A 57,671-nucleotide genomic window follows, 5' to 3' on the forward strand; every position below is an offset into this window, starting at 1 on the left:
GGCCCCCGCTGCAAGCAACGGGGGCCTTCGACGTATTGCCCGGTGAGAGCAATGGCGGAGGATACGAGATTCGAACTCGTGAGGGGTTGCCCCCAACACGCTTTCCAACTGTTCGTCCGAGGGTCCGGCAGCGTTCGCAGGCGTCCTGACCTGCGGCAGGGTGTGCTCACTGGGGTGGAGTGAACGGGCGTGGACGCGGCTGAATGCAACCCAAACTGCAACCCTCTGCGGGGGAGCGGGGGCGGCCCCGTAGTAACGAGGTCTGCGGCCCGCGTGGGGACGCCCTTGATGGGCCGGAGCTCCCCTCGCGCCTGTCACGACAGCGGGGGGCCGCCAGGGAACTTCGTTGGATCGAAGGCTTTGGTGCGATTAGCGCCCCGATCGATCTCAATGACGCGGGCCACTGAGAGAGCGGTCGAACTGGTTTGCGTGGAGGTGACGATTAGCTGGAAGCCTCGGTCGGCGAGTTCCACGAGCTCGTCGATGATCGTGCGCTCCGACGTGGGATGCAGGAATCCGCGAGGCTCGTCAATAAGCACGACCCTATTCGGCGCATCGTCTGACTCGGCCAGGGAGCGCAGGTGCGCCCGGTAGTTCTCCAGCCCGGAGGCGTAACGGTGCCTTGTCGGAACGGCATTGCCATTGATGTAGTGGCAACTGTGAGTCTCTCGGGCGCCGTTCCAGGTGATCTGGAGATGCTCGGCGAGGCCCTTGGTCACAGAGGCCGGTTTGCCCGTTGGAAGAACGGAGCTCTTTGAGTCCATCAATAGAGCTAGGGCGTTCAGCAGGAGGGTCTTCCCAGTGCCGTTGGCGCCAACGAGCACGGTGATTCCTTCGTAGAAGCAAATCCCTCGGCGTAACGCTGCAACGACCGGCAGGGTCCCAAGTTCCTGGAAGGAAGGTGACAGCTCGGCAGCCTGGACGATGGCGTTGTTTGTAAGGGGCGAGGTGGCCGGCGTGTAGCCCTGTCGTGTGAGCCCCTGCATTGCGATCCAACGGATGGATTCCGCAGGATCTTCGCATAGGGATCTGAGGGCGGCGCGTGCGATCCCGTCATCGGTCCAGCCCTCGGCAAGGAACTCCGCAGCAACCGCCCGGACCAGCACATCGCTGTCGCAGGACAGGGCGACCAGGCAGTCACGGACCATCGAATCATTTGCCCACCCCCGAACCAGCGCCTGCACCACTGTCTGCCTGACTTCCGGATCCTGGTGCTGGACAAGCTGGGCCAGAGCGTCTCGCGCGGCGTTGTCGCCCGCCCAGCCGTGTACCAGCCCCAACGCCGCCGTCTGCCGGACGCGGCGCTCCGGGTCACCGGCCAGTACCACGATGGCATCCCGGGCCTTTGGTGTGCCGACCCAGGCGGCTGCCAAGCCCCATGCCACGCGGTGGCGGATGGCCGACCGGTCATCATGGACGAGTCGCAGAAGGGTGTCGCGAGTGCTCGGGTGGTGGGCCCAGCTCGCCAGGACAGTTCGCAGGGCGGCGTCGCGGGCGTGAGGATCGCTCAGATGGGTGGCGGCCAGCAGGATTGCCAATTCGTCATCAGGTGCCAGAGGCACGTTGTCTGAGAGGGCATCCTGAAGATCACTGATCTTCTGGTCCTCGGTGTCGTTGTACTCCTGGACCCGGCTGAGGGCGGTCGCGATGTCTGCGAGGGCGGGCTCGGCGCGGAGGCCGTGAGAGAGGACGCGCTGGGTCGGCAAAGGCGGGAGGTCAGGCAGGGGCCGCAAGTGCCCGACCTCGGCGTGCGCGGCTAGCCGCCGTAGGTTGCCTTGCGCTTGGTCCCACAGCAGCTCCAGCACCCGTCGACGGTGGTCGACTCGGCCGTACTCTGCCTCTGCTGCCGCCTTGTACTCGACCGCCTCGGTGTGCTGCCGCTCGGCCAGCGTGCGCGGAACTGTCCGCACGGCGGTATGTGGTGCGTCGAACAGGTCAAGGTCGAGTTCGGTGATGATGTCTCGCAGTGCGTCAATAATCTGCAGCAGTGTGCCCATCAACGCGTGGGTGTCGGCCAGTTCTCGGCGAAGGCGGTCCCCAGCGCGATGCGCCCGTTCGAGGTCCAACTGCGCCTGCAGCGTAGCGATGGCCGCCGATTCGGTGTGTGTCTCCGGTTGTGGCTGCGGCAGTGCAACTGGGCGGGCCCGCAACCGCCGGGCCTTGGTCAGCAGCTCCGTCGCCTCCCGGTACAGCGTCTGGTGGCGCTGTGGAGGCAAGCCAGCGGCGGCGCTGGTGATCTCCAGGAAGACTCCGAGGAACTGGACGGATGGCAGCGTGGCACCGCCCTTAAGGAGGCGGTCGAGGTGCGACTTGGAGAAACTCATCTCGCCCACTGGTGCGGCTGGCCTGGCCGCCCCCGCAGCGACCCGAGCCCGCTCCAGGTTGGCCCGCTGCTGGAAGGCGCGGGTGATCTCACGCGTGCTAAGGCCCGCCTCCTGAGCGCGAGTCCGTAGAAAGTCGGCGAGCGCAAACGCTGCGTTGGTGCCGTCTCCCTCAGAAGCGCTCATTGCTGGCCTTCCTCGATCTCCTGTCCCGGGCCCGTCCCAGGCGCGTCCCTGGGACGGGCCCGGGACACCCGCCATTCTCCCAGGCCAGTCCCTACCTCAGCGGGTGAACGCCCCGAACGATCCCCGACTGCCCCAGCGCGGGTTGGGGGCATCGCCCGCCCTGAGCACGCTGGCTGCGCGGTCAACGACGGCCGTGACGCGTTTGAGTAACGGAGGCGTTCTGAGATGTTGACAGAGATCAACGAGGTAGTCCTATCGACCGACGCGGGATGCACCGGCCATCTGAGCGCCATCCCGGAGCTACTAGTGGCCGCAGTTCCGGAGTTCCTGGGCGGACTCGCGGCGGCGCTGGTGACCGCGCTGGTAGCCCGGGCCCTGCAATTGAGACGCGCCCGTCGAGTGGTCTCGGCTGCTGCTGAGGAAGAGTGCGGCTGACCTATCTCTGGTCGGCTCCGGGCATCTTGTGCGTTGGCTCTACCCTTCGTTGCTGCCCTGCAGGATTGCCGCCCTGGCTGCCCAAGCCAGGATGCTTTGCCCACGCAGGGATAGTCCGAGCCGGTTCCAGTGAAAGATCACGTGGTAGCTGAGCACCTGTCGCAGCCCGCGGTCGAGTGTTCCGTCCTGCACGCCGCAGGCGAGCGCGTGGCCGGTGCTGCGGAAGGCGTCGGCCCACTCGGCGATGGGCCCCAGTGTGCAGCCGGAGCGCAGCAGGGTGTCGCTGTCGGCGAGAAGCAGGGGCCGGATCTCCAGGGCTCGGGCGTCGAGCTGCTTCTGTGGAACGCCACTGACGGCCGAGCGGTGTTCCGTCGTGATGACGCGGTCCCAGACATCGCCCTGTTCGTACCACTCCAACCGTGCGGCGCGCATCATGATGGTGCACAGGAGGACGGACAACTCCCTGGGTCCGATGGCTAGATCGTCGCGCTGGAGCAACTGCTGGATCTCTTGGCTGTCGGTGACGAACAGGGCGTGCGCGGCCGCCATGCTGGTCATTCCGCCGAACGCTGGCGTCTCCGGTTCGTAGATGCCGGGCCACCAGCGCTGAAGGTGTCCTTCGGACACGAGGCGGTCGAAGCCGTCCGCGACGGCCAGCTTGGCACCGTTTACGGGCTGGATCCGGAGACGCAGCCTCCAGCAGGGATGCTTTCTGGTGTACCACCAGCCGTCGATCGTGTCGGCAGCTTCCGCCTCGCGCAAGATGGGCAGGACATGCGCGGCGAAGGTGCTGTCGGCATTCGACCAGTCCGTGAAGTGAAGGTACGTCTGCCACCAGTCGGTGGTGGCCGCGTGGCGGGCCAAGGCTTCTCGGCCGGCCTGGTCGTAGACCGCGACCGCCTCCGAGAGGACCACAGGGTCTATCCGGTACTGCTGCGCCGCGTCGGCGAGCGGCAGGCCGGCCAGGACGGCGAGCACTGCGTGCTGCGTCGGACTCGGCTCACTTGCCTGAGTCAGTTGATCAAGAGACATGCGTCCCATCCAGTGCTCGGTGCCTGTTGCGAGGCGGACGTGGTGAGGGCGAGCGCGGTGCCAGCGGCGCCATTGATCAGGCCGGGAGCCGCGAGAGAGCCGGGCCGGCCGGATGCGGCGAGGGCGGTACCAAGGCGTTCCGGGAGGGCGTGAAGGCGTGGGTCGAGAGCGTCTGCGGCTGCGCGGTGAGCGGTCTGGTAGATGCCCGCCCATCCATGGCAGAGACCGCTGTCGGTGACCAGGGCGAGTTGCGCGGGATCGGACAATGCCCGGTACAGGGCGTCCTCGTAGAACTTCTGGAGCGTGGGTGAGCGTAGGGCGATCCCCGCGAGCTGGCCTGCCCGCGCGATGCCCGTCGTGCCGTAGCACCAGCTCGGACGGGCGGGGGTGTTTTTGTGGGGCCGTCGGCGGTCGAGATCGCGCCGCGAGATGTACTCGGGCCACCACGGGCCGGAATCGCCGTGCTGGCACCAGGCGTCGAGGTGGGCGCAGATGGTGAGCATGGCGTCCTGGTGGCCATGGACGGTGGGTCCGCGGCGCATGGCTTGGGCCAGGAGGAGGAGGGGGCCCGCGATGCCGTGGGCCGCGCCGAAGTTGCCGTGTCCGCCCGGGAAGTGGGGCGACTCGCCGCGCGCCGGGTCATGGCGGACCCACCAGCCGGGCAGCCCGCGCCCGTCAGCGGCGAGCGGCCGGGTAAGGGCGACGAGGTACTGCAAGATCCTCTCCAGGGCTGGGCCCTCGGGCTCGGTGCGCAGGAGGTAGGCGCCGATCCCGGTGAGGCCGTAGAAGAGGTCGTACTCCGCGAAGGTCGGCAGGTCTCCCCTGCCGATGCGGGCGAGCGCGGCGTCCACGCGGCGGTGGGCGAGATCGGTGATGTGCTGGTGCAGGGTCGTGCGCGCCGAGGCGTACAGATGCCGGTAGGCCGGAGGAACGGCGGTGAGGACGAAGCCGACGGCCGGGACGCCGAGGAACAGGCCCGTCTGGTCGGCCGCGCTGATGGGTCCGGAGGCTGCACTCGTGATCCACCGGTGCGCGGAACGCCAGGAGCCGCCGTACCCGCTGGCGATCTCGATGTGCAGCAGGCTGATTCCGGCAGCGCCGTCGGCGAGCGACTGCACCGCCCAGGGCTCCTCCGGGGGCGGGGGAGGAGGCTCAGCCAGATCAGCTGTGTACTGCTCCAAGATTGTTGCGGCGGTGGTTGCCAGCGTGGTCATCGGTCCGCCATCCGGTGCTGGAGGGCGGCTGTTCGCACGAGTCGGATCGTCGTCTCCTCGGTGCGCGGATCGACGCCAAGAGCTCGGACGTGGTGCTGGTGCAGCAGCGAGCGGGCGACGTCGAGCGGATGACGTTCACTGACCAATGCGGTCCGGTAGAAGTCCACTGCGGCGGCGCGGGCTCGCCACGCTTCGGCGACCTGCCTGCCCCCGGGGAGGGACGCGAGCGCAGAGGCACCGTTCGGCCCGGTGAGTTCGAGCACCTGGCCGCGCAGGGCCCGGTCCAACCGGCCGGTGCCCTGGGGGAGGTTGCCCACCAGCCACTCTTCGGCCGCCGCAGCGTTCGGTGCCAGGGGAGTGACGAGGTGCAGGGCGCTGGCGGCGGCGAGGGCCTGTGGGGCGAAGGCATCGGTGCGCTCGGCGAGTTGGATCTGCGCAAGGGCGGCGGCGGAGTCCGCGGCGAACACCTGGTGCGCGGCGTTCATGGCCGGCCCGTGGCCGAAGCGTCCGGTCTGCGGCTGGTACGGGGCCAGGGCGAGTCCGGACGCGAGCCCCATCGTGTGCAGGCTGTCGGCCCACGCGCGGACGTGCCGTGCGCCGACTTCGTACGAGTCCGGCGGCAGGAGCAGGGTGAGGCCGAGGTGCTGGTCGGCGTCCGGCCGGGCCATCTCCCGGTGCCGGGTGAACCACCAAGTCGGCGGGTCTTCCCCGAACGCGGCGAGCAGGCGGGGCAGGTGGTGACTCAGGATCTCGTCGTAGCGGCGCGGGTGGGCGTGGAGCTGTGCGTGAAGAACGTTGCCGCCGCCCGGCAGGTGCCGCTCGGTGCCCGGCGACGTAGTGGAGCTCAGCCGGGGCACGTACGGGGTGTCCGGCTCGGAACGGCCCAGCGAGAGCCAGATCTCGTGTGCCCGTCCGATCCAGCCGTGGGCGTCTGCGTCCGGTACCTCGCGCAGCTCCACGCGCCGGGCGTTGTCGAGGTGGGCGCGCAGGACCCGGAGGTGGACCGGGTGGGACAGGTCGAGCGGGAGGCGCTGGTCGTACTCGATGACGGCGACCTGCCTCGGGACCCGCAGCCGGTTCCGCCAGGCAGTGAAGGCGTCCTCCCACTCCTGCCTCGGGGCTTTCCGGGCGGGCAGGTCATGCGCCATCAGTAGCCATCGGGCCTGCGTGAGGATGGCGCGGCGGTAGCGGACCCGGGGGAGGTACGGGAGCCGGGAACCGGTGCCGAAGTCGAACGGCTTGTAGGCGGCGTACCGTCCGTTGGCCACCTCTGCCAGGAACCGGGCCAGCGGCGGGGTCTGGGTTCCGCCTTCCAGGGCGTGCAGGACCCGCACGTCGATGGGCCGGCCGGTGGAGAGCTGCACGAGATGGAAACTGCGCGGGTCGGCGGTTACGGCGATGTCGGCGAGCCGGATCGTTGTCTCGTCGAGCTCCTGGTGGCCGGAGAGCTCGATGATGTGCGGCAGCAGTCGCGATGTGCGGGTGACGTTCTCGTTGCGGTGCCGACGCGGTGGGAACACGAGCTGCGCCGCGAGGCGGTCCGGTGCCCCGCGATAGCTGGTGGCGAGGGCGTCTTGGTGCTCGGGCGGCAGGACGTGGGCGAACCGGCCCGCCATGCTGCTGCCCGGGCGGGGCACCGCCGTGAGCATGAGGTCGAACGTGCCGCTGGACAGCGCCCGGGTGCTGGGGGCGTGGATCTCGAAGGCGGCCTCCACTCGGGGCACGAACAGCCGCTCGTCCGTTCCGGCGGCCTTCTCCAGGGCATGGACCATGTCGTCCGTCAGCCGCAGTTCGTCGCGGCCGTCGAGGAGGACTTGCTGCATCAGCGAGAGCAGCAGCTCGTCGCGGTCGGTGCGCACCTTCAGGGAGGCTCCGCGTTCGGAGCCGATGTATCCGGCGGGCAGCCCGAGGCCGCTGTCGGCAACCAGCTCCATCACCGGCACCAGGGCGCCGACGCCGTACCGGGCCCGGAACCGGCGGTGGTAGTCGCGCCAGTGCTGATAACCGTAGGGCTGCGGGGTGGTCCGGTAGAGGGCTGACACAGCTGCCTGCGCTTCCGCGATCACGGTCTGCGGGAGCTGGGTCTCGCAGTCGAGGGCGATGTCAATGAGCAACGGTGTCGGGGTGACCGCGGTGAGGGCGCGCATCCGTGTGGCGAGGGCGCTCACGCTGATGTCGGAGAGTGTCGGCTGGTGGGCGGATACCTCGTCGCGCAGCGCGTACAGCTCGTGGACCAGGTCCCGCACGTCAGGGATGCTGTCCGCGTCGTGCTGTTCCAGTTCGTGGCACAGGTGCTGGAGGGGGTCCACGGTGGTCATGGGTGCCCACAGGCTGGTGATGAGGAACTGCTGCTCGACCAGGCTGGTGAGAAGCGCGTCGATCTGCTCCGGTGTGGCCTGGGGGAAGCTGTCGCGCAGGTGGCCGTACAAGGCGCCGTAAGGGATGGGCGAGCGGGCGGCGTCCATGGCGGCGGCCACCGGCCGGGCATTGCGGACGGATATCTCGACCGGGGCCAGCAGGACGGCGTGCCCGTCGGAGGGCGGGCCCGGCGCCACGAGCCGATCGCCCCGCGTGCGGGCGGCGTTGTTGGCGACGAGCGGGAGTCGCGCCAGTAACGCGGGGATGCGCTGGAGTCGGAGGATCATGTCGGTGACCCATTCGGAGTCCGGCCGGATCAGCACGCGGTGCTTGTCGCGCCACCGCGCGCTTGCCCTGGGCCCGACCGTCACCGGAGCGGTGCCGGCGAACAGGCCCAGCGGGGTCGGCCGGTGTTGCCACCGCAAGAGGTAGGAGACCGTCGATACCGCGGTGCGGCGGATGTGACGAGGCTCGGACTGCCGGCCTTGAACGACTGCTTCGATGGCGTCGGACAGGACGGGGGTGGCCAGCTCCAGCGCGTCGCGGAAGCCATCGCATTCCCAGACGCGGTTCAGCCACCCGCGAGTGACGGCCACGTTGTCCAGGTCGAGGGTACGGGGGATGTCTGCCGGTCCGGTGCTGGTGGTGGCGCGCAGCATGGCGGCGCCCTGCCATCGGTAGTCGGCGACTGCTCGGGAAACCATGGGCCCTCCGTCTGGCGGGGCGGGTGAGGAGCCGGTGGGCCGAGCGGAGCGATTCGCTCGGCCCACCGGCAGGGAACGGCCTGGATCAGGCCGGGTCCTCCGTGAAGGAGCCGCAGGCGGAGGCGCCGGTCGCGCAGGTGGTGCCGCAGCCGTCGCCCGTGGAGCACATGAGCTTGCCGTACGCGTGCTCCGCGATGACGACCTTCACGTCCAGGGGCGCGAAGTCGTCGTCCAGGCCCGCCAGCGGGGCGGGAGGGGCCAGAGTGGCGCTCGTCATGTTCGTGCCTTTCTTCTTGGTGTCCGGATGGTGTGGAACAACCTGGCTTCCGGTGTTACGCCGAGGGCCAGGAGAGCGAGACCCGGCTGTGCACCTTGTCGATGACCCGGTCGGCCGGGATCTGGTCATCAGAGGTGTTGGCCGGATAGACCCGGATGACCGGGCTGGGGCCCCCGCGCCGGCTGGCCTCCCAGTCACGGAGCACGTCGGCGACCTGGTCGGCGAACTGCTTCGCGTTCGCTCCGAGAGCGTGCACGCCGTATTCGATGTGCTTGTTGTCATCGGTGCGGCGGGTGACGAGGTAGGCGAAGGTGTCGTCCTCGACGGCGGCGAGGGCGAACCGCTTGTTCACGGGGGTGACCAGGCCCGTGTCCAGGTCCTCGTCGACGGCCATCGTGCAGAAGCCGGGCAGGCTGATGGCCATGGCCATCTGGAGGGTGTCGATAAGTTCCGAGAGGCCGATGACGACGCCTGTCCACAGCTCGTGGCGCGGGAACGTGACCGCGTTGTCCAGTCGGTGTGGGTCGGCCGGTAGCCCGTCATCGAACTTCAGCCCGATCTCCGGTGTGCCGTTGACGAGAAGAAGTTCTTCCCGGTGGGCTGTCGAGCCCTGCATCGGGACGAAGCCGCAGATGAGCGCCGACACGCTCTCCAGGTACGGGCCGTGTTCGCCCGTGATCTGGGTAAAGGCGACCGACCGGGTCAGGCCACGCATCCGCAGCGGCACCACAAGCCGACCGCCCTGCTTGAGCTGCGCGGTCCATGCCGGAGCAATGTCCCAGGCTCCGGCGGTCACCATGACGACGTCGACCTCGCCGAGCTCCGGAATGGGCTCGGCGGCGTCGGCGGTAAGGACGCGTACCCGGTCGTAGCCGTGCTCGTTCAGGAGCCGGTGCGCCCGCTCGGTGACTACGGGGTCGATGTCCACGGTGACGACCTCGCCGTGCTCGCCCACGAGCTCGGCGAGGTAGGCGGCGTTCAGCCCGCCCGAACCGATCTCCAAAACGCGCATGCCGGGCTTCACCTGGGCCTGCTCCAGCATCATCGCCTGGATCTGCGGGGCGGAGACGGAGCTGAGCTGCACACCGTGCTCGTCCGTCTTGGTGATCACTGCCGCGTACGTGTCGTACGCCTTGTCCAGCGGGGTGTCGGGAATGAACGCGTGCCGAGGCACCTTGCGCATGACGGCTTCGATCTCCGAGGAGGAGATGTCGCCGCCTGCGCGCAACTCGTCCACCACCTTGTTCCGGAGACGGGTCGCTTCGTCGGGCTCGACGGTCGTGTTCGTCATGGACTTCCTTCAGTCGTGCGTATGGGGGATGCAGGCCGGCGGTCGCATGCCGGATGGGTCGGGTAATCCAGGGGAGAGCGCGCTCGGTTCTCGTCGGCTGACCGACAGGGCCGCGCTGGACGGCGAGCTGGGAGGTCCACGCCCGCGGAGGGCTGCCCGGCGGGCCGGTTCGTGTCGACCAGCCCGCTGGGTGGCTCGCGGGTGGCAAGGGGCGTGCGTCACTCGATCTCCTTGATGTAGCGAGCCTCGATCAACACTTCGATCAGGTCAGCGGTCACGAAGGCGAGACGGCGGGCGAGGCCGACGGCCTGCCGATAGCCAGCCGGAGTGGGCTCCTCCAGCAGAGGAACTCCTCGCTCGACAAGGCGGGTCATCTCGGCACTGGGCGGGAAGCTGTCGTCAGCCACCGTGATGTCGCTGAGCTGCTTCAGGTGTCTGCGGAGGCGGCCGAGCAGGGCGACAGCCGTTGCAACAGGTGGCGGCTGACTGCCGATCGCCGCGTCGAGGTCGTCGAAGACCTCCTCGATGTCGAGGGGTTCCCACGCCCGGAACCGCTCCAGCACGAGCCGTAAACCGTCCGCGTCGAGCGGTGGCGTCCACTCCTGGGCTGGAGGTTTCGGAGCCACTGCGGTGCTCACCGCTCTCTCCCCACCGGAGTCTCGACCACAGCCCAGGTGTCCTTGCCCCACGAGTGCATGTCGTAGCCCCACTGCGAACTCATCGCCGCGACCAGACTCAGACCCCGGCCGCTCTCAGCGTTCAGGTCGGCCGTTTTCAGATGGGGAGCGTCGTGCGAGCGGTCGGAGACTCCGATGCGGACGGCACCGTTGCTCGGTCGCTCGATGTGGATTCGCGACACCGGGGTCTCGGTGTGCTCGACGGCGTTGGCCAGCAGTTCAGTGACGATGATCTTTCCCCAGCCGGTCACGTCGTCGTCCATGCCCCAGACCGCCAGCACCTGGGAGATGAAAGCTCGGGCGAGGCTCACGGACTCACGTACGCAAGGCACCTCTGCGGCGTAACCCGGGGAGCCGATCGCATTCGGTTGAGCGACGGTCATGGTCACGAGGTCTTTCCCTCCGGCTGGGGTTCCCGGTGCGGACAAGCAAGGCAGGACCGGGCTTTCCTCCGTGCCGCCGCACCGAACCCGGCTTGGCGACCGATGACCAGTCAACGAGCGACGAGCCCAGCGCAACAGGAAGAGTCCCGGATCCGTACACGCCGCCAACCGGAAGACTTTACGTTTCCATTACCCGAGCTCTAGGTGTCAGCGTGACGGTGGAGCTACGTTCGGTGCATGGGAGGAAATCTCGTTCTTCAGGACCGACTTGATCAACTCGGTCTGACGCAGGAGGAGTTGGCGGCACGCCTGAACGCCGCGCTACAGGAGATCACCGGTCGGCCTGGCGACATCTCCTCCCGGACGGTGCGCAACCTGCTCAACGGATCAAGCCGACGCCCAATCGGACGCACTTGCGCTGCACTTGAGCGTGTGTTCGGCTGCCCCGTGGCGGACTTAGGGTTCAGCGCACCCAGCTCCATGCAACATCCCCCGGAGGGCCCCGTGCGGCGTCGCGACTTCATCGCTTCCACCACCGGGACGGCAGCCGCAGTCGTTCCCGTGGTCAAGCAACGTCGGTCCGTGGGCATGTCGGACGTGGCCCGAGCATCGGCCGGCATGAACCAGCTCGTGGAGGCCGACGACCGTCAAGGCGGGCACGCCTCCCTGGCGACCGCAGCCCTCGAAGCTCGCGCAAAGGTGCTGGAGCTTCAGCACCGGAACGCCAGTGAACGTGTACGCCGTGCTCTGTACGCGCTCGCGGCCGAGTTCACCACCGTCGCCGCCTGGTCGTGCATCGACCTACGTGACCTGGACACGGCCCGGACGTACCTGCACGAGTCGTCCACGTTCGCCGGCCTCTCCCAGGACCCGCCCACGGCCATGCGCGTGTGGGTCAACATGGCCATGCTCGCCTACCAGCGAAAGAACTGGCCGGAACAACTCGCCGCAGCTCAGGCGGCCAACGGCTCCCTAGCTGCCCGCAGAGACCCGTTCTTCGGCTCCATGGGCCGCGTCCGCCTCGCGCTCGCACACTCGTCGCTGGGAGACCTGCGGGCCGCTCGCCGGTCCCTGGGCGCAGCCCAGGAGAACTACCGAAAGGCGGCCGAGGACGAACGTCCTCGATGGACCGCGTTCTACGGACCGGCCGAACTCAACCACCTCGCGGCGATCATCCTCAACCACAACGGGGAGCCCGCCGAAGCCGAGGCGATGGCTCACCGGTCCCTGGCCAAGGTCCCGGCGGAGTTCCAGCGCAACCGCGCGCTGGCCACCTGCCAGCTCGCCCTGGCGCAACTCCGCCAGGGCGAGCCCGAGCAGGCTACGGCGACCGCGGGCACCGTCTTCACGATCATGGAGGGCGCTCCACTGCCGGGGCGCATGCGCACCCTGATCGGAGACTTCCACCGAGACCTGTTCCGGCTGGCGCCGTCGACGACGTACGCCCGCGACTGGGCAGACCGCATGCGAGATGAATGGAGCCGAACGTGACCAGGGTGATCGACCTGCGGCACTACGGACAGGGAAGCCTCCCCGAGGGCTTCAAGCAGATGCTGATCGACGTGCACGCCGACGCCTACGCCGACGCGATGGACAACGAGTTCAACCAGCGGTTCCCGTGGTTCGTCGATCACTGGTCAGGGATGGACGGCTTCACCTGCGTCGTCGCCTTCGACGGCGACGAGCCGACCGGCTTCGCGTACGGCGCCCCGCTCCAGCCGGGCCGTGAGTGGTGGCGTTCCACTGCGTTCGCGCCGAACAACGGCTACACCGCGACCTACGCCGTCTCCGAAGTCATGGTGCGCCCGCAGTGGCGGGGGCAGGGGATCTCGGAGCGGCTCCACGAAGCCCTGCTGAAGGAACGCGGTGAAGACCTTGCGGTGCTCCTGGTCGACGTGACGCACCCGAAGGTTCAGGTTCTGTACGAGACGTGGGGCTACGAGAAGGCGGGCGAGCAGCAGCCCTTCGCCGACTCCCCGGTTTACGCGGTCATGGTGAAGAGGTTGCACCCGTGAGCAGTTCCGCTCCAGAGTCGCCCAAGTACGACATCATTTTTTAACAGTTCGTGATCGCTGCGGGCAGGGGCGAGCATTTTCGGTGAGTTCGGATTGGCCGATGGAGAGGCGACCGCGTAGTGGCCGTATATGTAAGCCGGAATCGGACGGATGCGTCGCCAAAGCGAGCCGCGGAGCCGGACAGTGAGTTCTTCGAGAGGATTGCCGGGCCTTTTTGGGATCAGATAAGGGATGTGATCAATGAGTGGTGGTCGCATCTTCCGGCCCAGTCCCGCCGCGGCATGCGTAGTAGGCTGCTGGACCGTAACTCTGGCACGAACGTCTTCTCGGCGTTGTGGGAGCTCTACCTGCACGAAATGCTGATCGGCTCCGGCTGCAAGGTGGCGATCGAGCATAGTGTCGGAACTGCGGGTAAGAACCCCGACTTCCTTGTTAGTCGAGAGGGTGAACGATTCGTCGTCGAGGCGATCTGGTCGGCCCAGCGCCTGGCCGACATGGGTGAACAAATCCCACCCCCGTTGATCGACGCCATCGATAATGTGCCCAGTCCCAACTTCTTCCTGTCGTACTCCGTTCACGCGATGGGTGCGGCAGCGCCTTCGCAGAAGCGGTTGAAGAACGGCTTGGTGCAGTGGCTCAGCAGCCTGGACCCCGACCAAGTCATTGCAGACTGCGAGCGTAAAGTGCCACTGCCAAGGCATACCTGGCAGGAAGCCGACTGGAGCCTGTCATTCGAGGCGATACCCCGAAGTCCTGGAAAGCGAGACGACCCGGCAGCCAGGGCAATCGGGGTTTACCCCTCGATTAGCTGGCTCGATGTCGGGTCGGATCGGGTGCTCGACGCGGTCAAGAAGAAGGGGAGCAGGTATGGTGAATTGGGGATGCCATTCATCGTGGCGGTGGGCCACGCGGCTTTCTTTCCTGAGAACCGAGATGTCGAGACAGCGCTATACGGGGCCTCGGTCGAATATGTCCACACCGGTACTCCCGTCGTCGGTCGTCTATCCAACGGCTATTGGAACTCCACCTATGATCACGCCCACGGAAAAGTCAGCGGCGTTCTCACCGTCGACAACCCAGCACCGTGGACCTGGGCAAAGAACACCCCCGTTCTTTGGCACAGCTCGGATCCCGCCTCGCTTCCGGCCCCCGTCCTGCCCTCCTGGGCTACTGCACAGCTCGCCGACGCCCAGGTCGAAAGGCACATGCCAACCTGCCCCATCCAGGATGTCCTCGGCCTCCCCCAGCTTTGGCCAGTCGGTGATGCCTTTCCCTGACGGCTGCCGGGGCAGCACAGCAACCGGTCTCGCCAGCTTATTCGGCCGCCGCATCCTAGGTCGACGTGTAAGAAGGGCGCTGTGGCATCCGTCTCACGAGCGCCCTCTATTCAGCCTCTTCGAGTTGGTCACCGATCGGGTGATGATCGCGAAGCATCACGCACAGCCGTCCACCGGAGACATCGTCCGTGTTCTGCGCAAGTGAACCCTGCGATTTTCGAGTCATTTTGCTAGCGACGCTGCGAATTTCAAGAGAATCCTGCGAGCCTCTGCGGGGTTGCCGCGCCTACCTAAGCAGCTCGTTCCGGGCCGCTCGCACAGCACGGCCGACGCGCCGCCACCACGGACGTGGCGGAACTCCGAGTGGGTTGACCAAGCTTGCCTTTACGAGCCCCGCGTCCCTCTCGGTGTGTTCGTGGGAGGTAATGAGTACGAGCAACGAGTACGCCCGGAGCGCCAGAGCCGCCTTCTCACGGCTCACCGTGTCCATAAAACCGTGAGCAACAAGGTTGCGGACACCCATGCCGTCCCCAAGGAGAAATGTCCTCAGGAAACGCTCCCAATCAGGGTCAAAGCCATTATCTATCAGGTGTGGGAGTAGCGCTCCAAGGCCCGGAAATTGCCCCGCCCCATCGCCGACTTGTGTTTTATATACAGGCTCATTCAGCTCCAGCAGGAGCGCCCGAACCGATGCCTCGACTTTGGGGACAGTAAGATGCACGCAAGCATCAAATTCACCGACCCAATACAGAATCAATCCTTTTGCGAGAGTTCTAGCCGACACAGGATGAGTTCCAGATGTGGCAATAGACTCCTCAAGATCCCTGAAATCGGGAATCCCAAAGCGGCCCTTGATGATATCTAGGGCGTCAGCAAGGAGAATCCCGTGAAAATTTATCCCCCAGGTCTCTGCACGGACAAGCTCATTCTGGAACTTTGCCTCGTCTTTCGAAAGAACTCGCCTAGGGAGATCCCCCGGGCCAAACTCAATTGTCGTGACGATCCTAGTCAACACCGAATGCGTTAGCACGTTGCGTGCCACCGCCTCATTGCTGGCCAGGGTACCGCTGGGTGCCTCACTATCAAACCATGCGCCCAGAGCTTTGCGCCACGTTTTTGCTCTCTTGTATGGTCGCAGGTAGCCGCGAATATAAAAATTCGGAATGCTGGCCTCGGTTGCTAGGGTCTGCCACTTTACAGGAGGAGCAGACTGCAAGCGAGAGATTGCCAAGTTTTCCAGTTCTGGAATGCTGAGGCGGCGAGCCAGTGAAGCGGCTTCATTTAGATGCGCCCTAATAACTAGCGCATCGACGGCTCCATCAGCATCACTCAAATGAGCCTTTACCTCCACCTCGCTGGCGTGCCGAGCACGGGCATCGTCGCCTGTAGCGACAGCTCTACGCCGAACAAGCGCAGCTATTTGGCCTACGACAAGCGTTCCCGAGTAGGACAAAAGCGCCCTGTCGAGGAGATCGTCGACCTTGGGATCTAGCGGTTGTGCGTTTTTCTTACGTTGTGGCGAACTCAGGGCATCAAGCAGATTGGTGAAGATGTGTCCATCTTCACCGTCGCTCAATAGCCTCTCCGCCATATCCAGCATGACTGCCTTTACCTGTTGCATTCGCGACAAGAGATTTACTGAACGCGTAATCTCCCACGCGCGCAACAAGCCTGTTCCCTGCTCAGTAGAAGAAAGGCTGCCTCCGATTGTATCCAGATAAGCTCGAGCCGCACCGTCCGCAGCGTCACGACCATTTGTCATGCGAAGACTGAAGACGATATCCGAACAACGGGCCTTCGCTGCAGGATGCGTAACGGATGAATAGAGAGCTAGCCAAAGTGCTCGCGTATCACTGTCGGCATCGCGCAGTGCCACCGGAAAGATGGATGGTCCATCAAATGGGACCAGGGAGGCGCCTGGCTGGGAAGACATGAATGGATGGATCGCAAGATGGTACGTGAAGGTTGTGGTCAGAACCTGTAGTGCGGCGGGAGGAAGCGAAGTTTCAATATCCTGCGCGATTTGTCGAATGCGTAGACTTGCAGTCATCAAGTCGTCCGCCTCTTCACATGCCGCATCTACGAGTCGTGCCAGAGCAGGCACCAAGGAAGGATCATGCCGATAAGTAATGGCTTCCGTGTCTGGCGAGTCAACTCTGACTTGTGATTCATCAGAAGAACCCGGGCTACTCGCGGCGGAATCGATTTCACTCACGATGCTCTCCCTGCGCAATGTTGATTACCGTAGGCCGTAGATCCCTCGGCTTCGAAATACTCGGGAACGGCAACGCGAACGACGGCCGCCGAGCCGATCATTCGATGCAGATTCTACGCTGATTTTGTGCTCATCCTTGAGATTTTTACACGCCGCACGAACGATCTGACCGGACCTAAAACGCGGCGCGCCAGCCCGGTGATGTGGGCCCGCGTTGCTGGCCGTCTCTGTTGCACGAAGCGAGGTAGCCCGTCCGGCTGTCGCCGATGCGGTCGCACTCGGCGAGTGTGCCGTCGAGCGTGACGAAGCCCGGTTCGTGCTCGCGCAGCGGCTTAGTAGACCCAGTGCAGGTTCGGCGAGCAGGTCGATGACGTCATTGGTGTAGGCGTGGGAGGTGGACTCGCTGCTTCCGAACCCGGCGGCGGTTTTCGCGAGAGAGGTGTGTTCGCGCAGGTAGATCTGTGCACCATCGCGCGCTGGGACGGATGGGGCTTGCAGCGCCGGTCGACCTCACGGGTGATGATCAGCAGAGTGCCCCATGCCATGAGTGCGTGCGGCAGGTCGATTCCGGCAGGATGGATGACCAACGAGGCCCCCGAGCAACACGATTGAGACGTCAGACATCTCGATCAACTGCCCAGGGGCCTCGTCCGTTGCGCCTCACGATCACCACGCGACCGGTAGCCAACTCGAAGAAGCTCCCTGTTCCGGTCACGCGTGAAGGTTGAGAAGACACTGTTCTACTGGGGAAAGTCCACGTCAGTGACTTGGACCAAGGCGTTTTATGTTTGTCGGCTGCGGTTGGACGGCCGAAACGGCAGGTACTCCCGTCCTTTTCGTCAGAAGGTCGGTCCGAGCACTACGGGTGGCCGCGCTCCGAGCTCGCTGGCTGACTCGCTCGGCGGTGGCCGTCCGCAAGCGCCAGACCAGGACTTCGGCCGGTCGGTCCGCGGTGTCGAGCTCCCGTTGCTCTGACAGGACGGCCAAGGCCCGGCGCGGCGGGTTGCCGGCGGACTCCGCTTGGGCGAGGGCAGTGGACAGCGCGGGCCAAGCCGGGTCGGCGAGGATGCGATGCGCGTGGTCGGGGATTGTGGCTCGGACGGCTGCGGCGAGCCGATCCTGTGCCTGGGGACTCGGGGCACGCGCGGCGAGATGGGCCAGGGCCGGTCGGGCGGCGTGCTGTTGGGCGGCTCGAAGGTGGACGAGGGACTGCTGGGCCGCTGCCGCCTGCTGCGCGTGACCACGCTGGGCGTGCCACTCGACGAGGGCGATGAGCAGGAATACGGCAGAGGCGAGCGCGGCGGCGACGCAGTCGCCGTCCCTGCCGGTGGACGAGGTCAGCAGCGTCCTTCCGGCTTGACGCAGAGCGTCGGCGGCTCGATGGTCGGCTCGGATGGCGGAGCGGTTGGCGCGGTTGAAGGCGATGGCTGCCGCTTGAATTTCTGCCCGGAGCTGGCGCGGCGCAGAGACTGCGGTGTTGTGCAACAGCTCGGCGAATGCCGCAGCCTGAGCCTGCACTTTGGCGTCGGCCTCATCGACTGCCGTTCCGCCGGTGACGAGCATGTAGGCGGCGCGCAGCTCCCCATCGGCTTGCCGCCAGGAGGCGCCTGCGTCCGTGCGGCTTGTGTGCAACGCCGTGGCCTGCCCTGCAGCCTTGCCATCGGCCAGGCCGAAGCGCTCACGGAGCCGGTTTAGGGACAGGTCCGGAGCGAGTGCCGAGCCGCTGTAGAAGATGGACTCGCCCCTGGCATCGGTGTCGTCAGCGGTGGCGAGGCTGTAGCCGGTGACCTCTCCGGTGACGGGACCGAGACGGGGGCGGACCTTGATCCCGAGAGACGTCAGTACGGCGAAGAACTCGTCCTCGTCGCGGGCTGCCGCCGCGGCGGCGTAGGCGTGCTCGCGAAGCCAGACCCGGGCTGTGTTCTTGCGGCCCTGTCGTTCGGCCTTGGCGACTTCCGGCCCGGACGGCGTCTTCGGCGCGGTCGCGTCTCCTGGCTTCAACCGACGCAGACCGAGTTCGGTCTCGATCCTGCGGCATTCGGCCTGGGCCCGTCGGCCGTCTCCCTTGTTGCGGGGGCGACGGCCGTCTTCGCGGACGCTGGTCGCCATGATGTGAATGTGGTCCTCGGCGTGCCGCACGGCGATCCACCTGCACGCGGCGTCATCGCCGTGTTCGGCGATGCCCGTGGAGTGGACGATGCGGCGGGCGACCTCCGCCCACTCTCCGTCAGTGAGGTAACGGTCGCCAGGTGCGGTACGGACGGGGCAGTGCCACACGTGCTGCGGCACCTTCTTTCCCAGCCGCTGTTCGCGCAGCTTTACGGGTTGGTCGAGGTAGTTAGCCAGCTCGCTGAGGGCTCCGTGGTGCTGGTCGATGGGAACACGGCCGGGGTCGTTGATGCCGGGCATCGCAAACGCGGCGACGATATGCGGGTCGGTGTGCTCGTTACGGCGGCCGGGGCCGAAGAGGTAGGACAGGAGGCCACGGCTGCGGTCACCCGTGGAGACGTCAGGCACCACGGCGACCACCCCCAGCGAGGGCTTGGTCCAGCAGCAGGCGAGCGCGTTGGGCGACCTGGTGCAACTCGCTGAGGGTGTCTTCGGCTCGATCGGGCAGCTCGCCTTGGTGGACGGTGCGGACGAGCTGATTGAGGTTGTTTCCCACGCGTCCGAATTCCCTGACCAGCTTGCCGAACAGAACCATCAGGTCCTGGGTGGCCTGCGGAGACGGGAGCGGAGCGACGCCTTCAGGACGGCGGTCGGACAGGTAGGCATGGGCGAAGGTGAGGGCGCAGTCCATGAGGTACGCCGAACGGGAACGCCTCGCCTTACGGGCGGCGAGGTCAATGAACGCACGCTCCGCCGGTTCGGCCGAGCAGGTCAGTTGCAGAGTGCGCTTGGTCCCGGAGCGGGGCCGGTAGAGCACCTCACTCAGGTGCCGGCGGCGCTCGGCGCCGGGCGCGATGTCGGCATGAACAGGGGCAGGGACATCGTTGGCGGCGACACCATGCTTCATGAACACGTCGGCGTTCACGGTCGGCGCTTGACGTACGACAGGGGCGGCGGTTGGCTCGCTCGGCTCGGCGGGCGGCTGCTTGTCCTGGTGGAGGCCGCGCTCGGCCTCCTTGCCATCCTCGGTCCCGGCCCCTCGGGCCGGGGCCGGATCCGCCCCCGCTGGGGCGGATCCGAGCGCGAAGTCCGCATCGCCCTCAGGCGATGTGGACTTCGCCCCAGCTCGCTCCGCTGTCCGTTGGAGGGTGTCTCCGTCAAAGCCTTGGTCGGACGTGGGCGGGTGCGCTGAGTGGCGACTACGGGGCGGCGAGGATTGGGAGGACGTGGCCTTGCGGGAGAACGGATTGCGACGCACGGGAGTCTGGAGGCTCCTCTCTGAGTGTGGTCTGGGGTGGATGGGGCGAGTGTCCGGGGACTCGACGGCTTGGCCCGGCCGGGGACCTCGTGTAGTGGACCGGGAAGCAGGCGCTGTCCGGAATCGGTTCGGTCCCGGGCAGCGCCCTGCGATGCCGGTCAGCTGTCCGGGTGCGGACGGGCGTCGGCACTGTCCCGTACCAGCGCCATCGCTTCTGCAAGCCGACCGGTGCCGGCGCCGAGTCCGGCTTCGGTGATTGCCTTACGGGCGCTGTCACGGGTCAGTCCGGAACTCCCTGGATGAGCGGCCCTGATGACGCGTGCCAGCTCGGCGATGGAAGCCATCGCGGGACGTCCGCCAAGGCTCGTCGCCGGAGGGCGACCGGAATCCCTCAGGGAGCTCTGGCCTGTGGCTTCTCGTCCCCGTCCGAGTTCGACGTCGGCTTCGTCGCGATCGGCATCCTCGTCGTATCCGGTTTCGGACGAGCTTTCGTCGGCCGCGGACAAGGGGGCGGTCTCCGTGGCCATGCGAGTGGACTCCTGCTGCCTGGGCTGAACTGCCGTGAGAAGGTCCGCGCGGGCGGTGTACGGAACCCCGGCCGGTCGCTCTGGTGCCGGTTGCGTACCGTCCTGATACTCAAGGACGTTTGCGTCCACCGACGTTCGGGCGGTGGAGGTACCGCCGTAGCGGGTGATCAGGATGTGCAGGTGGGTCGCTCCGGCAAGGGCGAGCGGTGCGATGGCAGACAGCACCGTGACGGTGCCGTCGCCCAGGCGGAGGGTGACTGCGCCGGGCCTGTTCAGGGCGAGGGCGTGCAGACCGTTCGCCCAGATGCTGGCGGCGGTCGCCGTGCTGAACAGTGTCCACGCATACAGCCGTGCGGGCATCGGCGCTTCGCGCAGGACCAGCAGGGCGCGGACGCCGTAAGCGATGAAGCCGTCGATCACTACAGGGAAGAGGTAGGCCAGTTGGTCGCGGATGTGCACGGCCGTGGCCATCTGTCGCAGCGCGTCGTAGGAGAGAGCGCATCCGGCGATGCCGAGCAGGATGATGGCGAGCCGGTCCCACCACGTGGCGCGGTGACGGCTGGCCGGTGCGGTGGGTATGGCGGAGTCGGGCATGGGCGTGGGGTTCCCCTCGGGGCATGGTGTGAAAGGTGGTGCGTGGTGATCCGTCTTGGCCGTCTTGCCGTTGAAGCAGCAGGTCAGAGGCAGTACGGCGGCCGGTGGCATGACGTCTCAGCGCCGTGCGCGACGTGTCCCTCCGAGTGGTCACGGTCGGCAGGCGGACACGTCGGTGTGCGGGCGCGCAGGTAGTGCCGTGTTGTCACTTCGAGTCCCAGGACGGATGGTCATCCGTCTTGGGACGCTGTGCCGTCTTGGCGAAACCGCCTCTGACCTGCGTTTACGTGGCTGGGACGGCAAGGACGCCACGAGACGGATATGGGCGGGTCCGCCCGCAGAATTCGCGACGGCAGGCCGGCGCTTCACGGCGGTCGGCCCGGTGCGGGTGCCGTCGACGAGCTGTCGACGGCACCCGTGAAGGTCACTTGGTCGGTATGTCTCTGCTGCCGTCCGAGCTGATCTCGGGGTGGACGGTGGGGCAGTAGCGCTTCCAGGCGTCGGTGAACTTCGTCCGCGTATAGCCCTTGAGTTGGTTGCCGTCGGGCATGCGGACGTTGCCGGAGCGGATGCCGTACTCCCGCAGCAGCCCTGCCAGGGCGCGCGGGCTCAGGCCACCGCGTCCGGCTTCGGCCCACGGAGCTTCGGGTTCGGAGTTGAGGCGGTAGAGCAGGGCGTCGGTGGACACGCTCTCGGGGTCACCTGCGGCGGCGAAGGCGCGGCGGATGTCGGCGAGGATCCGGGCGTTGGAGGGGTTGTCCTCCTCGGCCTGGGCCTCAGCGGTGACCATCTGTTCGCACGCGGTGCGGGCGCGCTCGGGCCAGGTGCCGCCCGCGAGGTCCGCGACGATCACCAAGGGCTCCCACGTGTCGGCCGCCCGGTCCTCGACCGGCATTTTCGGCTCCAGGTGGAGGGCTTGCTCGGCCACTGAGGCGGTCCAGCGCGCCAGGTGAGCCCGCAGGGAGCGCAGGGCGGGGCTGTCGCGGCGTGTGCGGTACGGGCTCACCTGCTCGCCCTCCGCGCGGCGCCTCATCCGGATCACGACGGACCGGTCCATGATCGTGTCGGGCAGGTCGCCGATGCCGGCGAGCGCTGCCATGGCGAAGGTCGCGAAGGAGTGGGGTGTGTGCTCCTTGCCGACGACCCGCAGTACCGGTCGGCCGCGCTGGTGCCCGGCATTGAGCAGGCCGCGCATCTCCTCGTTCTTCTCGGCGACCTTGGGGCTGCCGAAGATGGTGTCGGCTTCGTCCACGAGGAGGGTCGGCGGCTCGTCCGAGATCGAGCGGAAGATGGCCGCTGCCGTGGAATTCACGGTGATCACGGGCTTGTGGACCGTCTCGGTGAGCAGATCGAGCAGGCGGGACTTGCCGCACCGCTTCGCCGGGCCGACCACAGCGAGACGCGGGGCGTGCTGCCACACCTGCTGGAGGTGGGTGGCCGCGATCCACAGCACGGTTGCGTCCAGTGCCTGCTCGGTCGGGAGGACCACGAAGCGGGCCAAGGCGGTGCGCAGCTCGTCCAGTGGCGCGGCGGCGGCGTCCGGCTGGCCACGGTGCGGTGATGGGGTGCCGCTCGGACGGGGTGCCGCAGGGGCGGCGGGGGCGGTACTCTCGTTCACGGAGATCCTCACTCGGCGGCTCCGGGGGGCAACCCGGTCCGCCGCGGTCGACTGTCCTGGGATGGGCGGTGGCGAGGTTTCCTGCAGCCCCCGGTGTTCGTAGCGCCGGGGGTTTTCGCGTTCCTCGGGGCACCTACGGGGTTAACCTCCTGGCGGTTCGTTTGTGGATGCCCTTATGGCATAAGTGTGTACGAGCGTCCGCCTCAAGTCAAGTGTTCAGGGCATTGAAAAGTTAATCTCTTGCGGCATGATTGCTGTTCAGGTGCATAGTGATGTGTGTCACATTTGCGTGTATTCCCTTGCGGGTTGGGTTATCCATGCTGGTAGGGTTTAAGGGTGGAGGCGTGGCGACCTCCGTTTGTCGAGAAGAGGAGGGAGGTGAAAGAAGTGGACGACGCCAAGCCGCAACGCTGGGCTCCGCCAGAGGGCGAAGCCCTGGTGGCGCACAACCTGAAGGTCCTACGGATGACGGCCCGCCTGTCCCAGGAGGACATGGCAGAGCGCATGCGTCGCCTGGGCTTCAAGATGCACCAGACCCAGATCGCCAAGATCGAGAATGGTGCCCGGAGCATCAGCTTCAACGAGGCCCTCGGCTTCGCCAAGGCTCTCGGCGTCCCTGCTGGCAACTTCCTGCTCGAAGCCGTCGCGAGCCGCGACGATCCTCACTGGGAATTGCAGGAGGCGGCCTTCGACATTCAGAAGGCCGAACAGGAGCACCAAGTCGCCCAAGACCTCGCCGACGCCGCAAAGGCCAGACTTGAGGCGGCCGAGGCCCGATACGACGAGATCGCCGAGCGCCTCGGCATCGAGCCCGACCCGGGGAGCCTCTCCTTCTACCCGGCTCCGAACTCACCCGAGGATCCGCTCCGCAGCGGTTCCGCCGACGAGTAACCGTTCGGCGGAGATCTTTCCCGGCGTCTGAACACGGCTTTCGAAGCCCATCCACCGCAGGCCCTCGGTGCTACGAACACCGAGGGCCACCAACGCGGACACCGATCTAAGCCCACCGCCCATCCCGGACAGTCCAGCGGTCACGTTGCCCCGTGACCGCCGAAAGGCGATCCCTCATGCCCACCGCTCCGCCCCCGCTCACCCATATCGCCGACGCGCTCGGGGTCCCCGAGCAGCGGCTCCGCACACTCGTGCTGGAACACACGGCACCCATCTCTGACGCGCCCCTCGTCGCGCTTACCGTCGAGGAGGCCGCCCGCCGCCTCGGCGTCGGCCGTACCACCATGTACGCACTCATCGCCTCCGGCGAGATCGGCTCCGTCCTCATAGGCCGCCTGCGCCGAGTGCCGGTCGAGGCCCTGGCCACTTATCTGGCTGACCGCTCCCAGGCAGCCGCCCCGGCCGCCGCCCACGCGGCCTGAAGGGGGCGGACATGGCCAAAACACGCCAGCCCAACGGTGCCTCCTCGATCTTCCTCGGCAAGGACGGCAAGTGGCACGGCTACGTGACCGTCGGCGTCAAGGACGACGGCAAGCCCGACCGGCGCCACGTCAAGCGCAAGACCCGCGCCGACGCCACCAAGGCGGTCCGCGAACTGGAACGCAAACGCGACTCCGGCACCGTCGGCAAGGCCGGGCAGACCTGGACCGTCACGACCTGGCTGACCCATTGGGTCGAGAACATCGCCGCACCACACGTGGGCGAGAACACCATCGACGGCTACCGCGTCGCCGTCTACCACCACCTCATCCCCGGTCTCGGCGCGCACCGCCTGCCCAAGCTGGAGCCCGAGCACCTGGAGCGCTTCTACGCCAAGATGCAGAAGGCTGGCAGCGCCGCCGGCACCGCGCACCAGGTCCACCGGACCGTGCGCACGGCTCTGAACGAGGCGGTGCGCCGAGGCCACCTCACCGTCAACCCCGCCTCCGTCGCCAAGGCGCCGCGACTGGAAGAGGAAGAGGTCGAGCCCTACACGGTCGAGGAAGTGCACAAGCTTCTGGACCTGGCCAACAAGACTCGGCACCCGGCGCGCTGGGTCGTATCTCTTGCCCTGGGGCTGCGTCAGGGTGAGGTCCTCGGTCTCAAGTGGACGGACATTGACTTCGAACTGCGGGTCATGACGGTCCACCGCAACCGGCTACGGCCCCGGTACGAGCACGGCTGCGGCAACCGCTGCGGGCGCAAGCCCGGTTACTGCCCTCAAAAGGTCAACATCCGCCGTGAGACGAAGGACACCAAGTCTCGCGCCGGACGTCGGCCTATCGGCATACCCGAGCCCTTGGTGCAGCTTCTGCTTCAGCACCGACGTGCGCAGGAGCGAGACCGCCGACTGGCCGGCGACCTCTGGACGGAGAAGGGGTACGTCTTCGCCTCCACGACCGGCGAGCCCCTCAACCCGAACACCGACCACCACGAGTGGAAGGACCTCCTCAAGGCGGCCGGCCTGCGCGCCGGCCGCCTCCACGACGCCCGCCACACGGCCGCGACCGTCCTGCTGATCCTTGGCGTTCCCGACACAGTCGTTGACGCGATCATGGGCTGGGAGCCCGGCAAGTCCGCCCGGATGCGCCGCCGCTACCAGCACCTCACCAACCGGGTGCTTACGGACACCGCCGACAAGATCGGTGGCCTGCTCTGGCCGCTGCCGGAGGGGCCGTCCGCCAGTAGCTCGCAGTAACCCGCAGGTGGCCAGTGCGATGGGTGACGCCACGTGGGCGGCCGTCAACGGGAGGCGGCGTGGTGTCGTCATCTGTGTGGGCCTAGTCGAAGCCGTCGTCGGACGACTGTCGAAGAGGGGTCGCCCCCGAAGGGGCGGCAAAGCCAAGGCGCTACCGCTTTCCGCCCTTACGGTGGCGGCTTAACGTGTTGGTTCTTGCGTGAGGCAAGAGGTAGAGTAAAGTACCCCTTGCCTCACGCAAGGGGTGTCAGGTACGGACGGCGACTGGGGGTGACGTGAGTGGCGAGGGAGAAACCCCTCCGGGCTAGCAGCTAAGGACGCGCGTGAACAGGTTCATGGATTACCTCCTTGAGGACTGCGAGAAGCAGGATGCCTACGGTCGCCAGACATCGACTGGGATGTGGATTTTCGTCATCCGCACCAGCGAGGGCACGCGCACGGTGACGTTCCCCAAGACCCCGGAGACGGAGTCTGAAGGGACCGAGCTGGTGAACGAACTTCGAGGATTCGGCCTCACCTTCCCCTACGGAAGCTGACCGGGCGGGGGCCCTTCGGGGCCCCCGTGTCTCCATGACCCAAACCATTGGCACAATTCAGGCCGGAAGGGCTACACCACCATGCATAAGACGTGGCAGGCCACCCTGACGGCGAGCGGAGTATCGGCGCCCAGCGTCGAGCAGTACGAACTGCTCCTCGCCCTCATCGCCGCCACCACCAGCCATGACAGCGCTACCAGCGCATTCAGGCTTGTCTGGCGGCTTGAGGCGCCCACCCTCGCCGAAGCCACCACCGCAGCACTCAGCAAAGCTCAGGTCGCCTTCGAGAAGGCTGGCATTCACGGAACGCAAGAGGAGGTTTTGATCCGATCGGCGGATCGCGTCGAACAGGAAGCGAAATATCCGCGACCGCAAGACTTGGTCATTACCAAGGACATCGCGGAACAGTTGGGTGTCAGCAGACAGCGCGTAGCGCAACTCGCCAGCGACCATCCTGACTTCCCGCCGCCGATCGCCCGTACGGCAGCAGGCCCCATCTACACCCAGGAGTCTGTATCGCTATTCGCCGCTGGGTGGGAGCGATCTCCAGCCAGCCGTCCCACAAGGAACAAACGCAACCAATGACTTATAGCGAACCTTGAGGCCGGCCCTGAAGAAGGGTCCATTCGCACCACCTTGAGGTGGCACGCACACCCGGTGGCCATGTCCCTGAAGGTAGAGGATTCAGGGCTGGCCACCGGCCAAGCAATGGGGATCACTAGGAGTTCGGGCCGACCCTCCGCACTTCGATGTCCGGCACGTTCGGACCGAGGGGGCTCCTACGCCTCCACGCTGAATGCCGCTTCGTATCCGTCGTCGATCTTGATGTCTTCGTAAACGACGGTCTGGCACAGCCGGTTCCACCGGTTGCCCAGTAGAACAGCAAGGCCCATTGGGCAGGCGAGGAAGAGGTGCATGCGCTGAACTCGGCGGGCGGAGCGGCGGAGGTGGTCGCGGATGCCCACTGCCAAGGCATTCGCGGCGGTGCTGCCGGAGACGGAGCCGTCGTTCGCCTTGCCATTCGGCGGGGCGAGGACGATTAGCCTACTGACCGGAAGGTTCTGTTCGCGCAGGTACTCCAGGACGTCCGTGACGATCTCCGTCGAGACCGCGATGGCGACAGCGATCTCGTCGCCCTGACCGATCTCGTGCTCGGCGACTTCCGGGGCCAAGGCGTCCTCAAATGAGTCGTTGGTCGTCCAGAGCTGGCTACCAGCCCTCCCCCGCTGGAGCACTGCGAGGTCGGTTCCGGTGACCATGCGGAAGGTGGCACCAACCAGGAAGGCTGGTGCTAGACGGATGCTGCCCGTGACCGAGACAGCAGTCGTACCGGCGGGGAGACGTCCAGGCGCGGCTTCAATGTCCGCCTGTAGTTGGTCCCAGGTATTCGGCGGCAAGGGCCGACGCTTAGTGTATTCGGAGTCGCTTTCGAAGCGGTCGACCCAGTCAATGGCGTGGTCGGCGTCCGGCGCCATCGGATCTGGTTTAAGGGTCGCAATGGACAGGACGGCGCGAGCGGGGCCGGCCTTCAGGGCCAACTCCTCGACGGCGTCCTCGACCATCGCCTGTGTGAGCTGGCGCTGGCCGTTCCGGACCATCTTGGCGACCCATCCAATCCCCGCTTCCAACGCCCGCTGGTCGTGGAGCAATCCCGCGATGGCCATCAACAGCTGAAGGTGTTCCTGGTACTTGACCATGTTCACCGACAGGTCGAAGTGCAGAACCGAAAGCAGATCGAGGAGTTCGACCTCGGTCAGACCTGCTTCTTCAGCCCACCTGACACGGGCCTTGCCGCGGTTCGACTTGTCTCCGCCGATGGCTGCCTTGGGCATCAGCAGCCCGGTGCGGGCATCGCAGACTTTTACGAGCTCATCAGCGGGGTCGGCTGCCCGGTTAGTGACCAGGTGCAATTCGACGCTGCCACCGTGTGTGGTCAGATGCTTCCACGTTCTGGCGATCTTCTTGAGGATCGAGGGGCCACCGCTGGCGGCGGGCTTGGTCAGATAGTCCGCATTGATCGGTGTGGCACTGTCGACTGCGTACTTGACCTGCTTGTAGGTGTTCGGGGGGAAATCACGCAGCAGGACTACATCGTCCAGGTTGCCGACGCTGTCTAGTTCGACGCCGACGGCGCGCACAGGGTTATGCGAACGGGCGGCGTTCTCTCGCAGGAGGGTCAGGCATGCCTCCCAGGCCACGAGCCATTGGTAGTAGTCGCCGGTGGTGCGGACGCTGGTGGGACCGGGGGCGGGTAGGTGAGCCATCAGCGCTACTCGGTGAAGACGGGTGTTGGCTCCAGCTTCTCGGCAAGGGCGAGGAGGTCCTCGTCTGTGACGGGCCGGTCGGGGAAGGCGCGAAAGACGGCCGCCGGGACCAGGCGCTGGGTGAGGTCGGAGAAGGTGTAGCCGGGGCGGCCCTCCGTCGGGCCGGTGAGCTCGGCGACCTTGTGGATGGTCTCCGGTCGGATGCCGATTCCGTCGAGTGCTCGGGTGAGTACCGCGTTGCGTTGCTTGTCACCGGGGCGGGTGAAGGTGAACGTGGCCGCGGCGCGGCGAATGACGGCCGGGTCGAGGGCTCCGACCCGGTTGGTGCACAGGACGACGATGACTGGGAGTGCGGCGCCGGCCAAACTGTCGATGCCAGCCAAGAACGCGTCGACGCCAGCCCGGTCTTCGTGGTGCATCTGCTGGGCCTCGCGGGACTGCACTAGGGCATCGGCCTCATCGACGACGAGAATCTGTACTGCGCGTGCTCCATCGGAGCCTGCCGCGCGCTTGCCCACCGTGTGCATGTGGGTAAAGGCGTCTCCGATGAGGGAGGTCATCTCGCCGACCAGTCCGCTGCCGCGGGTGGCGAGCTTGAGCCGGTACAGGTACACGGGCAGGTCGAGCCAGTCGGCGAGATCGCAGCCGAAAGATTCGGCCAGTGCGGACTTGCCGGAGCCGACGTCTCCGGCGAAGACGAACAGTGGTGCCCTGTCTGCGAACAGGGCCAGAGCAGCGACATCGCCGCCGTGGTGCTGCGCGGCCCATGACCGAAGTCGGCGAGGGTCCGCGAGGAGCGCGGCTTCTTTGCGAAGGCGCAGCTTCGTCTCGTCCAAGCCGACCAGACGATCGTAGCGGGCACGTCGGGTGGGCTCGGGCAACTCGATGACGGGGTGAAACAGATCGTCCTGGCTGGTCACGTGCTCGTTCCTCTCTGCCGGTGGCGCTGGGTTAGAAGGCGACGTAGACGTCGCGTGAGACGCCAGCGCCGTTGCGGGCGTAGCCGTGACCCGCGGAGCTGGTGCCCGCAGTGGCGCTCGGAGCAGTACCGGTCGTCCTGGAGACTGGCAGTGCCTCCTTGACTCCGGCCCGCTGGGGGCTGCTCAAGAGCCAGAAGTCGGCGCTGTAGTCCAGGAAGCTGTGAAAGGTGTAACCGGTGAGGTCGACCGGGTCCGGGAAGCTGCCGGGGCGGGAGTCGACGAGCTGGCCGCCGACCGTGGCCTTATAGCGCAGGCGGAACTTCCAGGCGTTGGTGGCGGTGTCGCGGAAGCCGTAGTCGACGGTGTCCAGATATCCGTCTCGCAGCAACAGGGCGACCTCTTCGGCGAACTGCTCGATTCTCTCGTGGGAGGGTTCGCCGTAGAGGTTGTACAGCAGGCGCAGGTCGGCGGCGACTCTGCCTCCGACGTAGCGAGCGTCGGTGATCGTGAACGAGCCGGAAGCGGACCTGGAGTATGAACCACTCATGGCTACTCTCCCGGGAAGGTAGGACCGAACAGCTCGCGCCAGAGGTCGAGCGCCTCGCTCTTCGTTGCCGCATAGGCGGCTGTCGTGAGGGTGTCGAGGGTGGCCCCCGCGTGGTTGATCAACCGCTGACGGTCGAACTCTGAGTAGCCACGAGCGACGTTGTTCTCTGGATTGACCGGGTCCCAGACCTGGATGGGGTCTGTCGTCGCGCTCACCTCGTCGGCCTTGTAGTAGTCGGTGAAGACAATCGGTGCCTTCAAACCCGTGCGGACGATGTAGGAGAGGACCTGCTCGATTGCTTGCGGGTAGTCGTCGACCTGTAGCGGCTTTCCGTTCCAACCAACGTCCCAGAGGTGCGCGACCAAGAGTTCGATCAGGAAGGACTTGCAGCGCAGCTGCGGATCGACCTCCTTGCTCTCGCGGATCCACGCCTTCAGGAGTCGGATCAGCTCCCGGTAGCCATCGCCGGCTTCCCTCTTGCGCTTTTCGATGAAGCGCAGGTGCAGCGTGACCGAGGTCAGTACCTTGGTGCCACCGCTGGTGACCAGGTAGCCCCGATCGTCCGTCTCGCCGGTGTAGAGCACGGGCACCACGTCGATCTTCAAGCCGGAGCCCCGCATCATGATGCCGACCGCGTGGTCGGAAGGCTTGAAGTCCTCCGCGACCTTCGTCTTGCCGTATACCTCTCTACAGCGCTCCTCCAGCCAGGTCAGTACCGTCGAGACGTCGATGTCTGGGTCACCTACACGGAGATACGCGGCAACGTCCGCATCAGACCCTGTGCCGCGCCTACGACGGATCGCGGTGTGTTTGGCTGTGCTGCCGGACGCGCGGAGCTTCACCAGGTCGAAGTCCGGGTGGGCAGCGATGTAGCTCTCCAGCTGCTCCCGCAGGTAGTTCACCTGGCGACGGCGCTCCTTCGCCTCCTCCTTTGGCACGTTCACCTTGTTCTTCGCGAACGCCTTGAGGACCTCGTGTTCGACGTAGCTCTCCCCCGCCATCGCTGTTCACCCTTCACCCGAGGAGCCGATCGGTAGGAGAACAGACTTACCACGCACCACTGACAAACCCGGTTGAGTTGGGAGGGATGCCCAGGTGCCGACGGTGGCCCACCTACAGTGCTCTCCGGCACTGCCTGCTGCACGAACTGCAACCCAAACTGCAACCCTCAACGTCGAAGGCCCCCGCAGCGAGCTGCGGGGGCCTTCGACGTATTGCCCGGTGAGAGCAATGGCGGAGGATACGAGATTCGAACTCGTGAGGGGTTGCCCCCAACACGCTTTCCAAGCGTGCGCCCTAGGCCACTAGGCGAATCCTCCGCGGCAAACAATACAAGACGTTGAGGAGTGCTCGCGAACCCGTTCCCCGGTGACTCCCCGCCGGCGGTCGCGGTGGGGTCCTCAGGGGTGGGGAGGTGGACGTGCGGGGGCGGGGATCGGCTAAGGTGGGCGTCAGCCCCTCACGTGGCGCTATCTGACTGAACTCCCCCAGGGCCGGAAGGCAGCAAGGGTAGGTTGGCTCTGGCGGGTGCGTGGGGGGTCCTTACGTTTCCGGGGCCGTCCGGACGTGTCCGGGGCGCCTGGTTTCCGCGTTGTCGGGCTCTCACGGCCGGTGGTGTGCCCGGCCCGGGGCCGGTTGTCGGTGGGCCCCTATAGCCTCGTATGTGTGTCGTCCCTTGCGCTGTACCGCCGCTACCGCCCCGAGTCGTTCGCCGAGGTCATCGGTCAGGAGCATGTCACTGACCCGTTGCAGCAGGCCCTGCGGAACAACCGGGTCAATCACGCGTACCTGTTCAGCGGCCCGCGCGGCTGCGGCAAGACGACCAGTGCGCGCATCCTCGCCCGCTGCCTGAACTGCGAGCAGGGGCCCACGCCCACGCCCTGCGGGGAGTGCCAGTCCTGCCAGGACCTCGCGCGCAACGGGCCGGGCTCGATCGATGTGATCGAGATCGACGCCGCTTCGCACGGTGGTGTGGACGATGCGCGTGATCTGCGGGAGAAGGCGTTCTTCGGGCCCGCGTCCAGTCGTTACAAGATCTACATCATCGACGAGGCGCACATGGTCACGTCGGCGGGGTTCAACGCCCTGCTGAAGGTGGTCGAGGAGCCGCCGGAGCACCTCAAGTTCATCTTCGCGACCACGGAGCCCGAGAAGGTCATCGGCACCATCCGGTCGCGTACCCACCACTACCCGTTCCGGCTCGTGCCGCCGGGAACGCTGCGCGACTACCTCGCCGAGGTGTGCGGCAAGGAGAACAGCTTCGTCGAGGACGGGGTGTTTCCGCTGGTGGTGCGGGCCGGCGCCGGGTCCGTACGTGACTCGATGTCGGTCATGGACCAGTTGCTGGCCGGTGCGGCCGATGACGGTGTGACATACGCCATGGCGACGTCGCTGCTCGGCTATACGGACGGCTCGCTGCTCGACTCCGTCGTGGACGCCTTCGCGTCGGGTGACGGCGCCGCCGCGTTCGAGGTCGTGGACCGGGTCGTCGAAGGCGGCAACGATCCGCGGCGCTTCGTCGCCGACCTGCTGGAGCGGCTGCGTGACCTGGTGATCCTGGCCGCCGTGCCGGACGCGGGCGAGAAGGGGCTCATCGACGCCCCGGCCGATGTCGTGGAGCGGATGCAGGCCCAGGCCTCCGTCTTCGGGGCCGCCGAGCTGAGCCGGGCCGCAGACCTGGTCAACGAGGGGCTCACGGAGATGCGGGGGGCGACCTCGCCCCGGCTCCAGGTCGAGCTGATCTGCGCCCGGGTGCTGCTGCCCGCCGCCTTCGACGACGAGCGCTCGCTCCAGGCCCGGCTGGACCGGCTGGAGCGGGGAGCGTCCTTCGCCACCACCGGTCCCGGGCCCGCCATGGGGTACGTCCCCGGGCATGAGGCGCTGGCCCACGCCCCCGTCGCACCACAGGCATCGCAGGCACCTCAGCCTCCCCAGGCACCTCAGGCCGCCGCACCCGCCCCCGCCGCGCAGCCGGACGCCGGATCGGGGCCGGCCGCCGCGCGGGCCGCAGCACGCGGAGACGTGCCGCCGACCGCATCGGCACAGGCGGCTCCGCCCGTCGAACCGGTCCAGCCGCCCCCCACGGAGGCCCCCGCGGCCGGGCAGCGGCCCGGAGCCTGGCCCGCCGCTGCGGCGCCGGAGCAGGGCCGCAGGCCCGGAGGCTGGCCGACCGCCTCCACCCCCGGCCAGGCACCGGCCCCACAGGCCGCCGCCCCCGGCCAGGCACCGGCCCCACAGGCCGCCGCCCCCGCCCCGGTCGCCCCCGCGGCTCCCACGCCGGGCCCCGCCGCCCCGGAGCCCGCCCCCGGCATGACGCAGGGCGCCGGACAGGTGCGCAACATGTGGCCCGACATCCTGGAAGCGGTCAAGAACCGCCGCCGGTTCACCTGGATCCTCCTCAGCCAGAACGCGCAGGTCACCGGCTTCGACGGTGCCACCCTGCAGATCGGCTTCCTCAACTCGGGCGCCCGTGACAACTTCACGAGCAGCGGTAGCGAGGACGTGCTGAAGCAGGCCCTGGCCGAGCGGTTCAACGCGCAGTGGAAGATCGAGGCGATCGTCGACCCGTCGGGCGGCGGCGGACAGCCCCCGCAGGGCGGCGGTCGGCCTCCCGCCCCACCCGCACCCCAGCGCCCGGCCCCGCCCGCACCGCAGCAGTACGAGCCCCGGCCGGCCCCGGAGCGGCAGCAGCAGGGCGGCGGCGAACCCGCCGCGGAGCCCCCGGCGCCCCGGTCGTACAACGCTCCCGAGCCACCCCGTTCGGTCTCCCTCGAGGACGACACCCCCGAGGCCGACGACCCGGATCTGGTCGATTCCGCCCTCTCCGGCCACGACCTGATCGTCCGGGAGCTGGGCGCCACGGTCGTGGAGGAGTTCAACAACGAGTAAACGAGTCGGGGGACGCTCCCGTGATTGCCGGCGCCCCGGTGTCCACGGAGCGGCGCCCGTCAAGGCCGTCCTGCCCCGGCGGCTAGGCTGCACCCCGTGAAGGTCCTCGTCATCGGCGGCGGCGCCCGCGAACACGCCCTGTGCCGCTCTCTCTCCCTCGACCCCGATGTCACCTCTCTGTACTGCGCCCCCGGCAATGCCGGCATCGCAGAGGTGGCCGAACTGCACCCGGTCGACGCACTCGACGGCGCTGCCGTCGCGCGCCTCGCCACCGAACTGGGCGCCGAGCTGGTGGTCGTCGGCCCGGAGGCACCGCTTGTCGCCGGGGTCGCCGACGCCGTGCGCGCCGCGGGCATCCCCTGCTTCGGGCCCTCCGCCGAGGCGGCCCGTCTGGAGGGCTCCAAGGCTTTCGCCAAGGACGTGATGGCCGGGGCAGGCGTTCCGACCGCCCGTAGCTACGTCTGCACCACCGCCGCCGAGATCGACACGGCCCTGGACGCGTTCGGTGCTCCGTACGTCGTCAAGGACGACGGTCTCGCCGCCGGCAAGGGCGTCGTCGTCACCGATGACGTCGAGGCGGCCCGTGCCCACGCGCTGGCCTGCGACCGCGTGGTCATCGAGGAGTTCCTCGACGGCCCCGAGGTGAGTCTCTTCGCGATCACCGACGGCACCACGGTGCTGCCCCTCCAGCCCGCTCAGGACTTCAAGCGGGCCCTCGACAACGACGAGGGCCCGAACACCGGCGGCATGGGCGCCTACTCCCCGCTGCCTTGGGCCGACCCGAAGCTGGTCGACGAGGTCATGCAGTCCGTCCTCCAGCCGACCGTCGACGAGCTCCGCCGCCGCGGTACACCGTTCTCCGGACTGCTGTACGCGGGCCTCGCGATCACCTCGCGCGGCGTCCGGGTCATCGAGTTCAACGCCCGCTTCGGCGATCCGGAGACCCAGGTGGTCCTGGCCAGGCTGAAGACTCCGCTGGCCGGTGTCCTGCTCGGCTCCGCCAACGGCACCCTGGACGTGCAGCCCCCGCTGAAGTGGCGCGACGACGCCGCCGTCACGGTGGTCATCGCCTCCCACAACTATCCGGACACCCCGCGAACGGGTGACCCGATCGAGGGTCTCGAAGACGTCGCCGCACAGGATGCCCCGCATGCCTACGTCCTGCACGCCGGAACCCGGCAGGACGGCGACACGGTCGTCAGCGCGGGCGGACGGGTGCTCTCCGTGACCGCGACCGCCAAGGACCTCGCGGGAGCCCGTGAACGCGCCTACGCGGCGGCGGCCCGGATCCGGCTCGACGGCTCCCAGTTCCGGACCGACATCGCCGAGAAGGCCGCTCAGGTCTGAGCTGGGACCCGAAGCCGTACGGGCATGGCCGAGAAGACGGCTCGGGCCACGTAGGCCTGAGCCCCACCCGCCCCGATCACGGTCCCACCTCCCACGACGCGCCGCTGCCCCATGGACAGCGGCGCGTCAGCAGCTTTAGCCAAAGCCATTCCATCGAGTGACGGCTCGGCCATCCGGATGACGCCCACCGAAGCCCCAACTAGGGTGCGGCGCAAGCATTCCGGCACTTGGCCCACCGGCATTGCGATGTCAGTGACGGGTGCCACAGTGGGGGAGTGAGCAACACCGTCGCGAGGGCAGAGGGGGTGACATCCAGCCATGTCCGGTACCGGTACAGGTGAGGAGTTGGGTGCGCAGGCTGCGCGCGCCCGGGCTCTGGCCCTGCTGCGCATCCGCAGCAGGGCGACAGCAGTGGCACTGCTGCCCGCGGCCGTCGCCGTGGTGCTGTTCGCCGCGGGCGCGCAGGGCTTCGCCGACAGCGGCGGCTGGGACGCGGCGCGCTGGGCCGTGACGGCCTGCGCCGTCGTCGTGCTGCTCGTCGCGGCAGCCGTCGCGGTCGCCGTCGTACGGGCGAAGCCGGCGGTCAGCCCGACCGTGCCGCTCAGCGAGAAGGCGGCCCCGGACCTCTACCGGCTGGTCCGTGATCTTGCCGAGCGCCTCGACGTACCCGTGCCGTCGGCCATAGCGCTGACGCCCGACTGCGACAGCTGGCTTGAGGACCGCACCCATCCGGCCGCCGGCGGGGACGCCGCCCGCCCGAGTCCGGACGGCCCCGGACGCCGCCGGGCGCAGGCGGCGCCCGTGCTCGTCATCGGTTCGCCGTTCATGTGGTGGATGCGGGTCGCCGAGCTGCGTGCGGTGCTCGCCCCGGTCGTCGCGGGCACGGGGCCCTCCGCCCACCCCGACATAGCGGCGGCCCGCCGCTTCGTACGCGGGCTGGACGGAGTCGTCGCCGACGCGGCCGCGCCCGCTCGGGGGCCCCTGGGCAAGGCGCTGCGGCTGCCCCACGTCCTCATCGGCCGGATCGCCCGGCTGCTGCTGCGCAGCTGTCACAGCCATGCCGCCGAGATGGAGCGCGGTGTCGCCGCCGCCGCCTCCACCCGTGCCCAGGCGGTGGACTACGGGCTGCGGATCGTCGCCCAGGAGCAGGTCGGTCTCGCCTACGCGGGCTGGGACCGGTTGCTCACCCGGGTTGCGCTGCCCGCCTGGCGGATGGGGCGCTGGCCGTCCCGGCTCGACGCCGGCGTCGTCTCCGCGCTCACCGAGCTCTCCCGGCGCGACCGGCTGGCCGAGGGGTTCACCTCCCGGCTCGGCGAGCGGCCCGCCTGCGATCTCATCGAGGAGCCGGGAGTGGCCGACGAGGCGGCGTCCCTGCTGGCCGCCCGGCTCTTCCACGGCGGTCCCGCCGAGGCCGGGCCCGACTGGTCCCCGGTGGACTGGCAGCAGTATCCGGAAGAGGTCGTCGACCGGAAGTGGCGTACCGAGGCCGCCCGGCTGCACCGGGTTCTGGACGCCATGGGCGTGCCGCCCGCGTCGTCCGCCGGAGCTTCCGACGTGGCCGGTGCCGCGGTGCCCACGCTGGCCCGCGTCGTCGAACACCTCTCCGCGGGCAGCGGCCGCGGTGAGGAGCTCGCGGCGGCCATCAGCGCCGCGACGGTCCGTGACGAGGCGCAGGCGCAGGACCGGTCGGAGGACCGGAATCGGAGTCAGGACGGGAATCAGGGCCAGAGCGCACAGGCCCCAGGTACCTCCAACGCTTCGGGTGGTTCCGGTGCGGACGTGCTCGATTTCTGGGGGCCCGACCCACTCCCGCTGTTCCCCCTCCAGCCGCCCCGTACAGGGACCGAGTTGCTGGCGGATCACGTCGCGGCGATGGTCTGCTGTGCGGCCGTCGACACGGCGGGCGCGGCACCCGGGCTCGACTGGCTCGACGGTCCGGCGCTGCTGGTCGATGGCGAACGCCGGTCCGACCTCGGCACGCCGGTCCTCAGCCTCGTCGAGGACGGTGACGCCGCGCCGCTGCGCTCCTGGCTCGCCTCGGTCGGGGTGCGTACCGACAAACCTGTTCGTCTCGTCTGAAACGGTTCGAACCACTTCGTATCCGGAGCATGTCTGAGATCGTCTGCCAGGTTTCCAGGTGCAACTAGGGTGAAAAGCAGGCATATCACCGTCCCATAGCGTTCAATACCCGGAAGCTCAGGTTCCGTTCACGTCAATTCGCGACGAACGGTGACGGAGTGCATGCGTTATGTGATGTGCTGGGGACCGGCGCTGACAGTCGGCGCATCACTGTTGTTCCGGGGGCCTGAGGGAGGGACGCGCGTTATGGGGGCGGAGCAGATTCGTCGTTGGGAGTCAGGTGCCCTCGCGCACGCCGTCACCGACCCCTTCGGCCAGGGGCCTCTGCCCTGGCTGCGCGGCAGCGAGAACTACTTCGACGACACCGGCCAGGTGGTGCCGTGGTACGCCGACCCCACGCTGCCCCGCGGCTCCACCGGCGGCGGCACCCGGACCGCCGACGACGTGCACCGCCAGATCAAGGGCTTCAGCTCCACCGGCGCCGCGGCCCCCGGTGAGGCGATCGACTTCCACATCACCGTGGACCCGCCCCAGCAGTTCTCCGTGGACATCTACCGCATCGGCCACTACGGGGGCGACGGAGCCGCCAAGATCACCACGAGCCCCCGGCTCTCCGGCATCGTCCAGCCCGCCCCGCTCACGGCCGACCGCACGGTCTCCTGCCACCACTGGTGGCAGTCCTGGCGGCTCCAGATCCCCAGCTACTGGTCGATCGGCGCGTACGTCGCCGTGCTCACCACGGTCGACGGGTACCGCTCCCACATTCCGTTCACGGTCCGCGACGACCACCCGGCCGATCTGCTGCTGGTCCTCCCGGACATCACCTGGCAGGCGTACAACCTCTACCCGGAGGACGGCCGCACGGGCGCCAGCCTCTACCACGCGTGGGACGAACAGGGCCGGCTGCTCGGCGAGGAGGACGCGGCGGTAACCGTCTCCTTCGACCGCCCCTACGCCGGTGCGGGCCTTCCGCTGCATGTCGGGCATGCCTACGACTTCATCCGCTGGGCCGAGCGCTACGGCTACGACATCGCCTATGCGGACACCCGCGACCTGCACGCGGGCCGCATCGACCCGACCCGTTACCGGGGCCTGGTCTTCCCCGGCCACGACGAGTACTGGTCGGTCCCCATGCGCCGCACCACCGAACGCGCCCGCGACAACGGCACGTCCCTGGTCTTCCTCTCCGCCAACACCATGTACTGGCAGGTCAGCCTCTCCCCGTCGCCGTCCGGCGTCCCCGACCGCCTCCTCACCTGCCGGAAGCGGCACGGCCCGGGAAAGCCCGCGCTCTGGCGCGAGGTCGACCGCGCCGAGCAGCAACTGCTGGGCATCCAGTACGCGGGCCGGGTCCCGGACCCGCACCCCCTGGTCGTGCGGAACGCGGAGCACTGGCTCTGGGACGCGACCGGCGCGGGCGAGGGCGACGAGATCGACGGACTGGTAGCCGGCGAGGCCGACCGCTACTTCCCGCGCACCACGCTCCCCGAGCACGACAACCGCATCCTGCTCGCGCACTCCCCATACCAGGACACCGAGGGCGTCACACGCCACCAGGAGACGTCTCTGTACCGATCCCCGTCCGGCGCCCTCGTCTTCGCCTCCGGCACCTTCGCCTGGTCCCCGGCCCTGGACCGCCCCGGCCATGTCGACCCGCGCATCCAGAAGGCCACCGCCAACCTCCTCGACCGCATCTGCAAGCGCGACTGAGGTACACCGCACGCCCCCTCGGGGCACTGACGCGCCCGCCGCACCCCTCCGCTGCCGTCCGCACCCGGATACGGGACAATCGGAACGACTCCTGGATCAACCTACGCGGAGGCAGCGTGTCCGGATTTGTAGAAAAGCCCGAGCCCGTGCAGGTACCGGGTCTCACCCACCTGCACACGGGCAAGGTGCGCGACCTGTACCGGAACGAGGCGGGCGACCTCGTCATGGTCGCCAGCGACCGGATCTCCGCGTACGACTGGGTCCTGCCCACCGAGATCCCGGACAAGGGCCGCGTCCTGACGCAGCTCTCGCTGTGGTGGTTCGACCAGCTCGCCGATCTCGCACCGAACCACGTCCTGTCCACGGAGCTGCCCCCCGGCGCCCCCGCCGACTGGGCCGGCCGTACGACGATCTGCAGGTCGCTGCGGATGGTCCCGGTCGAGTGCGTCGCCCGCGGCTATCTGACCGGCTCCGGTCTGGTCGAGTACGACGCCTCGCGCACCGTCTGCGGTCTCGGCCTTCCCGAGGGCCTCGTCGACGGCTCCGAGCTCCCGGGGGCGATCTTCACCCCGGCCACCAAGGCGGCCGTCGGCGACCACGACGAGAACGTGAGCTACGAGGAAGTGGCCCACCAGGTCGGCACCGAGACCGCCGCAGCACTGCGCCGGACGACGCTGGACGTGTACGGCCGGGCCCGTGACATCGCGCGTGAGCGCGGGATCATCCTCGCGGACACCAAGTTCGAGTTCGGTTTCGCGCCCACCGCCGACGGCGGCGAGGAGCTGATCATCGCGGACGAGGTGCTGACCCCGGACTCCTCGCGCTTCTGGCCGGCCGCCACCTGGGAGCCGGGCCACGCCCAGCCTTCGTACGACAAGCAGTTCGTGCGCGACTGGCTGACCTCGCCGGCCTCCGGCTGGGACCGCAAGAGCGAGCAGCCGCCGCCCGCGCTGCCGCAGGAGATCGTGGACGCGACCCGCGCCAAGTACCTCGAGGCGTACGAACTCCTCACCGGTACGCCCTGGCAGTAGCCCCACAGCGGACCAGGACACGAAGAAGCCCCCGGCCGAGAGGCCGGGGGCTTCTTGCTGAACCGAGCGGACGACCAGGTTCGAACTGGCGACCTCAACCTTGGCAAGGTTGCGCTCTACCAACTGAGCTACGTCCGCAAGCGCCGAAGCGCGAGGACTACTATACCCAACCCCGCTCGCGTGCGAGACGCACCGCCGCGTGACGGTTCTCCGCCCCGAGCTTCGTGGCCGCCGCCGAGAGGTAGTTCCTTACCGTGCCCTGCGACAGCGACGCCCGCTCCGCGATCTCCGCGACCGGCGCCCCGCCCGCCGCGAGTTCCAGCACCTCGGCCTCGCGCACGGTCAGCGGCGAGTCCCCGGCGGCAATCGCGTCGGCCGCCAACTCCGGGTCCACGTAACGGTTCCCGGCGTGCACCGAACGGATGATCCCGGCCAGCTGACGGGCGCTGACGGTTTTCGGTACGAACGCCCGCACGCCCGCCGCAAGGGCCCGCTTCAGATGGCCCGGCCGACCGTGACTGGTCACGATCATGGTGCGGCAGCCCGGGAGTTCGGCCCGCAGTGATGTGGCGACGCTCACACCGTCCGCCCCCGGCATCTCCAGATCCAGGACCGCCACATCGGGGCGGTGCGCGCGGGCCATGGCGAGTGCCTCGGGCCCGGTGGCCGCCTCCGCGACCACGACCAGGTCGTCCTCCAGCGCGAGCAACGCGGCGAGCGCGCCCCGGATCAGGTGCTCGTCATCGGCGAGCAGCACCCGCACCGCAGTCATCGTCGTCGCTCCTTCAGAAGTGCCGGGGCAGAAGTGCCGGGGCCGTACGGACATCCCCACGCGATACGTCACCGGAAGGCGTCCACGACGCGTCACCGGCCTCATCGCCGGTCTCGGTCTCCACACCCGCATCGGGCTTGCCGCGCGCGTCCGGGCCGGGCAGCGGGATTCTCGCGGTCAGCCGGAACAGCCCGTCCCCGGCCGTGCCCGCGTCCAGCGAGCCGTCCAGTGCGCCGAGCCGTTCGCGCAGCCCCGCCAGCCCGGAACCGCCGCCACCCGGGCCCCCGTCCCCCGACCAGTCCTCTGAGGCCCCTGTCCCTGCCCCTGTCGCCGGGACGGCCGCCGGTGCGCCGTCGTTCTCCACGTCCAGCACCACCTCGTCCGCCGAAGAGGTCAGCCGGATCGTGCAGCGTCGTGGGTCGCCGTGCCGCAGCACGTTCGTGGCCGCCTCGCGCACCACCCAGCCGAGGGCCGCCTGCACGGGCGCGGCCAGGTCGGCGTCGCTGTCGCCCGCGATCGCACACTCGATGCCGGCCGCCTGCAACACGCCTTTCGCTCCGGCCAGTTCCGTGCTCAGATCCGCTTCCCGGTATCCCCGTACGACATCGCGGACCTCCTGCTGGGAGGCGCGGGCTATCCGCTGGACCTCGACCATCTGGTCCACTGCCTGGGGCCTGCCGCGCTGGGCGAGCTCCACCGCCAGCTCGCTCTTGAGGGCGATCACGGCGAGGTTGCGGCCCAGCACGTCGTGCATGTCCCGGCCGAACCTGAGCCGCTCCTCGGCGACCGCGAGCCGGGCCTGCATGTCCCGGGCCTCCTCGGCCTGCCACATCACGCTCAGGCTCCAGGCGTTCGGCCGTACGGAGATCAGGACCAGCACGCAGCCGAAGAGCGTCGTGGGCGCGACGCCCGCCAGGGCGCCGCCCCGCACCCCGGCCACGGCGAGGACACCGGTGGTCAGCGCGGCCAGGGCGAGCGACTGGACCAGGAACGTACGGACCGGGACCAGCAGCACCTGAGTCATCACGAACGCCATCGGAGCGTTGAGGCTCATCAGCAGCAGTCCCGCTCCATCGACCCCGTCCACACCGGCCAGCGTCGCCAGCAGGGCCAGCCCCAGCAGCAACAGGGCCGTCGGCGCGATCATCCGCTGCCGGGGAAAGACGGCGACACCCAGGTAGTGCGCGTACGAGAGCTGCACGTTGCGGTTGCTCAGGAGGCACTGCGCCAGGCACACGAGCAGCAGTGCCGAGCCGAGCGTCAGCGGGAGAGGGGTACGGCGGATGTCCTCCTTGAAGGGGGCCAGTTGCCAGCACACGGTGAAGAGCCAGGGGATCGCCGATACGGTCAGCCGCGAGTACAGGTCGATCCGCTCGAGCTTGCTGCGTTCCTGCCAGCCGCGGCGCCAGCCACGTACGCGCATCAGCACGACATCACCCCCACACCCCTCAGCGTCGCGGATCCCAGCGGAACCACTGCTTCACAGCAAACACCGCGACCACCGTCCAGACCAAGCCGGTCAGCGCGGCCCTGAGCAGCTCTGCACCGTCGGCGCCGCCGAGCCAGCCCGCCCGTATCAGGGTCATCGCTCCGGTCAGCGGAAGGAGCTCACAGGCGGAGGCGAGACGGTCGGGAAAGACCTCCAACGGCACGAAGAGCCCCGATCCCACCAGCGAGACGAGGAAGAGCGGCAACGTGGTCAGCTGGGCCGTCTGTACCGTGCGGGTGATTACGGAGGTGGCCGCCGCCAGTGCTGTCAGCAGCACCACGCTCAGCAGTAGCCCGAAGAGGAGCATCTCGGGGCGCTCGGGTGCCCCGAGACCGAAGAAGGCGGTACCGGCCACGACGATCACCGCGGTCTGCGCCAGGGCCAGTGCGGCCGAGGGCAGTGCCGTGCCGGCCAGGATCTCCCCGTCCGTGACCTCGCCGGTGCGCAGTCGTTTCAGGACCAGCTCCTCGCGCCGCGCCACGTAGGCGGCGGACATGTTCATGTAGATGGCCTGGATCAACACCGTCCCTATGGCGCCGGTGAGTGCCGCTCCCGCGACGGTGAGGCCGGTTCCCGCGAGGTCTATTTTCGCAAACGCCGACTTCATGGCCATGACCATGGCCGCGGGCATGATCAGCGCGACGAAGACCGCCGTCCTGTTGCGGGCGAGCAGGGTCAACTCAGCTCGTCCCAGGGCGGTCAGCCGGCCCCGGGGCGTCGTGGTCCGGGGCCGGGCCCCTCTCGTCGCGGTGTGTGCAGAGGTTGTCGCGGTCGTCATGCCACAGCCACCTTTCCGGTCTCGGACGTGTCCGTCGTGTCTGCCGCGTTCGTTGCGTTCGTGCCGTCCGCCGCGGATCTCGCGATGTCGAGGAACGCCTCTTCGAGGGAGGCCGACCGGGCATCGAGCCCGATCAGCCGGACGTCCGACTGCGTGGCCCAGCGCAGTAGTTCGGCCAGTGATTCCTGGAGCCGGTGGGTGCGGATCTCGATCCGCGGGCCGTCGGCCGCGGCGCGCAGACTCAGCGGCAGCTGTTCCGGTGCGGCTCCGGCAGGCAGCTCGAACCGAATGCGGGACGGGCGCGAGGCCGTCACCTCCGCGGTGGTCCCCGAGGCGACGACCCGCCCCCGGTGCATGATCGCCAATCGGTCGGCCAGCGCCTCGGCCTCCTCCAGGTAGTGCGTGGTGAGCAGCACGGTGATGCCGCCCTCCTGGAGCCGGCGCACCAGGGCCCAGGTGTCACGCCGACCCTCGGCGTCGAGGCCGGTGGTCGGCTCGTTGAGGAAGAGCACCTCGGGCCGGCCGAGAAGGGCCAGGGCCAGGTCCAGCCGTCGGCGCTCACCGCCTGAGAGCTGCTTGACCCGCACGCGCGCCCGGTGGCCGAGCCCGACCAGCTCCAGCGCCTCGCCGGTCGGCCGGGCGCCGCTGGTGCAGCCCGCCCACATCCGTACGGTCTCGGTGGTCGTCAGGTCGGAGGGGAAGCCGCCCTCCTGGAGCATCACCCCTATCCGCGGGCGGACGGCGGCGCGTTCCTCGTACGGATCGTGGCCGAGCACCCGTATCGTGCCGCCGTCGGGGCGGGCCAGTCCCTCCAGCAGTTCGACGGTGGACGTCTTGCCCGCGCCGTTCGTGCCGAGCAGGGCGAACAGCTCGCCGCGTGCCACGGAGAAGGAGACGCCGGTCACAGCTTCGAAGCCGCCCGCATACCTGCGCCGGACACCGGCGGCCTCGATCACGCACTCATGAGGAATGTCGTCGAAGGTCATGACTCAAGGCTTCCTCCCGGCGAGGGCCGGGAGCAGTGCGAGCTGTCATCACACTCCATGACAAACGTCATGGGAGGGGGCGGAGGGCAGGGGGGAAACAGTGGAGAGGGGTGCGGATGTGAGCGGAGGCGAATACTTCGAATACGACGAAGGCCCTGGTCGATATCGACCAGGGCCTTCGATCAAGAGCGGACGACCAGGTTCGAACTGGCGACCTCAACCTTGGCAAGGTTGCGCTCTACCAACTGAGCTACGTCCGCATTGCAACCACTCGGCTTTCACCGGTGGAGCGAGCACTACTCTACCTGATCCACCGGAGTGGTTGAGGAGGAGTGATGCAGAGCGGGTGACAGGAATTGCACACTGCGCCTTCCCCCTGGAAGGGGGATGTTCTACTACTGAACTACACCCGCACGCTGCTTGGGGCCCGGCTTTTCGGCCTTGCCCTTCGGCGTGCTCCAGACTCTAGCCGACCTGCAGGGGTGTCGCGCAAGTCGACTCCCGCAGGGCGTCGTCGGGGATGCCGGAGGGGATGCCGGAGACGGGCGGTCGGACGTCGCCGTCCGGCCGGTCGTCCGGCCCCCGGGCTCAACTGGCTTCTTGGAACGCCTCGTAGACCTTCTTGGGAATCCGGCCGCGGGCCGGCACCTCCATCCGGTGCGACCGGGCCCAGGCGCGTACGGCCGCCGGGTCGGGTGCGAGCGAGGTGTGGCGGTACGAGACGGGAACCTTGCCGTGCTTGCTGGCATTTGTCTGCTTTCGGCCGGCCGCCACGTACGGGGCCAGGGCCTTGCGCAGTTTCTTTGCATTGGACGGATTGAGGTCGATCTCGTACGATTTCCCGTCCAGTGCGAAGGTGACCGTTTCCGCTGCCGCTCCCCCGTCGATGTCGTCGGAGAGTGTGACCACTACGCGCTGAGCCACGGATATCGGTCCTTTCCTGCGGCATCGGCGCGTCTGACATGCGCGGATGCCGGCCTTCCGGCTGTGAGCGCGGATGAGAGCCGACCGGTGTCGGCCCTTCAGGGGCAATGCTGCTTTCCCCGGTAATCATTTGTACAGCGATGGACACCGCATTGTGAAGCCCGTCCAATTACCTGCGCGTGTCAGCCCGCTATGTGTGCCGCTTCTGGGGATTTTTTTCGCAGGACTTTTTGCATCCGTTGTCACGGCCGAAATCTCCGCGTGATCTGGTTCGCCCGATATCTACCCGCGTAGAATTTCTGGACAGGTACGCTGAGGGGACCCGCGGGGGTCCTGGGGAACCCCCCGGAGAAACAGCCGCACCACACCACCACACCGGGAGTGCCAGTGGCACGCGTCGTAGTCGACGTCATGCTCAAGCCCGAGATCCTCGACCCGCAGGGACAGGCTGTGCAGCGTGCGCTGCCCCGTCTCGGCTTCGAGGGAATCGCGGACGTACGTCAGGGAAAGCGTTTCGAGCTGGAGGTCGAGGGGCCGGTCGACGAGGCCGCCCTCACCCGTATTCACGAGCTGGCGGAGACGTTCCTCGCCAACACCGTGATCGAGGACTTCACCGTGAAGGTGGAGAAGGCCGAGGAGTCGAAGTGACTGCTCGTATCGGAGTCGTCACCTTTCCGGGCACCCTCGACGACCAGGACAGCCTGCGAGCCGTACGGGTGGCGGGCGCCGAGCCCGTTTCGCTCTGGCACCGCGACAAGGACCTGCACCAGGTCGACGCTGTCATCCTGGCGGGCGGTTTCTCCTACGGCGACTATCTGCGGGCCGGAGCGATCTCCCGCTTCTCGCCGGTCATGGAGACCGTGATCGAGCAGGCGAAGGCGGGTATGCCGGTTCTCGGTATCTGCAACGGTTTCCAGATCCTGACCGAGGCACACCTGCTGCCCGGGGCGATGCTGCGCAACAACCACCTGCACTTCATCTGCCGTGACCAGAAGCTGCGCGTCGAGAACGCGGGCACCGCATGGACCTCGGACTACTCCGCGGGCCAGGAGATCTCCGTACCGCTCAAGAACATGGACGGCCGCTACACGGCCGACGAGCGCACGCTCGACGAGCTGGAGGCCGAGGGCCGAGTCGCGTTCCGCTACGTGGACGTGAACCCCAACGGCTCGCTGCGCGACATCGCCGGCATCACCAACGCCGCGGGCAACGTCGTCGGTCTGATGCCGCACCCGGAGCACGCCGTCGAGCCGCTGATCGGCACCGGTCGCACCGACGGTCTCGGATTCTTCACCTCGATCATCAAGAAGCTGGTCAACGCATGAGCCTGGACACGGTCAAGCACGCGGCCGAAACCCCGGACACCGGGCAGCCCTGGAAGGAGCTCGGCCTCAAGGAGGACGAGTACGCCCGGATCCGCGAGATCCTGGGCCGCCGTCCCACCGGCGCCGAGCTCGCCATGTACTCCGTGATGTGGTCCGAGCACTGCTCCTACAAGAGCAGCAAGGTCCACCTCAAGCAGTTCGGCGAGAAGGTCCCGGAGAACGACGCGATGCTCGTCGGCATCGGCGAGAACGCCGGTGTGGTCGACGTCGGCCAGGGCTACGCGGTCACCTTCAAGGTCGAGTCGCACAACCACCCCTCGTACATCGAGCCCTATCAGGGCGCGGCCACCGGCGTCGGCGGCATCGTCCGCGACATCCTCGCCATGGGTGCCCGCCCGGTGGCGGTCGTCGACCCGCTGCGCTTCGGTGCGGCGGACCACCCCGACACCAAGCGCGTCCTGCCGGGCGTCGTCGCGGGCATCGGCGGCTACGGAAACTGTCTCGGCCTGCCGAACATCGGCGGCGAGGTCGTCTTCGACGCCTGTTACCAGGGCAACCCGCTCGTCAACGCCGGCTGCATCGGTGTGATGAAGCACGAGGACATCCACCTCGCCCAGGCCTCCGGCCCCGGCAACAAGGTCATCCTGTACGGCGCCCGCACCGGTGGCGACGGCATCGGCGGCGTCTCGGTGCTGGCCTCGGAGACCTTCGAGTCGACCGGCCCGGCCAAGCGCCCCGCCGTCCAGGTAGGCGACCCGTTCCAGGAGAAGCTCCTCATCGAGTGCACCCTGGAGATCTTCAAGGAGAAGCTCGTCGCGGGCATCCAGGACCTCGGCGGCGCCGGGCTCTCCTGCGCCACATCCGAGCTGGCATCCGCGGGCTCCGGCGGCATGCGCGTCGAGCTGGACACCGTGCCGCTGCGCGACTCCTCCCTCTCGCCCGAGGAAATCCTCATGAGCGAGTCGCAGGAGCGCATGTGCGCGATCGTCGAGCCGCAGCACGTGGACCGCTTCCTGGAGATCTGCGAGAAGTGGGACGTCATCGCCACCGTCATCGGTGAGGTCACCGAGGGCTCGCAGCTGGAGATCTTCTGGCACGGCGAGCAGATCGTGGACGTGCCGCCGCGCTCCGTCGCCCACGAGGGCCCGACGTACCACCGCCCGTTCGCCCGTCCGTCCTGGCAGGACGCCCTGCAGGCCGACGACGCCGGCAGGCTGGCCCGTCCGGCCGACGGCGCCGAACTGCGCGAGCAGGTCCTGCGGCTGGTGTCCTCCCCGAACCAGGCCTCGAAGTCCTGGATCACCGACCAGTACGACCGGTTCGTGCAGGGCAACACCGTGCTCGCGATGCCCGAGGACGCCGGCATGGTCCGTATCGACGAGGAGTCCAACCTCGGCGTGGCCATGGCGACCGACGGCAACGGCCGGTACGCGAAGCTCGACCCGTACACCGGCGCGCAGCTCGCACTGGCGGAGTCGTACCGCAACGTCGCCGCCTCCGGCGCCAAGCCGCTCGCCATCTCGGACTGCCTGAACTTCGGTTCGCCCGAGGATCCGGACGTCATGTGGCAGTTCGCCGAGGCCACTCGCGGTCTGGCGGACGGCTGCCTGGAGCTGGGCACCCCGGTCACCGGCGGCAACGTGTCGCTGTACAACCAGACCGGTGAGACGGCGATCCACCCGACGCCGGTCGTGGCCGTGCTCGGTGTGATCGACGACGTCACCCGGCGCACGCCGGTCGCCTTCGCAGAAGAGGGCCAGCTCCTCTATCTGCTGGGCGACACACGTGAGGAGTTCGGCGGCTCGGCCTGGTCCGAGGTCGTCCACAACCACCTCGGCGGCATGCCGCCCAAGGTCGACCTGGGCCGCGAGAAGCTGCTCGGCGAGATCCTCATCTCGGCCTCGCGCGACGGAATGATCGACGCGGCGCACGACCTGTCCGACGGCGGTCTGATCCAGGCGGTCACCGAGTCCTGCCTGCGCGGCGGGAAGGGTGCCCGGCTGGTCGTGCCGGACGGACTGGACGCGTTCACCTTCCTGTTCTCGGAGTCGGCGGGACGCGCGATCGTCTCGATCCCGCGCAGCGAGGAGCTCCGCTTCAACGACATGTGCGGGGCGCGGGGTCTGCCCGTGGCCCGCGTCGGTGTCGTGGACGGCGAGGAGATCGAGATCCAGGGCGAGTTCAGCATTCCGCTGAGCGAGCTGCGGACGGCGCACGAGGGGACGATCCCCGCGCTGCTCGCGTAGAACCGCTCGGCAGACACGCGCCGGCCCGCAGCCGGCCGACGTCACAGAGCCCCCACCCGGCCGGACCGGGTGGGGGTTCGCCGTTTTTCTGGGCCGGTTTCCCGTACCCCCTTGCCCAAGATTACGTAATTACGTAATCTTGAGTCATGGATCTGGAGGAGCGCGTCTCGGAGTTGGAGCGTCGGCTCGAGGCGCTCGTGGGTGATCACCCGGCCGGGCCGCGGCCGACGGGGGCCGATTTCTGGGCTCTGGAGGGACTGAAGGACCAGCTCTCCGGGGCCGGGACGGCCAATGGCGGTGTGCTGTACACGGGTGCGGTACGGCTGCCGACGGGGGAGCGGTATGAGTGGCAGTACAGCGCGCTCACGGAGCAGTTGCTGAACGCCGGGGGCGCGGACGCGGAGCACGGTCCGGATGGCCCCGGAGAGGCCAGCGTCGACTGGTCGGAGGCCGCCGAGTCGTTCTCCGCGCTCGGCCATCCGGTACGACTGCGGCTGCTCCGGGAGATCCTCGGTGGCCGGCGCACGGCAGCCGAGCTCGCCGCGCTCGACGAGACCGGCACGACGGGGCAGATCTACCACCACCTGCGTCAACTGACCGGCGCGGGGTGGCTGCACACGACAGGGCGGGGGCGTTACGAGGTCCCCGGCACCCGCGTGGTGCCGCTGCTGGTGGTCCTCACAGCGGCCAGGCCATGAGGAGTGTCCACGGTGAACGCCTTCGGCGAATCCGCTTGAGAAAAATCCGAACTCGGTAATTCCGAATACGACGAAACAGGCGATGCAGGGGGAAGTCATGTCCGTCCGTAAAGCTGTCATGGTGCTGTACCGGGTCTGTTGGATCGCCTTCTTCGTGATGGTGGCCATCAGTCTCTTCACCGAGCCGCCGTTCCCGTACTGGGTGACCTGGGTACCCGCGGTCGCCGCGGTCGCCCTGAGTCTGACGACAGGCCGCAGAGGCCGGGCCGCGGTGGCGGACCCGCGGCCGGCGGTGGAGGTCGAGCCGCCGGTCACGGGGCGCTGGACCGCTCTGAACAGTCCGGCGGACAAGGTGCCCAGCCATGGCGTGCACGCCTACGGACAGACGTACGCGATCGACATCGTGTCCGATCCTCAGCCCCTCGACAGGGAAGATGCGTCTGCGGGACCGGGATCGAAACCGGGACCGAGATCGAAACCGGTACCGGCAGCGATATCGGGGTCCGCATCAGGGACGGTGGCCGCGCCGCGACCCGGGCGGGAAGGCGAGGCCGTGCGGACGCGTCCCATGTTCCGCCCGCTGTGGCCCGTCGCCCGGCGCAACCACCACTTCCCGGCGTACGGATCCCCGGTTCTCGCAGTGGCTGACGGCACGGTGGTGCATGCCTCGGACGGTCGCCGTGATCACCTCAGCCGCAACTCGTTCCCCGCGCTTGTCTACCTGATGCTGATCGAGGCGTCCGTACGGGACGTGCTCGGCGCGGGGGCTCTCGTCGGAAACCACGTCGTGCTGGACCTGGGCGACGGTACGTACGCCATGTACGCCCATCTGCGGCACGGCTCCCTCCAGGTTCGGGCGGGAGAGACGGTCCGGGTCGGACAGCCTCTCGCCGAGTGCGGAAACTCCGGAAACTCCACCGAACCGCATGTGCATTTCCAGCTGATGGACAACCCTGATCTTGATGTGGCGGTAGGAATTCCGTTCACCTGGCGGGGGATAGGCGTTCCGGCGAACGGCGAGGCATTCACGGTCGGAGCACCCGTTTCCGGAAGTCACGCCGTTCGGCCGGGAGGGGCGCAGGCCTCCTGATTCGACTCGGCACGGCGCTTTTCGACGTAAATTCACTGAGCCAAATTTTTATCTGGGATTAAGTTTCATCCTGGTACAGTGATGCCATGACCGAGGGGCTGAGCCTGCGTGAGCGCAAGAAGATCCAGACGCACCGCCGTCTGCTGGCGGAGGCCACGAGGCTCTTCACCGAGCGAGGCTTCGACCAGGTCTCGGTCGCCGAGATCGCCGAAGCGGCCGATGTGTCGAAGATGACGGTCTTCAACTACTTCGACAGCAAAGAGGACTTGGTCTTCGCGCCGATGGAGGAACACATCGGTGACGTTGCGAGGGTGGTGCGCGAGCGGGCGCACGGTGAGTCGGCGGTGGCCGCGGTACGCCACCACTTCCTGGCGAGCATCGAGAACCGGGACCCCTCGGTGGGGATGAGCGATTCGCCGGTGGCGCTCGGGCTCCTTCAGCTGATCCAGCAGACGCCATCGCTCCTCACTCGCGCCCACGCCTTCTTCGTGCGCTCCTTCGACCAGTTGACCGACGTTCTGGTCGAGGAGGGAGAGGACCCGACCATCGCGCGCATCGCGGCCTCTCAGCTCATCGGCACCCGGAACGCCCTGATCACGGAGAACCACCGGCGGCTGCTGGCCGGGGAGTCGGTCGAGGAAATCGCCGCGACCGCCGTGGACATCGCGGGCCACGGATTCGACCTGCTCGAGAAGGGCTTGGGCGACTTCGCGACCCGGGGCTGACGGGGGGACGCACGGCCTGATGCGGGGCGCCCGGGGCTGACGGGGGACGCCCGGGCCTGACCTGGGGCCGGCCCCGCTCGTACTACGGCAGCCACTCTGTCGGCCCGGTCGGCACGGCCGCCTCGGCCCGCTTCACCGCAGCCGCTCGCTCGGGGACGTCGTAGGCTCCTCGTCATGCCGCCCAGCCAGAAGCGCGCCCGCCGCTACGACCCGGTCAGGACCCGCGCCGCGGTCCTGGCGCAGTTCGCCCATGTACGAAGAGCAGTGGGCTCGTTGACGCCTCAGCAGCTCGACGGGCCGAGCGGTCTCGGCGACTGGACGGTGCGGGAGCTCGCCGTCCACCTGACCATGGCGCTCTCGCACGTCAGCAGGAATCTGGAGCTGCCCGAGCCGACTCTCGCCAAGCCTGAAGTCACGCTGCTGGAGTGGCCGTTCTCGACCGCGGGGCGGGCTGCACGGATCGCGGATGACACCACGGCGCTGGCGGCCGGCCGGCCGGATGTGGAGACGTTGTACGGCGAGGTCGCCGACCGCTTCGAGGCGCGCGTGAGCGGTGTCTCCGAAGACCGGCTGTTGCCCACCCGGGTCGGCGCGATGCGGCTCGGAGACTTCCTGGTCACCCGGACCGTGGAGCTCGTGGTCCACACGTACGACCTCAACCAGGCGGCGGGCCTCGATATCCCGTACGACCGGCAGGCGCTCGCAGCCTGCACCCGGTTGCTCGCCGACTCGCTGGCGGAGAAGGCGCCGGGCGGCTCGGTCGAGGTGAGGGTCCCGCCGTTCGCAGTCGTCCAGTGCGTCCAGGGGCCGAAGCACACCCGCGGTACCCCGCCCAATGTCGTCGAGACCGATCCGGTCACCTGGTTCCGGCTGGCCACCGGGCGTACGGAGTGGGCGCAGGCGCTCGACGCGGCGAAGGTCAGCGCCAGCGGTGAGCGTGCGGACCTTGCCGAGCTGCTGCCCCTCATGGGGTGAGCAGCCGCGCTTGAGGGACGAGCCGCGCCTGAGGGACGAGCCGCGCTTGAGGGGACGAGCCGCGCTTGAGGGGACGAGCCGCGCTTGAGGGGACGAGGTGCCGCTCCGAGGGGGTGAGGGTGCGCCAGATCCGAGGGGTCGAGGTGCCCGTCCAAGGGGGGAGGGGAACCGGATCGGCTGTGCCACCCGTCTCATGGCCATGTACCGACAACGTATGGCTGTCAGCGTCCTGACCCTCCTCACCCTCGCCGCTTGCGGCACGGAGTCGGGTTCCGGATCCGGCTCCGGCGACGGCAGCGGCACCGTACGGAACGACGCACCCGTCACCGACGTCCGCTGGAGCGTCGACTCGGTGACGGTCGGCGGGAAACGGTCCGCCGCCCCGGCGGACGCCCATGTCGAGATCGGCTCCAAGGGCCGGGCGACCGGGAGCTATGGCTGCAACCGGTTCACCGCCGACGTCCGTATCGATGGCGACGCACTTACCGTCGGGCCGGGCACGACCACGGAGATGGGCTGCGAGAAGGACATCCAGCGGTTCGAGACCCAGTTGTCACGGGCCTTCAGCGGCAGGCTCACCGCCGCCGTCGCGAACAAGAAGCTCACCCTGACCACCGCGAAGGGCGACACCATCGCCCTCATCTCCCAGCCTCCGGCGCCGCTCGCCGGTACCGATTGGCGCGTCACCACGCTGGTCTCCGGCTCGTCCTCCTCCTCCGTTCCCGCAGGTACGGAGAAATCCGCCCGCATCGCGTTCGACAAGGACGGCAATGTGCACGGCACCCTCGGCTGCAACAGCTTCCGCGGCAAGGCGGACGTCTCCGGCTCCACCATCGCTTTCGGCCCGCTCGTCACCACCCGCAAGATGTGCCCGGACCCCGGGATGCGGCTGGAGCGCGCCCTGCTGGAGGTGATCGACGGGAAGCGGACGACCTACGAGATCCACCACCGCACGCTGTCTCTCACCGCCAAGGGCGACAGCGGCAAGGGGTTCGCTGCCTCGGCACCCGAAGCCGACCACTGACAAGCCCCGACCGAGTGGTCCCGTATCCGCAGACCGCTCGGTCGGTCTCGAGCACCGGTCCCGAGCACCGGTCTCGATGTCGGTCCCAACGCCGGTGCTAACGCCGGTGCCAACGCCGGTCCCAACGGCGGCCTCGAAGGGGGGTGGCCGTGGCCTTCGCCCCATGCTCCTCACCCCTCGCCCCTGCTCCTCGCCCCCGGCCCGGGGACCACATGCCGGGACCTCCGGTGTGAGGCTCACCACGAAACGAGCGTTCGGCCAGCCCGCAGGGCGCGTCCGTCGATCGGCTCACCGAGTGCCACGGGTTGGCCCGCCGGCGGGTCGGCCCGGCGGCGGCAGCCGGTTGCCAACTCGCCGGTGATCCGGGCGACGCCTGCCCTGCGGGCCTCGTCGGGCCCTGCCGGCCCGTGCGGCGGCCTCGGAGTGTGATCACTCCGTGTGACCGTTCCGCTCGTGTCCAGAGGTGGCCGCCGGGGCGCTCGCCCCGGGCTCGCATCGGGCGTCCCCATTCGGACCAGTGGTCGATCTCGCCTACACTCGGTGGCGTGCCTCGTGGTGATGGACGACTCAACCACGACCTGCTCCCCGGAGAGAAAGGCCCCCAGGACGCTTGCGGCGTCTTCGGTGTCTGGGCTCCGGGCGAAGAGGTCGCCAAGCTCACCTATTTCGGACTGTATGCCCTGCAGCACCGTGGACAGGAGTCCGCGGGCATCGCAGTGAGCAACGGGTCCCAGATCCTGGTCTTCAAGGACATGGGACTGGTCTCGCAGGTCTTCGACGAAACGTCTCTGGGATCGCTCCAGGGCCATATCGCGGTCGGTCATGCCCGCTACTCCACCACCGGTGCCTCGGTGTGGGAGAACGCGCAGCCGACGTTCCGTGCGACCGCGCACGGCTCGATCGCCCTCGGTCACAACGGCAACCTGGTCAACACGGCCCAGCTCGCCGAGATGGTCGCCGATCTTCCGCGCAAGGACGGCCGGGCCACTCAGGTCGCCGCGACCAACGACACCGATCTGGTGACCGCGCTGCTCGCCGGCCAGACCGATGACGAGGGCAAGCCGCTCACCATCGAGGAAGCCGCCACCCGCGTGCTCCCCGAGGTGAAGGGCGCCTTCTCGCTCGTCTACATGGACGAGCACACCCTCTACGCGGCCCGCGACCCGCAGGGCATCCGCCCGCTGGTACTCGGAAGGCTCGAGCGCGGCTGGGTGGTGGCCTCCGAGTCCGCCGCCCTGGACATCTGCGGCGCCAGCTTCGTCCGTGAGATCGAGCCGGGCGAGCTCGTCGCCATCGACGAGAACGGCCTTCGCAGCTCCCGATTCGCGGAAGCGAAGCCCAAGGGCTGCGTCTTCGAGTACGTGTATCTGGCCCGTCCCGACACCGACATCGCCGGGCGGAACGTCTACCTCTCCCGGGTGGAGATGGGTCGCAGGCTGGCCGCCGAGGCACCCGCCGAGGCAGATCTGGTCATAGCGACGCCGGAATCCGGTACCCCCGCCGCCATCGGCTACGCGGAGGCCAGCGGAATTCCGTTCGGCGCCGGACTGGTCAAGAACGCCTACGTCGGGCGGACCTTCATCCAGCCCTCGCAGACCATCCGGCAGCTGGGCATCCGTCTCAAGCTGAACCCGCTCAAGGAAGTCATCAAGGGCAAGCGCCTGGTGGTCGTCGACGACTCGATCGTCCGCGGCAACACGCAGCGCGCGCTCGTCCGGATGCTCCGGGAGGCCGGCGCCGCCGAGATCCACATCCGGATCTCGTCCCCGCCGGTGAAGTGGCCCTGCTTCTTCGGCATCGACTTCGCGACCCGCGCCGAGCTGATCGCCAACGGCATGTCGGTCGACGAGATCGCCACGTCGATGGGGGCCGACTCGCTCTCCTACATCTCGATCGACTCGATGATCGAGGCGACGACGATCGACAAGCCGAATCTGTGCCGCGCCTGCTTCGACGGCGAGTACCCGATGGAGCTTCCGGACCCGGAGCTGCTCGGCAAGCAGCTGCTGGAGACCGAGCTGGCGGCAGGCCCTGCGGCGACCGCCGCGGCCGACGCGCTGCGCCGTCCGTGACCGGACCGCCCGGCAGCCCTTCCACCAGCCCCGTACTTCCACACGAAAGATCCCAGGCAATGTCTGAGACAACAGGCGCTTCGACAACAGGCGCTTCCTACGCGGCAGCGGGCGTCGACATCGAGGCCGGCGACCGTGCCGTCGAGCTGATGAAGGAGTGGGTGAAGAAGACCCAGCGCCCCGAGGTCGCGGGCCTCGGTGGCCTCGGCGGCTTCGCCGGACTCTTCGACGCCTCTGCCCTCAAGCGCTACGAGCGTCCGCTGCTCGCCTCCGCCACGGACGGTGTCGGCACCAAGGTCGACCTCGCCCGTCAGATGGGCGTGTACGACACGATCGGGCACGACCTCGTCGGCATGGTCGTGGACGACCTGGTGGTCTGCGGCGCCGAGCCCCTCTTCATGACCGACTACATCTGCGTCGGCAAGGTGCACCCCGAGCGGGTCGCGGCCATCGTGAAGGGCATCGCCGAAGGCTGTGTGCTGGCGGGCTGCTCGCTGGTCGGCGGCGAGACGGCCGAGCACCCCGGCCTGCTCGGCCCGGACGACTTCGATGTCGCCGGTGCCGGTACGGGCGTGGTGGAAGCCGACCGGCTGCTGGGCCCGGACCGCATCCGCGAGGGTGACGCGGTCATCGCGATGGCGTCGTCCGGCCTTCACTCCAACGGGTACTCGCTCGTCCGCCACGTCGTCTTCGACCGCGCCGGCTGGACGCTGGACCGCGAGGTCGAGGAGTTCGGCCGGACGCTCGGCGAGGAGCTGTTGGAGCCGACCAGGATCTACTCGCTGGACTGCCTGGCGCTGACGCGTACGACCGAGGTGCACGGCTTCAGTCACGTCACCGGGGGCGGGCTGGCCAACAACCTCGCCCGGGTCATCCCGGACGGCCTGCACGCGACGGTGGACCGTTCGACCTGGACGCCCGGCGCGGTCTTCGACCTCGTCGGCAAGGCCGGTCAGGTCGAGCAGCTGGAGCTGGAGAAGACGCTCAACATGGGTGTCGGCATGATCGCGATCGTCCCGGCGGAGTCCGTGGACGCGGCGCTGACGACACTGGCCGACCGCGGTGTCGACTCCTGGGTCGCCGGTGAGATCACGGACCGCGGCACGCACGCGACGGGCGCGGAGCTCGTGGGCGGGTACGCGCGCTGAAGCGCGGGCAGGGCAGACGGTCCCGGACGCCGGGCGGGTCGACAGGGCCCGCCCGACGGACGAGGACCGCACTCGCTCCGGATCGGGCGACACGACACCCCGGAGGGAAGCCCGGCTCGGGATACGCCCGGCACCCCGGGTCGGCCGCCGCCGTCTGCTTCGGAGCGGACCCCGGATCGGCCGCCGCCGTCTGCTTCCGACGGGACTCCGGGGTGGTCACTGTTCGATCCTGCGCCGAGGGCTCCGGGCCGGTCGTCATCCGGTCCTCCGGCTCCGGCTTGCGCGAGACCCGCTTCGGCGGGAACTCCGGACCAGGCATCGTTCGATCGTGCGCCGGGGACTCCGGGAGAACAGCTGCCGCTCCGGACCGGGTTGCAGCTCCGCGTCGGGTTGCCGCTCCGGACCGGGTTGCAGCTCCGCGTCGGGTTGCCGTTCCGGACCGGGACAGCACAGAACCCGGTCCGGGGCAGGCCCGGACCGGGTTGATGTGTCAGCGCGAGGTCAAGCGCCGCGGCGCTGTGACGACGGACCGGACTGATCGTCCTCGTCCTCGTCATCGTCGTCGTTGTACTGATCCGCGTACTGTGCGTACGGGTCATCTTCCTCGTCGTCGTCCTCGAACGGCTCTGCGTTCGGTGGTTGACTCGAAGGTGATGCGCCCAGCTCATTGGCCAGACGCGACAGGTCAGTCCCGCCGCTGCTGTACTTCAGCTGACGGGCGACCTTTGTCTGCTTGGCCTTTGCCCGGCCGCGCCCCATGGCTCGACCCCCTCGGTGACGGGGCTCGACGGCCCCAGAGTCTTGACACGCGTTCATGTTTCAGGACGGACTCTCGGCAGAGAGACCGTGCCTGTAGAGCTTTAACGGTACCTGCTTCCGCGGCCATACGGTACGCCGCCCGCATCACGCACCCCGGAAGAGGACCCGCGAGGAGCCCTGTCCTCGCTGGTCAACTGCGATTTTAACCTCTTCTGGGCATGCGACCCGCCGACCGGGGTGAGTCATGTCTCGCCGGCCGGCGGGTACAGCAGGCCCTGCGCAGGGAATGACGCCCGGTAGGGCCCCCGGCGCGGTCAGCGACGGCGGGCGTCCGCCATCCGCTGCTCGGCGATCCGGTCGGCCGCGGCGGCCGGCGGAATGCCATCACTCTTCGCACGTGCGAATATGGCCAGCGTGGTGTCGAAGATCTTCGTCGCCTTGGCCCTGCACCGGTCGAAGTCGAAGCCGTGGAGTTCGTCGGCGACCTGGATGACGCCACCGGCGTTCACGACGTAGTCGGGGGCGTAGAGGATCGAGCGGTCCGCCAGATCCTTCTCGACGCCGGGGTGTGCGAGCTGGTTGTTGGCCGCGCCGCACACCACCGAGGCGGTGAGCACCGGAACGGTGTCGTCGTTCAGTGCGCCGCCGAGCGCGCACGGGGCGTAGATCTCCAGGCCCTCGGTACGGATCAGCGTCCCGGTGTCCGCCGCCACGGCGACCTCGGGGTGCTTCTCGGTGATCCGGCGCACGGACTCCTCCCGCACATCGGTGATCACCACGTGGGCGCCGTCCGCCAGCAGGTGCTCGACCAGGTAGTGGCCGACTTTGCCGACACCGGCGACCCCCACTTTCCGGCCACGCAGCGTCGGGTCGCCCCAGAGGTGCTGGGCCGAGGCCCGCATGCCCTGGAAGACACCGAACGCGGTGAGCACCGAGGAGTCCCCGGCCCCGCCGTTCTCGGGGGAGCGGCCGGTGGTCCAGCGGCACTCGCGGGCCACCACGTCCATGTCGGCGACGTACGTCCCGACATCGCAGGCCGTCACGTAGCGGCCGCCGAGTGAGGCGACCGACCGTCCGTAGGCCAGCAGCAGCTCTGTCCTTCGAGTGCCCTCGAACGCTTCCGGGTCGCCGATGATGACGGCCTTGCCGCCACCGTGGTCGAGGCCGGCGAGGGCGTTCTTGTACGACATGCCGCGCGCCAGGTTCAGCGCGTCCGCG

Annotated in this window: 48 protein-coding genes, 4 tRNA genes, 1 other RNA gene and 1 pseudogene (1 of these 54 running past the window's edge); 25 read left to right on the forward strand and 29 right to left on the reverse strand. The window is 68.2% G+C overall.

The features are described from left to right. Nucleotides 1-314: 314 nt before the first annotated feature. Entirely contained in the window at nt 315-2,324 is a 2,010-nt protein-coding gene (locus tag ACFVJX_RS16310; RefSeq protein ID WP_384127863.1) for a HEAT repeat domain-containing protein, read from the reverse strand. A 408-nt stretch (nt 2,325-2,732) separates the two neighbouring features. Between ACFVJX_RS16310 and ACFVJX_RS16315 the strand changes: the two genes are divergently transcribed. Next, entirely contained in the window at nt 2,733-2,942 is a 210-nt protein-coding gene (locus tag ACFVJX_RS16315) for a hypothetical protein (RefSeq protein ID WP_384127865.1), read from the forward strand. Between the two features lie 39 nt (nt 2,943-2,981). Here the strand turns inward: ACFVJX_RS16315 and ACFVJX_RS16320 are convergent, their stop codons facing one another. The 7 genes from ACFVJX_RS16320 to ACFVJX_RS16350 form a co-directional block, all read right to left on the reverse strand. Further along, a complete protein-coding gene (locus ACFVJX_RS16320) occupies nt 2,982-3,974 on the reverse strand; it encodes a thiopeptide-type bacteriocin biosynthesis protein (RefSeq protein ID WP_384127867.1) in 993 nt (330 codons plus the stop codon). Continuing rightward, complete coding sequence (locus ACFVJX_RS16325; RefSeq protein WP_384127869.1) at nt 3,956-5,188, reverse strand: lanthionine synthetase C family protein; 1,233 nt, start codon at nt 5,186-5,188, stop codon at nt 3,956-3,958. Before ACFVJX_RS16325 ends, ACFVJX_RS16320 begins: the two co-directional genes overlap by 19 nt. Further along, the gene (locus tag ACFVJX_RS16330; RefSeq protein WP_384127871.1) at nt 5,185-8,250 is read right to left on the reverse strand and encodes a lantibiotic dehydratase; all 3,066 of its coding nucleotides are present in this window, start codon (nt 8,248-8,250) and stop codon (nt 5,185-5,187) included. The genes ACFVJX_RS16325 and ACFVJX_RS16330 overlap by 4 nt, the downstream gene beginning before the upstream one ends. 85 nt (nt 8,251-8,335) lie before the next feature. Then, on the reverse strand, nt 8,336-8,527 hold the full coding sequence (locus ACFVJX_RS16335) for an FxLD family lanthipeptide (RefSeq protein ID WP_012380187.1): 192 nt from the start codon (nt 8,525-8,527) through the stop codon (nt 8,336-8,338). Between the two features lie 55 nt (nt 8,528-8,582). Then, the gene (fxlM, locus tag ACFVJX_RS16340) at nt 8,583-9,818 is read right to left on the reverse strand and encodes a methyltransferase, FxLD system (RefSeq protein ID WP_384127873.1); all 1,236 of its coding nucleotides are present in this window, start codon (nt 9,816-9,818) and stop codon (nt 8,583-8,585) included. A gap of 218 nt (nt 9,819-10,036) precedes the next feature. After that, nucleotides 10,037-10,456, reverse strand: a complete 420-nt coding sequence (locus tag ACFVJX_RS16345) for a DUF6415 family natural product biosynthesis protein (protein WP_237327006.1) — start codon at nt 10,454-10,456, stop codon at nt 10,037-10,039. Next, nucleotides 10,453-10,878: an ATP-binding protein gene (locus ACFVJX_RS16350; RefSeq protein ID WP_097948784.1), complete on the reverse strand. Its 426-nt coding sequence runs from the start codon at nt 10,876-10,878 to the stop codon at nt 10,453-10,455. Before ACFVJX_RS16350 ends, ACFVJX_RS16345 begins: the two co-directional genes overlap by 4 nt. 618 nt (nt 10,879-11,496) lie before the next feature. On the opposite strand from ACFVJX_RS16350, the gene ACFVJX_RS16355 reads away from it, so the two are divergent. The 3 genes from ACFVJX_RS16355 to ACFVJX_RS16365 all read left to right on the forward strand — a co-directional run bounded on the left by ACFVJX_RS16355 (nt 11,497) and on the right by ACFVJX_RS16365 (nt 14,170). Further along, complete coding sequence (locus tag ACFVJX_RS16355; protein ID WP_384127875.1) at nt 11,497-12,369, forward strand: XRE family transcriptional regulator; 873 nt, start codon at nt 11,497-11,499, stop codon at nt 12,367-12,369. Further along, complete coding sequence (locus ACFVJX_RS16360) at nt 12,366-12,893, forward strand: GNAT family N-acetyltransferase (protein WP_384127877.1); 528 nt, start codon at nt 12,366-12,368, stop codon at nt 12,891-12,893. The genes ACFVJX_RS16355 and ACFVJX_RS16360 overlap by 4 nt, the downstream gene beginning before the upstream one ends. A 233-nt stretch (nt 12,894-13,126) precedes the next feature. Next, nucleotides 13,127-14,170 (forward strand): hypothetical protein, encoded by a 1,044-nt coding sequence (locus tag ACFVJX_RS16365; RefSeq protein WP_384127878.1) that lies wholly within the window; start codon nt 13,127-13,129, stop codon nt 14,168-14,170. Nucleotides 14,171-14,456: 286 nt separating this feature from the next. Here ACFVJX_RS16365 and ACFVJX_RS16370 read toward each other — a convergent pair whose 3' ends face one another. The 6 genes and pseudogenes from ACFVJX_RS16370 to ACFVJX_RS16395 all read right to left on the reverse strand — a co-directional run bounded on the left by ACFVJX_RS16370 (nt 14,457) and on the right by ACFVJX_RS16395 (nt 22,578). Beyond that, complete coding sequence (locus tag ACFVJX_RS16370; protein WP_384127880.1) at nt 14,457-16,385, reverse strand: hypothetical protein; 1,929 nt, start codon at nt 16,383-16,385, stop codon at nt 14,457-14,459. Between the two features lie 187 nt (nt 16,386-16,572). After that, nucleotides 16,573-16,972, reverse strand: a pseudogene (locus tag ACFVJX_RS16375) (IS5/IS1182 family transposase); the annotation flags it as partial. A 172-nt stretch (nt 16,973-17,144) separates the two neighbouring features. Further along, nucleotides 17,145-18,905 (reverse strand): relaxase/mobilization nuclease domain-containing protein, encoded by a 1,761-nt coding sequence (locus ACFVJX_RS16380; protein WP_384127881.1) that lies wholly within the window; start codon nt 18,903-18,905, stop codon nt 17,145-17,147. Further along, nucleotides 18,895-19,419, reverse strand: a complete 525-nt coding sequence (locus ACFVJX_RS16385) for a plasmid mobilization protein (protein ID WP_384127883.1) — start codon at nt 19,417-19,419, stop codon at nt 18,895-18,897. The genes ACFVJX_RS16380 and ACFVJX_RS16385 overlap by 11 nt, the downstream gene beginning before the upstream one ends. Nucleotides 19,420-19,910: 491 nt before the next feature. Further along, nucleotides 19,911-20,873 carry a DUF2637 domain-containing protein gene (locus ACFVJX_RS16390; protein ID WP_384127885.1) on the reverse strand — a complete coding sequence of 321 codons (963 nt, stop codon included), beginning with the start codon at nt 20,871-20,873 and terminating at the stop codon, nt 19,911-19,913. 424 nt (nt 20,874-21,297) lie between these two features. After that, the gene (locus tag ACFVJX_RS16395) at nt 21,298-22,578 is read right to left on the reverse strand and encodes a DUF3631 domain-containing protein (RefSeq protein ID WP_384127963.1); all 1,281 of its coding nucleotides are present in this window, start codon (nt 22,576-22,578) and stop codon (nt 21,298-21,300) included. Nucleotides 22,579-22,878: 300 nt separating this feature from the next. Here ACFVJX_RS16395 and ACFVJX_RS16400 point away from each other — a divergent pair, with 300 nt between their 5' ends. From ACFVJX_RS16400 to ACFVJX_RS16420, 5 genes are all read left to right on the forward strand, one after another. Next, entirely contained in the window at nt 22,879-23,382 is a 504-nt protein-coding gene (locus ACFVJX_RS16400) for a helix-turn-helix domain-containing protein (RefSeq protein WP_073722126.1), read from the forward strand. Between the two features lie 176 nt (nt 23,383-23,558). Further along, complete coding sequence (locus ACFVJX_RS16405; protein WP_384127887.1) at nt 23,559-23,864, forward strand: helix-turn-helix domain-containing protein; 306 nt, start codon at nt 23,559-23,561, stop codon at nt 23,862-23,864. An 11-nt stretch (nt 23,865-23,875) separates the two neighbouring features. Then, nucleotides 23,876-25,120 carry a tyrosine-type recombinase/integrase gene (locus ACFVJX_RS16410; RefSeq protein WP_384127889.1) on the forward strand — a complete coding sequence of 415 codons (1,245 nt, stop codon included), beginning with the start codon at nt 23,876-23,878 and terminating at the stop codon, nt 25,118-25,120. A 323-nt stretch (nt 25,121-25,443) separates the two neighbouring features. Continuing rightward, nucleotides 25,444-25,656 (forward strand): hypothetical protein, encoded by a 213-nt coding sequence (locus tag ACFVJX_RS16415; protein WP_384127890.1) that lies wholly within the window; start codon nt 25,444-25,446, stop codon nt 25,654-25,656. 81 nt (nt 25,657-25,737) lie between these two features. Next, nucleotides 25,738-26,241 carry a hypothetical protein gene (locus ACFVJX_RS16420; protein WP_384127891.1) on the forward strand — a complete coding sequence of 168 codons (504 nt, stop codon included), beginning with the start codon at nt 25,738-25,740 and terminating at the stop codon, nt 26,239-26,241. 194 nt (nt 26,242-26,435) lie between these two features. Here ACFVJX_RS16420 and ACFVJX_RS16425 read toward each other — a convergent pair whose 3' ends face one another. From ACFVJX_RS16425 to ACFVJX_RS16445, 5 genes are all read right to left on the reverse strand, one after another. After that, entirely contained in the window at nt 26,436-27,854 is a 1,419-nt protein-coding gene (locus ACFVJX_RS16425; protein WP_384127893.1) for an SAVED domain-containing protein, read from the reverse strand. Between the two features lie 71 nt (nt 27,855-27,925). After that, the gene (locus tag ACFVJX_RS16430; protein ID WP_384127894.1) at nt 27,926-28,840 is read right to left on the reverse strand and encodes an AAA family ATPase; all 915 of its coding nucleotides are present in this window, start codon (nt 28,838-28,840) and stop codon (nt 27,926-27,928) included. A gap of 31 nt (nt 28,841-28,871) precedes the next feature. Further along, nucleotides 28,872-29,387 (reverse strand): hypothetical protein, encoded by a 516-nt coding sequence (locus ACFVJX_RS16435; RefSeq protein ID WP_384127896.1) that lies wholly within the window; start codon nt 29,385-29,387, stop codon nt 28,872-28,874. A 2-nt stretch (nt 29,388-29,389) separates the two neighbouring features. Beyond that, the gene (locus ACFVJX_RS16440) at nt 29,390-30,388 is read right to left on the reverse strand and encodes a CBASS oligonucleotide cyclase (RefSeq protein ID WP_384127898.1); all 999 of its coding nucleotides are present in this window, start codon (nt 30,386-30,388) and stop codon (nt 29,390-29,392) included. A gap of 230 nt (nt 30,389-30,618) precedes the next feature. After that, a tRNA-Ser gene (locus ACFVJX_RS16445) sits at nt 30,619-30,706 on the reverse strand. 131 nt (nt 30,707-30,837) lie between these two features. On the opposite strand from ACFVJX_RS16445, the gene ffs reads away from it, so the two are divergent. The 6 genes from ffs (at nt 30,838) to ACFVJX_RS16475 (ending at nt 39,442) form a co-directional block, all read left to right on the forward strand. Further along, nucleotides 30,838-30,934, forward strand: an RNA gene (gene ffs / locus ACFVJX_RS16450) — signal recognition particle sRNA small type. 118 nt (nt 30,935-31,052) lie between these two features. Next, the gene (locus ACFVJX_RS16455; RefSeq protein ID WP_384127899.1) at nt 31,053-33,275 is read left to right on the forward strand and encodes a DNA polymerase III subunit gamma and tau; all 2,223 of its coding nucleotides are present in this window, start codon (nt 31,053-31,055) and stop codon (nt 33,273-33,275) included. 96 nt (nt 33,276-33,371) lie between these two features. After that, nucleotides 33,372-34,622 carry a phosphoribosylamine--glycine ligase gene (purD, locus tag ACFVJX_RS16460; RefSeq protein WP_384127901.1) on the forward strand — a complete coding sequence of 417 codons (1,251 nt, stop codon included), beginning with the start codon at nt 33,372-33,374 and terminating at the stop codon, nt 34,620-34,622. A gap of 318 nt (nt 34,623-34,940) precedes the next feature. Continuing rightward, nucleotides 34,941-36,701, forward strand: coding sequence for a hypothetical protein (locus tag ACFVJX_RS16465; protein WP_384127902.1), 1,761 nt, complete (start codon nt 34,941-34,943; stop codon nt 36,699-36,701). Between the two features lie 246 nt (nt 36,702-36,947). After that, on the forward strand, nt 36,948-38,411 hold the full coding sequence (locus ACFVJX_RS16470) for a N,N-dimethylformamidase beta subunit family domain-containing protein (protein WP_384127904.1): 1,464 nt from the start codon (nt 36,948-36,950) through the stop codon (nt 38,409-38,411). 116 nt (nt 38,412-38,527) lie between these two features. After that, entirely contained in the window at nt 38,528-39,442 is a 915-nt protein-coding gene (locus ACFVJX_RS16475) for a phosphoribosylaminoimidazolesuccinocarboxamide synthase (RefSeq protein WP_384127906.1), read from the forward strand. A 65-nt stretch (nt 39,443-39,507) separates the two neighbouring features. On the opposite strand, the gene ACFVJX_RS16480 is transcribed toward ACFVJX_RS16475, so the two are convergent. The 8 genes from ACFVJX_RS16480 to ACFVJX_RS16515 form a co-directional block, all read right to left on the reverse strand. Further along, nucleotides 39,508-39,580 (reverse strand) — tRNA-Gly (locus tag ACFVJX_RS16480). A 22-nt stretch (nt 39,581-39,602) separates the two neighbouring features. Next, nucleotides 39,603-40,214, reverse strand: coding sequence for a response regulator (locus ACFVJX_RS16485; RefSeq protein ID WP_384127908.1), 612 nt, complete (start codon nt 40,212-40,214; stop codon nt 39,603-39,605). A gap of 13 nt (nt 40,215-40,227) precedes the next feature. Further along, complete coding sequence (locus tag ACFVJX_RS16490; RefSeq protein WP_384127965.1) at nt 40,228-41,637, reverse strand: sensor histidine kinase; 1,410 nt, start codon at nt 41,635-41,637, stop codon at nt 40,228-40,230. A gap of 25 nt (nt 41,638-41,662) precedes the next feature. Next, entirely contained in the window at nt 41,663-42,481 is an 819-nt protein-coding gene (locus ACFVJX_RS16495) for an ABC transporter permease (protein WP_384127910.1), read from the reverse strand. Then, entirely contained in the window at nt 42,478-43,467 is a 990-nt protein-coding gene (locus ACFVJX_RS16500) for an ABC transporter ATP-binding protein (protein ID WP_384127911.1), read from the reverse strand. Before ACFVJX_RS16500 ends, ACFVJX_RS16495 begins: the two co-directional genes overlap by 4 nt. 187 nt (nt 43,468-43,654) lie before the next feature. Continuing rightward, nucleotides 43,655-43,727, reverse strand: a tRNA-Gly gene (locus tag ACFVJX_RS16505). Between the two features lie 81 nt (nt 43,728-43,808). After that, a tRNA-Gly gene (locus ACFVJX_RS16510) sits at nt 43,809-43,880 on the reverse strand. 175 nt (nt 43,881-44,055) lie between these two features. Continuing rightward, nucleotides 44,056-44,391 carry an Lsr2 family protein gene (locus ACFVJX_RS16515; protein WP_199884437.1) on the reverse strand — a complete coding sequence of 112 codons (336 nt, stop codon included), beginning with the start codon at nt 44,389-44,391 and terminating at the stop codon, nt 44,056-44,058. Nucleotides 44,392-44,772: 381 nt separating this feature from the next. On the opposite strand from ACFVJX_RS16515, the gene purS reads away from it, so the two are divergent. The 10 genes from purS (at nt 44,773) to purM (ending at nt 55,694) form a co-directional block, all read left to right on the forward strand. After that, nucleotides 44,773-45,039, forward strand: a complete 267-nt coding sequence (gene purS / locus ACFVJX_RS16520; protein WP_384127913.1) for a phosphoribosylformylglycinamidine synthase subunit PurS — start codon at nt 44,773-44,775, stop codon at nt 45,037-45,039. After that, entirely contained in the window at nt 45,036-45,716 is a 681-nt protein-coding gene (gene purQ / locus ACFVJX_RS16525) for a phosphoribosylformylglycinamidine synthase subunit PurQ (protein WP_384127915.1), read from the forward strand. The genes purS and purQ overlap by 4 nt, the downstream gene beginning before the upstream one ends. After that, nucleotides 45,713-47,962 (forward strand): phosphoribosylformylglycinamidine synthase subunit PurL, encoded by a 2,250-nt coding sequence (purL, locus tag ACFVJX_RS16530; RefSeq protein WP_384127917.1) that lies wholly within the window; start codon nt 45,713-45,715, stop codon nt 47,960-47,962. The genes purQ and purL overlap by 4 nt, the downstream gene beginning before the upstream one ends. 146 nt (nt 47,963-48,108) lie before the next feature. Beyond that, on the forward strand, nt 48,109-48,660 hold the full coding sequence (locus ACFVJX_RS16535) for an ArsR/SmtB family transcription factor (protein WP_384127919.1): 552 nt from the start codon (nt 48,109-48,111) through the stop codon (nt 48,658-48,660). 97 nt (nt 48,661-48,757) lie between these two features. Beyond that, a complete protein-coding gene (locus ACFVJX_RS16540; RefSeq protein WP_384127920.1) occupies nt 48,758-49,750 on the forward strand; it encodes a M23 family metallopeptidase in 993 nt (330 codons plus the stop codon). A gap of 86 nt (nt 49,751-49,836) precedes the next feature. Continuing rightward, entirely contained in the window at nt 49,837-50,475 is a 639-nt protein-coding gene (locus ACFVJX_RS16545; protein WP_384127922.1) for a TetR/AcrR family transcriptional regulator, read from the forward strand. A 174-nt stretch (nt 50,476-50,649) separates the two neighbouring features. After that, nucleotides 50,650-51,450: a sterol carrier family protein gene (locus ACFVJX_RS16550; protein WP_384127923.1), complete on the forward strand. Its 801-nt coding sequence runs from the start codon at nt 50,650-50,652 to the stop codon at nt 51,448-51,450. Nucleotides 51,451-51,664: 214 nt separating this feature from the next. After that, complete coding sequence (locus ACFVJX_RS16555; RefSeq protein WP_384127924.1) at nt 51,665-52,474, forward strand: META domain-containing protein; 810 nt, start codon at nt 51,665-51,667, stop codon at nt 52,472-52,474. Between the two features lie 545 nt (nt 52,475-53,019). Continuing rightward, complete coding sequence (purF, locus tag ACFVJX_RS16560; RefSeq protein ID WP_384127925.1) at nt 53,020-54,546, forward strand: amidophosphoribosyltransferase; 1,527 nt, start codon at nt 53,020-53,022, stop codon at nt 54,544-54,546. A 59-nt stretch (nt 54,547-54,605) separates the two neighbouring features. Then, nucleotides 54,606-55,694 carry a phosphoribosylformylglycinamidine cyclo-ligase gene (gene purM / locus ACFVJX_RS16565; protein ID WP_384127927.1) on the forward strand — a complete coding sequence of 363 codons (1,089 nt, stop codon included), beginning with the start codon at nt 54,606-54,608 and terminating at the stop codon, nt 55,692-55,694. Nucleotides 55,695-56,195: 501 nt separating this feature from the next. Here purM and ACFVJX_RS16570 read toward each other — a convergent pair. Continuing rightward, nucleotides 56,196-56,453, reverse strand: coding sequence for a DUF3073 domain-containing protein (locus tag ACFVJX_RS16570; protein ID WP_123460581.1), 258 nt, complete (start codon nt 56,451-56,453; stop codon nt 56,196-56,198). A 314-nt stretch (nt 56,454-56,767) separates the two neighbouring features. Next, nucleotides 56,768-57,671, reverse strand: partial view of a Leu/Phe/Val dehydrogenase gene (locus ACFVJX_RS16575; protein ID WP_384127928.1) — the 3' portion only. It continues 188 nt past the right edge of the window; only the last 904 of its 1,092 coding nucleotides appear in the window; its start codon lies off the right edge, out of view; its stop codon occupies nt 56,768-56,770.

It is taken from the genome of Streptomyces sp. NPDC127177 (assembly GCF_042672475.1).
Taxonomy (GTDB): domain Bacteria; phylum Actinomycetota; class Actinomycetes; order Streptomycetales; family Streptomycetaceae; genus Streptomyces.

Coding starts and splice junctions, on each gene's coding strand:
- ACFVJX_RS16350 (WP_097948784.1), bottom strand. CDS start 10,878: ATGACCGTCGCTCAACCGAATGCGATCGGCTCCCCGGGTTACGCCGCA.
- fxlM (WP_384127873.1), bottom strand. CDS start 9,818: ATGACGAACACGACCGTCGAGCCCGACGAAGCGACCCGTCTCCGGAAC.
- ACFVJX_RS16435 (WP_384127896.1), bottom strand. CDS start 29,387: ATGAGTGGTTCATACTCCAGGTCCGCTTCCGGCTCGTTCACGATCACC.
- ACFVJX_RS16420 (WP_384127891.1), top strand. CDS start 25,738: ATGCATAAGACGTGGCAGGCCACCCTGACGGCGAGCGGAGTATCGGCG.
- ACFVJX_RS16555 (WP_384127924.1), top strand. CDS start 51,665: ATGGCTGTCAGCGTCCTGACCCTCCTCACCCTCGCCGCTTGCGGCACG.
- ACFVJX_RS16490 (WP_384127965.1), bottom strand. CDS start 41,637: ATGCGCGTACGTGGCTGGCGCCGCGGCTGGCAGGAACGCAGCAAGCTC.
- purL (WP_384127917.1), top strand. CDS start 45,713: ATGAGCCTGGACACGGTCAAGCACGCGGCCGAAACCCCGGACACCGGG.
- ACFVJX_RS16470 (WP_384127904.1), top strand. CDS start 36,948: ATGGGGGCGGAGCAGATTCGTCGTTGGGAGTCAGGTGCCCTCGCGCAC.
- ACFVJX_RS16535 (WP_384127919.1), top strand. CDS start 48,109: ATGGATCTGGAGGAGCGCGTCTCGGAGTTGGAGCGTCGGCTCGAGGCG.
- ACFVJX_RS16540 (WP_384127920.1), top strand. CDS start 48,758: ATGTCCGTCCGTAAAGCTGTCATGGTGCTGTACCGGGTCTGTTGGATC.
- ACFVJX_RS16315 (WP_384127865.1), top strand. CDS start 2,733: ATGTTGACAGAGATCAACGAGGTAGTCCTATCGACCGACGCGGGATGC.
- ACFVJX_RS16330 (WP_384127871.1), bottom strand. CDS start 8,250: ATGGTTTCCCGAGCAGTCGCCGACTACCGATGGCAGGGCGCCGCCATG.
- purM (WP_384127927.1), top strand. CDS start 54,606: ATGTCTGAGACAACAGGCGCTTCGACAACAGGCGCTTCCTACGCGGCA.
- ACFVJX_RS16355 (WP_384127875.1), top strand. CDS start 11,497: ATGAACCAGCTCGTGGAGGCCGACGACCGTCAAGGCGGGCACGCCTCC.
- ACFVJX_RS16570 (WP_123460581.1), bottom strand. CDS start 56,453: ATGGGGCGCGGCCGGGCAAAGGCCAAGCAGACAAAGGTCGCCCGTCAG.
- ACFVJX_RS16325 (WP_384127869.1), bottom strand. CDS start 5,188: ATGACCACGCTGGCAACCACCGCCGCAACAATCTTGGAGCAGTACACA.
- ACFVJX_RS16390 (WP_384127885.1), bottom strand. CDS start 20,873: ATGCCCGACTCCGCCATACCCACCGCACCGGCCAGCCGTCACCGCGCC.
- ACFVJX_RS16465 (WP_384127902.1), top strand. CDS start 34,941: ATGTCCGGTACCGGTACAGGTGAGGAGTTGGGTGCGCAGGCTGCGCGC.
- ACFVJX_RS16550 (WP_384127923.1), top strand. CDS start 50,650: ATGCCGCCCAGCCAGAAGCGCGCCCGCCGCTACGACCCGGTCAGGACC.
- ACFVJX_RS16310 (WP_384127863.1), bottom strand. CDS start 2,324: ATGAGTTTCTCCAAGTCGCACCTCGACCGCCTCCTTAAGGGCGGTGCC.
- ACFVJX_RS16335 (WP_012380187.1), bottom strand. CDS start 8,527: ATGACGAGCGCCACTCTGGCCCCTCCCGCCCCGCTGGCGGGCCTGGAC.
- ACFVJX_RS16495 (WP_384127910.1), bottom strand. CDS start 42,481: ATGACGACCGCGACAACCTCTGCACACACCGCGACGAGAGGGGCCCGG.
- ACFVJX_RS16545 (WP_384127922.1), top strand. CDS start 49,837: ATGACCGAGGGGCTGAGCCTGCGTGAGCGCAAGAAGATCCAGACGCAC.
- ACFVJX_RS16410 (WP_384127889.1), top strand. CDS start 23,876: ATGGCCAAAACACGCCAGCCCAACGGTGCCTCCTCGATCTTCCTCGGC.
- ACFVJX_RS16440 (WP_384127898.1), bottom strand. CDS start 30,388: ATGGCGGGGGAGAGCTACGTCGAACACGAGGTCCTCAAGGCGTTCGCG.
- ACFVJX_RS16500 (WP_384127911.1), bottom strand. CDS start 43,467: ATGACCTTCGACGACATTCCTCATGAGTGCGTGATCGAGGCCGCCGGT.
- ACFVJX_RS16485 (WP_384127908.1), bottom strand. CDS start 40,214: ATGACTGCGGTGCGGGTGCTGCTCGCCGATGACGAGCACCTGATCCGG.
- ACFVJX_RS16320 (WP_384127867.1), bottom strand. CDS start 3,974: ATGTCTCTTGATCAACTGACTCAGGCAAGTGAGCCGAGTCCGACGCAG.
- ACFVJX_RS16405 (WP_384127887.1), top strand. CDS start 23,559: ATGCCCACCGCTCCGCCCCCGCTCACCCATATCGCCGACGCGCTCGGG.